Origin of the sequence: Methylobacterium aquaticum (genome assembly GCF_016804325.1) — a bacterium.
GTDB classification, from domain to species: domain Bacteria; phylum Pseudomonadota; class Alphaproteobacteria; order Rhizobiales; family Beijerinckiaceae; genus Methylobacterium; species Methylobacterium aquaticum_C.
This window is the reverse complement of record NZ_CP043627.1, coordinates 5,628,636-5,682,800: the sequence shown is the minus strand read 5'-3', so window position 1 is coordinate 5,682,800 and position 54,165 is coordinate 5,628,636. Positions and strand designations below refer to the sequence as shown.

Sequence of the window (54,165 nt, the reverse complement as noted above, 5' to 3'; positions counted from 1 at the left end):
CGGCGTGTCCCTGACCTGCGCGTCCTGGGCACGGGCCGCCCCCGGGACCGCCAGGGCGAGCGCGACGACCAGACCGGCGAGACTGCGCCGCTTCACCATGACGTTTCCCGCTTTGTCACTTGGTTAGTCATAGGCCTTGGCCAGCATGGGACTTGGCCAGTCATGAGACTTGGCCAGCCATAGACCAATGCCGGTCTGATCTTGAAGATCGGGTTAAGTGACGGAATCTTCCCAGAATAACAACTCATCGATATGGCTTCTGCCGCACCTGCAATCCGAAATTGCGGGCGCGGTATCGTCCCCTCGGTGAGCCGCGTCGCGTGGACTGCGCCGACCGTCCCTCGCCTGCTCGTCGACCCGTCCGCTCGCAACGTCAGTCGCTCGCCAGGAAGGCGTCGTAGACGGCGCGGATGCCCGGCAGGTCCTCGGGTGCGGCCCAGGCCTCGACGATGCCGCGATAGGCCGGGCCCGGCCGTTCCTCCGCCAGCACCGCATCGATGCGCGCCACCACCTCACGGCCCCAGGGCGTGCCGGCGCACATCACCCGGGCGAAGACCGGATCGGGGCTCTCGGCGAAGGGAAGGCCCACGACATCGTCCGGCCGCCCGATTTGGCGGATGTGGTAGGCCGTGATGCTGGAGAAGTCGACGAGGTAGTCCAGCCGGTCGTTCATCAGCATCCGGTATGCCTCGATGAACCGGGCATAGGTCTGCCCCGGCGGGTATTGCCGGAACAGCGCGTCCACCGCCGGTGCGATGGCGCGGTCGCGCAGCACGCTGGTGCGCAACGCGCGGTGCTCGCTCAGGAGGTTGCGCAGGGAGAGCGGGCCGAGCGCCTCGAAGCGGGCGCGTTTCGAGGCATGCACGACGATGCGCAGGGGGTAGAACATCGCCACCGGGCGCGAGAAGACCGCGAAGTCCTCGCGCTCGGGGGTCTTCACGCCGCCGACGAAGCACCATTCCTCGCCATTCTTCAGCGAGGTCACGATGCGCGGGAACGGCACCGTCACGCTCGTGACCGCGTAATCGGTCAGTCGCTCGCCCAGGAGCCGGCGGATCCGGTCGAAGATGCCGGTCCCCCGATGCTCGCCCTCGGTGATCGTGAAGGGCGGCGCATCGAAGAGCGGCCAGGTCAGCGTTTTGCCCCCGGCCTGCGCCGTTCCGGGAGCGACGAAGCCGAGCGCGACGATCAGACCGGCGAGACCCCGCCACTTTCCCATGACATGTCCCGCTCGAGCGTTTTCCGACGGAGTGGATACCGGTTCGTTGCAGAAAATGCAGTAAAATCAGAGGCTTGGAGCACGTCGCGATGGCAGGGCGATCGCGACGCGGTCCAGACCGCTCGACCACGAACGAATGGCCGTCGTCCCTTCAAGATCGGGTTAATCGCGCCGGTGCCCGTCGAGGGCGACTGTGTCGAGGAAACGGTATCGTGATCGGGCGCCCCGGTCATCGATGCGGCTGCGGTGCCGCGGCGCTCTCATTCCTTGCCCGTCGTCCCGGTCGGCGGCACGATCCACGGCACCCGGCGCCACCGCGTCTCGCGCAGGGTGCGGTCGGCATAGGTGCCGGCCACCGCCTCCCGCCCGCCCTGGGCCGCGAGGTCGAGGACGAGCGCGCTGTGGATGAAGGCGAGGTGGCTGAAGGCCTGCGGGAAGTTGCCCAGGAAGGTGCGGTCCTCCGCCACCTCCTCGGCGTAGAGGCCGAGGTCGTTCTGGAGTGCCCGCAGGGCGTCGAACCGGGTCCTGGCCTCCTCGATCCGGCCGAGCCAGGCCAGCGCGTCGACGAGCCAGAAGGCGCAGATCAGGAAGGTGCCCTCGTGCCCCGGCAGCCCGTCGTCGTTGCGGTAGCGGTAGACGAGCGGGCCGTGGCCGAGGCGCGCGATCACCACCTCGACCGTGCGGGCGAAGACCGCCTCGTCGACCGGAAAACCCACCATCGGGGCGATCAGCAGGGCGGCGTCGGGATCGTCGCCGCCGACATATTGCGGGTAGTAGCCGTCCCGGGGGTGAATCCCCTCGCCGTTGACCCGGGCCACGATCGCGTCCCGCGCCTCGCACCAGTGCGGCCGCTCGCCGAACAGCCGGATCGCCCGGTCGACGGCGACCCAGTTCATGATCGCGGCGTGCAGGTAATGCTCCTCGGGCTTGCGCGGCTCCCACAGCCCGGCATCCGTCTCGTGCCAGTGCTCGGCGGCGAAATCGGCGAGCCGGATCGCCTGGCGCTCCATCGCCTCGGGGATGGTGCCGCCGAGGCTGCGATACAGGTGGATGAGGTCGAGCACCTGGCCGTAGGCGTCGCTCTGGTGCTGCTCGGCCGCCTCGTTGCCGTAGCGGACCGGGGCGCTCCCGCGCCAGCCCTCGAAATGCGCCGCTTCATGCTCGGTCAGATCGGTCTCGCCGGCGATGGCGTAGAGGGGGCGCAGGCCTCCCTCGCCGCGCTCGGCCAGCGTGCCGATGAAGCAGAAGAACGCCTCCGCTTCGGCCACCATGCCGAACTTCTTCAGGACGTAGAAGGACAGGCAGGCGTCGCGGATCCAGCAGAACCGGTAATCCCAGTTGCGGATGCCGCCGATCTCCTCCGGCAGCGAGGTGGTGGCCGCCGCCACGATCGCGCCGGAGGGCGCGTAGGTCAGCGCCTTGAGGGTGAGCGCGCTGCGCAGCAACTGGTCGCTGAGCGGCCCGTCATAGGCGGCGCCGGCCGACCAGCCGGTCCAGGCCCGGCGCGCCGTCTCCATCCATTCGCGCGGGCGCAATTCCGTGCGGGCCGCCGAACCGCCGGGATAGAGCGCGAAGGCCTGCTCGCCGCCATGCGCGATCGTGAACCGGGCCACCGCCCGCTCTCCCTCGATCGCCATGGGCAGATCGGCGATCAGGTCCGGCAGGCCCTCGGCGCCGGCCCCACCCGAGATGGGGCCGAGGGTGGGGAAGGATTCCGAGAAACCCGCCAGCGGCCGGTAGACCGCCCGCATCGGCACCGTGCCGGACACGCCGGAGACGAGGCGCACCAGGCAGGGCAGCGTCCCGCCCGGCTCGGGCGCGAGCATGAAGTCGTGCACCGTCGCCGCTCCGGTGGCGCAGGTGAAGGTGGTCTCGAGGATGTTGGTCCCCGGGAGATAGAGCCGGGCGCTCTCGAACGGCCCCTCGGGCGAAAGGGCGAAGAAGCCGCCGCGCCGGCGGTCGAGCAGGCGGGAGAAGACCGGAGGCGCATCGAACCGGTCGAGGCAGGCCCAGTCGATCGAGCCGTCGCGGGCGACGAGGGCGCAGCCGTGGCAGTTGCTGATGAGGCCGTAGGCCTCGATGGGCTGGTAGGGCCGCGCGTCCGGATCGTGCATGAAAGTCTCGGGCGAGAGGGGAGCCGGCGGGGAAGGCCGCAACAGGGGCCGGCATCGCCGCCCCCCGATGCCGCCCCTGCCCCAGCGGTATTGTGGACGAATCGCCTGGTTTTGCCGGGCGTTCCTGGCGCAGGGCGGAAATTTCGTTGCGGATGAACGCCGGGGTGAAAACGTGGCGTCCCGTCGTCGCCGGCGGTCCTGCAACAGTGCGGCCGGTCCTCGCCCCTCACCTCGTATCGAAGCCTTGTCGCGCACAGCGCCCGCCTTGACGCTCACGCCGGTGAACGACCTGGCGCCCGCACGGCCAGACCAAGCGGGGCAGTGCGGATCTGGCTTGACCAACGATACAGTCGCCGATCGATCGCTTCGCGATGCGGAAAGCGGCTTCGCGCAAGCGTGTGAAGCCTACGGCTTCACCGCGCGAGCTGTTGGTACGACATCCGGGAGTGACCTTCCGGATGTCGTATCATGCACGGCTCGCCGCGATCAGCGCCTCGGCGGCTCCTCTCAGCGAGCGGTTCGGCCCGTCGAGCCCGAAGATCTGCCCGCAGGCGAAGGCCCCCTCGACCAGCAGCAGCAGCGCGTCGGCGAGGCGTCCGGGCGCCTGCGCCCCGAGGGTGCCGGCGACCTCGGTCAGCCGGGCATGGAGCATGCGCTTGCCCTCGCACGCCGCCGCGCGGACCGGGTGGTCCGCCTCCGGGTACTCGACCACCGCGTTGGTGAGGCCGCAGCCGCGAAAGCCCGGCCGGGCGCTGCGCCGGGCGATGCCGTCGAGGAAGGCGAGAAGGCCGGCCTGCGGGTCGTCCGAATGGGCCGCCAGCGCCTCGTCGAGGCGCCCGCGCAGGCCCGCGTCGTAATCCTCCAGGCAGGCGACCACGAGGGCGTCCTTCGAGGCGAAGCCGCGATAGAGGCTGGGCTTGGTGACGCCTGCCCGGGCCACGATCTCGTCGACCCCGACGCCGCGAAAGCCGCGCGAGTAGAACAGCTCCCGGGCCGCCGCCCGGATCCGGTCGCCGGCCCGGACGGGTGCGCTCCCGTCATGCCCCTCTGCCATGTTCGACCCTTGACGATGTTACTGACCGGTACGTAACGTCGTAGCACGATTCGGGGAGGATGTCCCAGCATGAGTTCGACCGTGTCGCCGCCGGGCCTCGCCTCCCCGGCCCCGACGGCTCCCAGGCCCCGGCCCTTCGGCCGGAACTACGCCTTCGTGGTGGTGGGCGTGATCTTCCTGTGCCTGCTCGCGGCGGCGGGCCTGCGCGCCTCGCCGGGCGTGCTGATCCTGCCGCTGGAGCAGGCCTTCGGCTGGAGCCGCTCCACCACCTCCTTCGCGGCCGGGCTCGGCATCTTCCTGTACGGGCTCGTCGGCCCCTTCGCGGCGGCGCTGATGCAGAGCTTCGGCATCCGCCGCACGCTCCTCTGCGCGCTGGCGCTGATGGCGACCTCGACGGCCTTGAGCGCTCTCATGAGCGAGCCCTGGCACCTCATCGCCACCTGGGGCGTGCTGTCGGGCCTCGGCAGCGGCTGCGTCGCCATCGTGCTCGGCGCGACGGTCGTGAACCGCTGGTTTGCCGTGCGCCGCGGCCTGTTCATGGGGCTCCTCACCGCCAGCACCGCCACCGGCACGCTGATCTTCCTTCCCGGACTCGCGGCGATCGCGCAGGCCGGAGGCTGGCGGCCGGTGGTGCTCACCGTCGCCTGCGTCATCGCGGCCCTGATCCCCCTCGTCGCCTGGCTCCTGCCGGAGCGTCCCTCCGACATCGGCCTCACGCCCTACGGGGCTGCGCCGGGTACCGTCTCCGAGCCGCCGCGGCGCGCCAATCCGTTCAAGGCGGCGATCGACGGGCTGGTGCGGGCGAGCGCCAAGGGCGATTTCTGGCTGCTCTTCGGCACCTTCTTCATCTGCGGGCTCACCACCAACGGGCTGGTGGGCACCCACCTGATCTCGTTCTGCGCCGACCAGGGCATCCCGGAGGTGCGGGCCGCGGGCCTCCTCGCGCTGATGGGCGTGTTCGATCTCATCGGCACCACCGGCTCGGGCTGGCTCACCGACCGCTACGACCCGAGGAAGCTGCTCTTCGTCTATTACGGCCTGCGCGGCCTGTCGCTGATGGCGCTGCCCTTCACCGATTTCTCGTTCTACAGCCTGTCGATCTTTGCCGTGTTCTACGGCCTCGACTGGATCGCCACGGTGCCGCCGACGGTGCGGCTCGCCAACGAGGCCTTCGGCGAGCGCGACGCCCCGATCGTGTTCGGCTGGATCGCCGCCGGCCACCAGCTCGGGGCCGCCACCGCCGCCTTCGGCGCCGGCCTGGTGCGGGCGTCGGAAGGCCGCTACCTCGAGGCGTTCCTGGCGGCCGGGCTGACCGCCGTGATGGCCGCGCTGATGTCGCTCATGATCGGCCGGATGCGGCAGGCTTCGCCGGCGGCGGCATGAGGGTTACGCCGGACGCGCCACCGCGGCGCGGCCGGCTCCTGTTTTTCCGGGCTTTTTCCGGCTTTGCGCGCCTTGCCCTGGCCGGGGCGACCGGTCTACCCCATCTGTTCGGCGGGCCGGCGAGGCCCGCGACGTGAAGGCCGTTCTCCCGAGGTCATCGATGCTTACCGACACTCCCGCGGCCGGCCAGATTCCTGCGGACGCCCTGATCAAGGACACCACCACGGCGACCTTCCGCCAGGACGTGATGCAGGAATCCCTGCAGCAGCCGGTGCTGGTCGATTTCTGGGCGCCCTGGTGCGGGCCGTGCAAGCAGCTCACCCCGATCATCGAGAAAGCCGTCAAGGATGCAGGCGGCAAGGTGAAGCTCGTCAAGATGAACATCGACGAGCATCCCCAGATCGCCGGCCAGCTCGGCATCCAGTCGATCCCGGCGGTGATCGCGTTCCAGCGCGGCCAGCCGGTGGACGGCTTCATGGGCGCCCTGCCCGAGGGCCAGATCAAGGCCTTCATCGAGCGCCTGGTCGGCCCCCTCGGCCCGACCGCGGTCGAGGACCTGATGGCCGAGGCGCAAGGAGCCGCCGAGGCCGGCGACCCGGATGCCGCCGCCGAGATCTACGCCGCCGTGCTCGGCCAGGAGCCGGGCCATGCCGGCGCCATCGCGGCGCTCGCCCGCCTCCTCCTCGACCGCGACGACGTCGAGGGCGCCCGCCGCTTCCTCGAATCCGCCCCGCCCGAGGCCGCCAAGGACCCCGCCATCGCGGCGGTGAAGGCGGCGATCGAGCTCGCCGAGCAGGCGGCGTCGCTGGGCGACCTCGCCGGCTTCCAGCGCCGAATCGAGGCCGATCCGGCCGATTACCAGGCCCGGTTCGACCTCGCGCTCGGCCTCAACGCCAAGGGCCAGCAGCAGGAGGCGGTCGACCAGCTGATCGAGATCGTGCGCCGCGACCGGACCTGGAACGACGACGGCGCCCGCAAGCAGCTGCTCCAGCTGTTCGAGGCCTGGGGCCCGATGGACCCGATGACCATCCGCGGCCGGCGCAAGCTCTCGACGCTGATGTTCTCCTGACGCGGACAAAGTGCCTGTCCGGCGCGGCATTACGCCGGACAGGTATCCACGCCGGAGGGCGGCGCCCTAAGTGGCAGGCGTGCGATCCCGGGTCCGAGACGAGAGGGCCCGGGAGCCCTGATCGATCCGCGCGGGAGCGACGCCGATGAGCATGAACGTCGCCTACAAGGGCCCGGCCGACTGCCCGGCCGTGATCCCGGTCTTTCCCCTCCCCGGCGCGTTGCTGCTGCCGCGGGGCCAGATGCCGTTGAACATCTTCGAGCCGCGCTACCTCGCGATGGTGGACGATGCGCTCCGCACCGATCGGGTGATCGGCATGATCCAGCCGGATTCCGAATCCGGCGAGACCCCACTCGCGCCCAAGCTGTTTCGCGTCGGCTGCGCCGGCCGGGTGACCCAGTTCGCCGAGACGGGCGACGGCCGCTACCTGATCTCGCTCACCGGCATCGCCCGGTTCCGGATCGAGGAGGAGATGGCCACAACCACCGGCTATCGCCGCTGCAAGGTGACCTTCGCGCCGTTCGAGAGCGACTTCCATGCGCGGGCCGGCGAGGAGGCGGTCGATCGCGCAGGCGTCCTCAAGGCCCTTCGCGATTTCGTCGACGCCAACGACCTCAAGGTCGACTGGGCCGGCATCGAGGAGGCGCCGAACGAGGCGCTCGTCAACGCGCTCTGCATGATGAGCCCGTTCGGCCCGCGCGAGAAGCAGGCGATGCTGGAGGCCCCCGACCTCAAGACCCGGGCCGAGGTGCTGATCGCCGTGACCGAGATGGAGCTGGTGCGGGGATCGGGCGGCGAGCCGACGCTGCAATAGCCCACGCTTTGCGCTAAAGCCGTCGCACCGGACCCGATCGGCAAGGCGCCGCCGGGCCATTTCGAAGGACCACCCGTGACCGATTCCCCCCTCTCCGCCGAGGCCACCCGCATCGACCCGAAGCTGCTCGAGCTTCTGGTCTGCCCCCTGACCAAGGAGCGGCTGGACTACGATTCCGGGCGCCAGGAACTGATCAGCCGCTCGGCCAAGCTCGCCTACCCGATCCGCGACGGCATCCCGATCATGCTGCCGGAAGAGGCGCGGCCGCTGGCGGATTGAGGCTGGGCGGGGCGCATTTCCCTGAGGGCGGGATGCACGTTCGCGCTCCTGCCTGAGAGCCGGTTTGAGCGGAATACTTTTCCAAATCCCGCGAATAGTTGCAGAGTATCCTGTTTCTCCACCTCATCCTGAGGTGTTAGTCGATCGAAGATCGGCTGACCTCGAAGGAGGCCTCCAGGGACAGCGGCGACGTCTGGAGCCCTCCTTCGAGGTCAGTCCATCTCCGATGAACTGACACCTCAGGATGAGGTTGAGGGTTGGACATTTTCGAATTTTTCGATCTTATGGAAGACAAGCCAGACCAGATATACTCTGATAAGGACAGAAAGGCCCAGGCCAAATAGGACTTTCTTTGCCGGGACCCATGCGGCGAACAGCGGCCTATGAGGCACTGGTCTGACGAGATGGCACATACCCTCCTTCGCGTCTCCAGCGTGGCCGACTGGCAGAGCTACCATGATATACGGCGTTCGGTGTTGTGGCAGGAGCGCGGCCTCCATGGCTACGACGAATCCCGTCCCGAGGAGCGGCTTCTCCACCATCACCCCTTGCTGCTGAGATTCAACGGACGAGGAGCCGGTACGACAAGGCTCGATAACCTGCGCGATGGAACGGGTATCGCGCGGCTCGTTGCCGTATGCGCAGCCCTTCGGGGACAAGGCCACGGTCGCATCCTAGACACGATGGTCAAGGAATACGCAAACAAGCTTGGCCTCCACACCCTGTTCGTCAACGCTGCTGCGGACGCCTTAGGCTTCTATACGTCTACGGGTTGGGGTCGCCTCGTTCACAATCGACCACAGCTGCTGGAACAGGCTGACGAGTGCGTGCCAATGCAAATAACTATCGTCCGCTAAGCATCGAGTGCGGAATTTCGCTATCCATCGCATCGGATAGCTACCCGCCTGACCTGGAAGCCCGTTTTCGTCTGCTCGAATCCGGCTGCCTGGTAAAACGCCAGCGTGGCCGGCTTCGTCGAACCGGTCATCAGCATGACCTTGTAGCACCCCGCCTCCCAGGCACGGTCGATCGCCGCATTCAGGACCACCCGCCCGAACCCTGCGCCCCGATGATCGGCGTGGGTGACGACGTTCTCGATGAGCGCGTAGGGCTTCGCCCCGCGGGTCAGGTTCGGGATCACGACGAGGGTGCAGGTCGTGACCAGCGCATCATCGAGCACTCCCACCAGGACGACGCTGCCCTCGTAGCGGGCGAGCCGGTCGAGGGCAGCGACGGCATCCTCGGGCGCAGCGCGCACGTCATCGGCGTCGAGGTGGACGTACAGGTCGAGGAGACGGGGCAGGTCGGCCCGATCGACGGGCCGAATGACGAGGTCGGACATGACGTGGTCGTCCCCTGCCCTTCCCCGTTACGGACGGCGATCCGAGGCTGTCCCCTACTTCACCCCCGGCCCATAAGGCGGCCGCGGGATCGCCCGATGCGCCGCCCTGAGCGCCGCGGACCAGCGCTCGCGCAGGTCGTGGAAATACGGCTCGCCGGCCTCGATCCGGTGCAGGACCTCGGTGTCGCAGGTGTTGCGGCGGATCACCGTGAGGTCGATCGGCAGGCCGACGCCGAGATTTGACCGCATGGTCGAGTCCATCGAGACCAGGCCGACCTTGAGCGCATCGTAGATGTCGGTCTTGAAGGTCACCGCCCGGTCGAGGATCGGCTTGCCGTATTTGTGCTCACCGATCTGCAGGAACGGCGCGTCCTGGCTGCAGGCGATGAAGTTGCCGGCCGAGTAGATCATGTAGAGCCGCATCGGCCCGTCGCCGATCTGGCCACCGAACAGGAACGACACCTCGAAGCGCAGCTGCGCCGCCTCGAACCCGGCGCGCTCGATCGCCCGGACTTTCCGGATCGCGCGGCCGATGAGCTGGGCGGCGCGGAACATCGTCGGCGCGTCGTAGATCGTCTCCGGCTTGCCGGTATCCGGATCCTCGACGCCCTCGGTCAGGAGCGAGAGCACCGACTGGGTCACCGAGAGGTTGCCGGCCGAGGCCAAGGCCAGCACACGCTCGCCGGGCTTGGTGAACATGTGCAACTTGCGGTAGGTCGAGATGTCGTCGAGCCCCGCATTGGTGCGGGTATCGGCGATCATGACGAGACCCTCTTCGACCAGGATCCCGACGCAATAGGTCATCGCACACCGCCCCCCGGCGAGCCGTCATGCGGGCGGTCCGGCACCGCGCGCGGGCGCCACCCTGGCCCAGCCTGCCCGGCGAATCCAGCCGAATTCGCTTCCCCCAGGTGAGGTGGCCCGCCCCTATCGCGGCGGTGCCACAGGCACGTCAGCCCTGGGCCTGGCTCTGCGCGGCCGGAGCCTGCTGCGCCTGCGCGTGAGCCAGCTCCGTCCCGGCCTGCATCTTCTCGGGCTGATCCGTCTCAGGCTGGTCCTTGGCCCGGGCATCGTCGACCCGCACCCGGACCGTCATGGTCTCGGTGCCGCCGCCGGTGCGGCTGCCGCGGACCGGGGCGGCGTCGAGATAGTCGAGGCCGATCGCCACCCGCAGATGGGCTTCCGTCACGGCGATGCCGTGGGCGGGATCGAACCCGACCCAGCCGAGATCCGGCACCCGGGCCTCGACCCAGGCGTGGCCGGCCTCCTGCTCGGCGGTGTCGGGCCGCCAGTGATAGCCCGTGACGTAGCGCACCGGGATCTCGAGGTGGCGCGCCGCCGCGATGAAGACGTGGGCGACGTCCGGCGCCACGCCCTTGCCCAGGGCGAAGACCTCCGCCGCGGTGGTGGTGGCTCCGGTCGGGCCGGGGGCGTAATCGACCGCCTGGTGGACGCCGGCGAGCAGCCGGTGCAGCCGGTCGAGCGGGTCGGCGCTGTCGCCCACCGTCTCGTCGGCGAAGGTCCGGATCGCCTCGTCGGCGACGGCGAAGCGCGATTCGCGCAGGTAGAACGGATCGGGCAGCCACTCGGAGATGCCGCGCATCACCCCGTGGGTCTCGGTGGTCTCGACCTCGCCGGTGACCCGGATGGTCATCGCCTCTTCGAGTCCATCGGCGCTGAAGACGTGGACGACGTTGCCGAAGCCGTCCTCGCGCCGGCTCAGGCGGCCGTCGACGGTCGGCTCGATGCGCCAAGCGCGCACGTGCTGGCCGTCATGGTCGCGCGGGGTGAGCCGCAGCATCTGGATCAGGCCCCGGGCCGGGCTGTCGTAGCGGTAAACCGTCTCGTGGACGACGCGGATACGCATGGGGTCGCGATGCTCGCTGTCACGCAAAAGCTTTGAGCTGTGCGGGGCGGTCATACACCGTCCCGCGAATGGGCGAAACCGCCCGGACGTGGCAGGCCGTCAGCCCAGATACTGCTCGACGATCGCCGCCCCGAGCCGGTTGTTCTCGGCGATGAACGCCTCGATGAACTCGTGCAGGCCGGAGGCGAAGATCTCGTCCACCGTGGTGTCGTCGAGCTTGGCCAGCATGCCGCGGGCGAGGCGCTGGCTCGGGCCCCGCCTGCCATAGGAATCGGCGATGCGGTCGAGGTTGTTGACCAGCATCTCGTAGCAATTGGCGAGCGAGCGCGGCATCTCGCGGTTGAGGATCAGGAGGTCGGCCACCAGCCAGGGCTTGATGCTCTCGCGGTAGACCCAGTGATAGGCGGTCAGCGCCGAGACCTCGCGCAGGATCGTGGTCCACTGGAAGTAGTCGAGGCTGCCGCCGACCCGCTCGGTCTCGGGCAGAAGCACGTGGTACTTCACGTCGAGGATGCGGGCGGTGTTGTCGGCGCGCTCGATGGCGATGCCGAGCCGGGTGAACCAGTAGGCGTCGTTGCGCAGCATCGTGCGGTAGGCCGAGCCGTCGAAAGCGAGCGACACGCCCTTCACCCAGTCGAGGAAGCGGGCAAATTCCTCCCGGGTCATGTCCCGGCCCTCGAAGCTGCGCAGGTGCAGGTAGGCCTCGTTGATCGCCTCCCACATCTCGCTGGTCAGCGCCGTGCGGACGCTGCGGGCATTCTCCCGGGCAGTCTGGAGGCAAGAGCGGATCGAGGACGGGTTGTTCGGGCTGAAGGCCAGGAAGTCGCGGACGGTGTGCTCGTTGACGCTGTCGTAGAGCGGACGAAAGAGATCGATGTTGCCGGCCGAGGCCAGGGCCGATTCCCACTCGTTCGCTTCGCCGCCGCCGTAATTGGCCGGCAGGGCGGAGAGGCGCAGGGCCGCGTCGAGGATGCGGGCGACGAAGTCGGCACGCTCGGCGTAGCGCGAGAGCCAGTACAGGTTGTCGGCGGTGCGGGAGAGCATGGCGGGCAGATGGCTCACGCTGTGGGTGGTGCGGGCGGACCGGGCCTCCGGCTCGGTCCTGTTCTCACGAGCGAAGAGGGCCGCTCAGCCGTCGAGCACCCAGGTGTCCTTGGTGCCGCCGCCCTGGCTCGAATTGACCACGAGCGAGCCCTCCTTGAGGGCGACCCGGGTCAGGCCGCCGGGCACGATGCGGATGTCGTCGGCGCCCGAGAGCACGAAGGGCCGCAGGTCGACGTGGCGGGGCGCGACGCCGGAGGCGACGAAGGTCGGGCAGGTCGAGAGAGCGAGCGTCGGCTGGGCGATGAAGCCGTCGGGCGCGTGCCGCAGCTTGCGGCCGAATTCCTCGATCTCGCGCTTGGTGGCGTGAGGGCCCACCAGCATGCCGTAGCCGCCCGAGCCGTTGACCTCCTTGACGACGAGATCGCCGAGATTGGCGAGCACGTAGGACAAGGCCTCCTTCTCGCGGCAGCGATAGGTCGGCACGTTGTGCAGGATCGGCTCCTCGCCGGTGAAGAAGCGCACGATCTCCGGCATGTAGCTGTAGACCGCCTTGTCGTCGGCGATGCCGGTGCCGACCGCGTTGGCGAGCGTCACGCTGCCGCTCTGGTAGGCGCTCATCAGGCCGGGCACGCCCAGCACCGAATCGGGCCGGAACACCAGGGGATCGAGGAAGTCGTCGTCGATGCGCCGGTAGATCACGTCGACGCGCCGCGGCCCCTCGGTGGTCCGCATGTAGACCACGTCGTCCTTGGTGAAGAGGTCCGAGGCCTCGACCAGGTCGACGCCGAGCTTGTCGGCCAGGAACGAGTGCTCGTAGAAGGCCGAGTTGAACCGTCCCGGCGTCAGCAGCACCACGCTCGGGTCGCGGGCGGCGCGCATCGGCGCCAAGCTGCGCAGGGTCGCGAGCAGGGCGTCCGGATAGGCCTCGACCGGGGAAACCCGGTGCTTGGAGAACAGCTCGGGGAAGAGCCGCAGCATCACCTCGCGGTTCTCCAGCATGTAGGAGACCCCGGACGGCGTGCGGGCATTGTCCTCCAGCACGAAGAACTGGTCTTCGCCGGTGCGCACGATGTCGATGCCGGCGATGTGGACGTACTTGCCGTGCGGCACCTCGAAATCCCGCATCTCCAGCCGGTAATGCGGGTTGCGGAAGACGAGGTCGCCCGGGATGATCCCGGCCTTGATGCAGTCCTGCGGGCCGTAGATGTCGGCCAGGAACATGTTGAGCGCGGTGACGCGCTGCTTCAGGCCACGCTCCAGGAAGCTCCATTCGGGCTTGGTCAGCACCCGGGGGATGATGTCGAACGGGATCAGCCGCTCGGTCGATTCGTTGTCGCCATAGACCGCGAAGGTGATCCCGATCCGGCGGAAGAACAATTCCGCCTGGCTGCGCCGCGTGTCGAAGTGCTCGGGCGGAGTATTGTCGAGCCAGGTCTTGAGTGCCGCGTACGCCTCGCGCACGGCGGCCGGGTCCAGTCCGCTCTCCTGGATTCCCGTCATCTCGTCGAACGCGCTGAGCGGCATGGGCGTCCCTCTGTTTGCCCCGAAGCTAGACGCAAGACGGGGGCCAAGGCAAAGGAAATGCGTCCTCTGCGCAAAGGCTCCCCCGACTTTGCGCTGGGTCATGCCCGATGGTGCGGATCGCACCGCGAGCGGGGCAATTTTGCTTAAATTTTCAGCAATTCGCCGGATGGTGGAGGACCGCAACCGGGGTTCGACGGGCCCGAGGCGGGGGCGAATCACACCGTGGGCTGCCGCCCCATCAGCCTCGCCTTCCAGCTCAGCGCCGGCCGCTCGACGAGGCGCCAGGACAGGGCCGCCACCGCGAGGGTGAGGAGAAGCGAGGGCGGCAGCAGCCACCAGGCCGAGACCGCGGGGAACAGCGCGTGCAGGCTCTGCTGGATCGGCCAGCCGTAGAGATAGGTGCCGTAGGAGAGGTCGGCCCGCGGGTCGAGCGCCGGGTGGCGCACCGGGGGGGCCAGGCCGAGGCAGAGGATGCCGTAAGCCTCGGCGAGGAAGAGCATGGGCGTGTACAGGGCGGTGCCGTGCAGGAGGGCCGCCAGGGCGAGCAGCGCGAAGGCCAGCGGCCAGCTCAGGCGGGCACGGTCGGCATAGAGGAAGAGCGCCGCGCCGGTGGCGAAGATCAGCGGCAGGCGCATGGACGTCTCGAGGCCCTTCGGCATCCCGCCCGCGCGCAGGCCGGCAAGCGTGAGGGCCACGAACAACCCGGCGACCAGGAGCGGGCAGAGCCAGCGCCAGCGCAGAGTTCCCAAGAGTCCAGCCGCCAACAGGCCGAGATAGCACAGCACCTCGTATTTGAGCGTCCAGACCGTGCCCATCGGGAAGCGGAACGGGTTTTCCGAAAAGACCCCCGGCAGGGCGGCGTTGCTCTTGAAGGTGGTGAGCGTCCCTTCGATGAACCGCCACAGGCCCGGATCGGCCCAGTAGGCCGCGAGGTCGAGGCGGGTCATCAGGCTGCCGAGGCCGAGCGCCACGATGAGGGTCGCGGCCACCAGCCCGGGAACGATGCGCAGCGCCCGGGCGACGACGTAGTCGCGCGGGCCGCGGCGCATCAGGCTCATGGTGACGAGGAAGCCCGAGACGGCGAAGAAGCCGTTCACTGCGTGCTCGCCCAGCGTGTAGCCGGTGGCCTGCGTCAGCGGCTCGTCGAGGAGGGCGCCGGTGGTGACGCTGAAGGCGTGCGAGACCACGACGAGGAGCGCCAGGGCCAGCCGGACCGCCCCGAAGGCGTTGTGCGGGCGGGCCAGGCCGTCGGCGACCGTCACCACGGCGCGACCTCCTGCGGCGGCCGCTCCGACAGCCCCTCCTGCGCCAGCGCGGTGCGGCCCTTGCGGGCCGCCCAGGCGCCGGCGACCGAGCCGCCGTAGCGCTCAATCCCGGAGCGGCGGAAGGCCAGGGCGGCGAGCAGCGCCTTGATCCCGTTCTTCGCCAGCATCGCCCCGGTCGGGTCGGGCAGGCCGTATTTGCGCGAGACGTAAGCCCGCGACCAGGCCTGGTGCCAGCGCGAGCGGCGCACCCGGCCGGGCTCGGGCGCGCTCGACGCGCCGCGGCCGTGGAGCGCCACGGCGCCGTGGACGTGGATCAGCGCCCTGCCCCCGTCGGCGATCCGCCGGCAGAGGTCGTCATCCTCGTAGAACAGGAAGATGTTGGGGTCGAACCCGCCAAGGGAGAGGAACAGGTCGCGGCGTACCATCAAGCAGGCGCCGGACAGGAACGGCGCGCAGGCATCGGCCTCCGGCGGATGGCGTTGGCCGCCCGGATTGGTGAGGTAGGGGCTCAGCAGCGAGCGCGGCTGGAAGAAGAAGCGCCCGTCCGGCTCGACGATGCGGGGCGCGAACAGCCCCGCATCGGGATAGGCCTCGGCCGCGGCGAGCAGGGCGTCGGCACTCCCTGGCTGCAGCTCGACGTCGGGGTTGACGATCAGCGCGTATTCCGCCCGCCCCGCCGCCCAGATGCCGGCATTGTTCGCCCGGCCGTAGCCCTCGTTGCGGGAGAGCCGCAGCACCCTCGCCCCGAGCGACGCGGCGAGGTCCGCCGAGCCGTCGCGGCTGGCATTGTCGACGACGAGGGCCGGGACGTGCTCGCGGGCGAGCGCCGCGAGGCAGGCCGGCAACACGCCGGCACTGTCATGCGCGACGACGACCGCGACGAGACCGGGCACGTCCGCCGATCAGCCCTGCTTCTGCGGCAGGTTGAGGCGGATATGCAGCTCGCGCAGCTGCTTGGTGGTCACCTCGGACGGCGCGTTCATCATCAGGTCCTCGGCGCGCTGGTTCATCGGGAACAGCACCACCTCGCGGATGTTCGGCTCGTTGCAGAGCAGCATCACGATGCGGTCGACACCCGGGGCGATGCCGCCGTGCGGCGGCGCGCCGAGCTTCAGCGCGTTCAGCATGCCGCCGAACTTCGCCTCCAGCACCTCCTTCGGGTAGCCGGCGAGGCCGAAGGCCTTCTCCATCACCTCGGGGCGGTGGTTACGGATCGCGCCCGAGGAGAGCTCGATGCCGTTGCAGACGATGTCGTACTGGAACGCCTTGATGCCGAGGATCGTCGCGTGGTCCTCGGGGTCGAGGGCCATGAAGGCCTCGTGGTCGAAATTCGGCATCGAGAACGGGTTGTGCGAGAAATCGACCCGCTTCTCGTCCTCGTTCCACTCGTACATCGGGAAGTCGGTGATCCAGCAGAAGGCGAACTGGTCCTTGTCGGACAGGGCGAGCTCGTCGCCGACGCGGATGCGCGCCTTGCCGGCGAGCCCGGCCGCCTTCGCCTCGGGTCCGGCGGAGAAGAACACCGCGTCGCCGGCCTTGATGCCGGCCTTGGCGGCGATGGCCGCCTGCGCCTCGGCCGGGATGAACTTGGCGATCGGACCGCGGCCGGCGAGCTGTCCGCCCTCCTCCTCGAACACGATGTAGCCGAGGCCGGGCGCGCCCTCGGAGCGGGCCCAGTCGTTGAGCTTGTCGAAGAACGAGCGCGGCTGCGAGGCCGCCCCCGGGGCCGGCACGGCGCGGACGACGCCGCCGGCCTTGATGGCGTTCTTGAACGCGTTGAAGGTCACGTCCTCGCGCAGGAATTCCTGCGTCACGTCGGCGATGACGAGCGGGTTGCGCAGGTCCGGCTTGTCGACGCCGTATTTCAGCATCGCCTCGGCGTAGGGGATGCGCACGAAGCTCGGCGACACCCGCTTGCCGTCGGCGAATTCCTCGAAGACCGAGCGCAGGACCGGCTCCACCGCCTGGAACACGTCTTCCTGGGTGACGAAGCTCATCTCGATGTCGAGCTGGTAGAACTCGCCCGGCGAGCGGTCGGCCCGGGCGTCCTCGTCGCGGAAGCAGGGCGCGATCTGGAAGTACCGGTCGAAGCCGGCGATCATCGTCAGCTGCTTGAACTGCTGCGGGGCCTGCGGCAGGGCGTAGAACTTGCCCGGATGCAGGCGCGACGGCACCAGGAAGTCGCGGGCGCCCTCCGGCGACGAGGCGGTGAGGATCGGGGTCTGGAACTCGAAGAACCCGCCCTCGCGCATCCGCCGGCGCAGCGAATCGATGATCGCGCCGCGGCGCATGATGTTGGCGTGCAGCTTCTCGCGGCGCAGGTCGAGGAAGCGGTACTTGAGCCGCGTCTCCTCGGGGTAGTCCTGGTCGCCGAAGACCGGCATCGGCAATTCGGCGGCGGCGCCCAGCACTTCGAGGTCGGTGATGTAGACCTCGACCGCGCCGGTCGGGAGGTCCGCGTTCTCGGTGCCGGCCGGCCGCTGGCGCACCCGCCCGTCGATCCGGATCACCCATTCCGAGCGCACGGCTTCCGCCGCCTTGAAGGCCGCGGAATCGGCGTCGATCACGCATTGCGTGATGCCGTAATGGTCGCGCAGGTCGATGAACAGCACGCCGCCATGGTCGCGGACGCGGTGGCACCAGCCGGAGAGGCGGACGGTCGCGCCGACGTCGGACGGGCGGAGCGCCCCGCAGGTATGGGAACGATAGCGGTGCATGGGCGTGTCTTGGCTGTCCAGAAGCTCGGCTGTCTCGACCGGGCCCGAGACCGGGCGCGCGGGCGGGCCGCCGGCGGGAAATGGCTCCCGGCACCCATTCGCGAAGGGGGGAGCGAAGTCAAGCGCGGGCCCCCGGCGCAGGTGCGCCCATGCTTGCGGAACAAACGACGAACAACTATATTATCCCCATGGATCAGCACAGCTTTTTCGGCTCCGTCGAGCCGCCCACCGATACCCTGCCCGATCCGCCGTGGGATGCGCCCACGGCGCGCCACACGCCGCGACCGGAGGCCCGCGCCATGCCGACTGAGAGCAAGGACACGTTCGTCGAGCGCCAGTTCATCGAGCGCCAGGACGGTGCCTGGCGGGTGCTGCCGATCGAGGGCCGGTTCGAACTCGTCTACGAGGACGGCAGCGGCGCCTGGAGCGTGCGCCGGCTGCAAGCGCGCGAACTGAAGATCGGCCCGGGCCGCGTGCTGGTCGGCGGCACCGACCGCGACCGGGACGGCTACCGGGGCTTTCGCGCCGACCGCATCCATCGCCTGACCGACCGGGATACCGGCGAGCAGGTGGAGCGCAACATCCTCGACTGGCTCACCCGCCGGGCGGAAGGCACGCGGCGGGCCCGCGCGGCGGCCCTGCGCCGGGATTCGCGCCGGAGCGGGCGGCGCGCCGCATGATTTTCGGGTCCCACGGCGCCCAATCCCCATAACCCACGGTGCCGGTCTCTCGCTCTCGGCGGCGGGCTCCGCTATAGCCGGATCCATGAAGCTGATTACTTCGACGGAAGAACTCGCCTCCGCCTGCGCGCGCTTCGCCACGCAACCCTTCGTGACCGTCGACACGGAGTTCATGCGCGAGACGACCTATTATCCGAAGCTGTGCCTGATCCAGATCGCGGCACCGGACGGGTCGACCGCGCTCGTCGATCCGCTGGCGCCCGAGATCGACCTCGCGCCGTTCTTCGCCCTCATGGGCGACGAAGGCGTGCTGAAGGTCTTCCACTCGGCCCGGCAGGACCTCGAGATCATCTGGCTGCTCGGCGGGTTGCTGCCGCAGCCGTTCTTCGACACGCAGGTCGCCGCGATGGTCTGCGGCTACGGCGACTCGGTGTCGTACGAGCAGCTGGTCAACGACGTCGCCAAGGCGAAGATCGACAAGTCGTCGCGCTTCACCGACTGGTCGCGCCGACCGCTCTCGGACGCGCAGCTGAGCTACGCCCTGTCGGACGTCACGCACCTCATCAAAGTGTATGAGGCGCTGGGCAAGGAGCTGGTCGCCACCGACCGCGGCGCCTGGCTCGACGAGGAGATGGCGGTCCTCACCTCCCCCGATACCTACAAGGCCGATCCGGACCAGGCCTGGAAGCGCCTGAGCTCCCGGATGCGCAAGGCCCGCGAGATCGCAGTGCTGATGGAGGTGGCGGCCTGGCGCGAGCGCGAGGCGCAGAGCCGCAACGTGCCGCGCGGGCGCATCCTGAAGGACGAGGCGGTGATCGACATCGCCACCTCGGCGCCGCGCAGCGTCGAGGCCCTGGGGCGGCTACGCACGATCCCCGCCGGGTTCGAGCGCTCGCGCACCGGCGCCGACATTCTTACCGCCGTCGAGCGCGGCCTGTCCCGCGAGCCCTCCACGGTGCCGACCCCCGAGCGCGGCCGCGCCCGCAGCGGCGGCAACGGGGCGCTCGTCGAGCTGCTCAAGGTGCTGCTGAAGGCGGTCTGCGAGGACGAGCGGGTGGCGCCGAAGATCATCGCCACCGTCGACGACCTCGAGGCGCTCGCCGAGGACGACGCGGCCGACGTGCCGGTGCTGCACGGCTGGCGCCGCGGGTTGTTCGGCGAGAAGGCGCTGGCGCTGAAGGCCGGGCGTCTGGCGCTCTCGGCGGAGGGCGGGCGCGTGGTGGTGCGGGAGTTGCCGTGAGGGGTGATGGGGCTGGTCGGGGGCGAGTGAAGGCGGCTGTTCGGCTCTCTCGACAATATCGACCAGCCTCCGCGTCATTCCGGGGCCGCGGAGCGGAGCCCGGAATCCAGAACCGCTGATCGTACAGAATGAAACGGAGAGCGTTCCGCCTCTTTCTCGAGAACCTGAGCGTCTGGATTCCGGGCTCCGCTGCGCGGCCCCGGAATGACGCGGAGACCATGAATTCTGGGAGAGCCAACCACAATAGCTATCCCTGATCGCATCTTACACGCGGCAATACTCCTCCATCCCCTCCACCAGCGCATCGAACACCATCCGGCAGCGGCGCAACGAGCGCAAGTCTTCGTGCATCACCACGAAGGTCGGCAGTTCCCAGACGATCTCCGGCAATACCCGGATCAGGTCCGGGTCGCGGGCGGCGAGCGTCGTGTGGCAGGCGCCGAGGCCGAAGCCGGCCCGGAGCGCCGCGAGTTGCGCCAGCGTGCTGTCGCTGCGCCAGGCGAAGGGCGTCTCGCCGAGCGCGGGCGCCGCCCGCATCATCGCCCGCAGGAACGGCGTCTCGGCGTCGAAGCCGATCACGCTGTGCCGCGCCAGATCCGCCGGAATTTCGGGCAGGCCGCGCCGGTCCCGGTAGCGGCGATGGCCGTAGAGGCCCAGGCTCACCGTGCCGACTCGACGCGCCACCAGCGCCGCTTGCGTCGGCGGCGCCATGCGCAGGGCGATGTCGGCGTCGCGCCGCAGCAGGTCCTGCATCCGGTCGGAGAGGACCACGTCGAGGGCGAGGCCCGAATGGCGCGCGTGCAGGGTGGCCAGGATCGGCGGCAGCACCTCGGCGCCGACCACCTCGGACGCGGTGATCCGCACCCGGCCGGACACTCCGTCCGCCTCCGCCGCCACCGCCCGGCGCAGGGCCTCCGCGGTCGCCTTCAGGGAGCGCGCATAGGGCGCAAGGGTCAGGGCGGCCTCGGTCGGCGCGAGGCCGGTGGGCGAGCGGGTGAACAGCGCGGTCCCCAGAGCCTGCTCCAGGGCCGCGACCTGCCGGCCGAGGGTCGGCTGCGTCAGGCCCAGCACCCGCGCGGCGCCGGACAACGAGCCCTCCTCCAGCACGGCGAGCGCGGCACGATAATGGTCCCAGCTCGGTTCGGTCATACGAAACCGTATAGCGGCTCACCGCACTTGGGCAATTTTCGCCATCCCTTTCCCCTGGCACATCCCCGCCGACGGCGAACGAGGAGCGCGCGATGACGACGAGGACGGCCCTGGTGCTGGGTGCGACGGGCGGGGTGGGCGGCGCGGCGGCGCGGCGCCTCCTGAGCGAGGGCTGGACGGTGCGGGCCCTGCACCGCGACCCGGGCCGCGTCGCCCGAGAGGGTCTCGCCCATGAGGCGGACGGGCTCGCCTGGACGAGGGGCGACGCGATGGTGCCCGGCGACGTGGTCGCGGCCGCCGCGGGCGTGTCGCTGATCGTGCATGCGGTCAACCCGCCGGGCTACCGCGACTGGGACCGGCTGGTCCTGCCGATGCTCGATGCCTCGATCGCCGCCGCCCGGGCGACCGGGGCCCGCCTGATCCTGCCCGGCAACGTCTACGTCTACGGCCGCGATGCCGGCCCGAACCCGGGTGCCGACGCCCCGCAGACGCCCCGGACCGCCAAGGGCCGCATCCGCATCGCCATGGAGGACAGCCTGCGCGAGTCCGGCGTGCGCAGCCTGATCCTGCGGGCCGGCGACTTCTTCGGCCCGCGCACCACCGCCAATTCCTGGTTCTCCACCGCCCTGGTGCGGCCGGGACGGCCGGTGCGGACGGTCCTCGATCCCGGCATCGCGGGAATCGGCCACCAATGGGCCTACCTGCCCGACGTCGCCGAGACGATGGTGCGGCTGGCCGGGCGCGAGGCGGACCTGCCCCTTTTCGCGACCTTCAACATGGACGGGCATTGGGACCCGGACGGCCGGCAGATGATCGCCGCCATCGCCCGCGCGGTCGGTAGCGAGGTGAAAGTGCGGCGTTTCCCCTGGGGCCTCCTGCCGGTCGCCGCGCCGTTCTGGCCGCTGGCCCGGGAGATCCGCGAGATGCGCTACCTGTGGCGGGAGCCGCTGCGGATGGACAATGCCGGGCTGGTGGGTTTCCTCGGGCACGAGCCGCACACCCCGCTCGACGAGGCGGTCCGGGCGACGCTGGCGGGGCTGGGATGTCTCGCGGACGGGCGCGCGGGCTGAGACGCGATCCGGCCCCGCTGGCAGCCGTGCCGTCCGAGCGGTATGCAGCACCCCTCGCCGGGGGGCCATACCGATCGGTACCTCGCCCTCGCGGGCGATCCCGGTCAGGATGACGGGCAGAACGGGAGTGGCGCGCCGGAATGGGATCGCTCAGGGTACGGTTCGGGCTGCTCGTCGGGAGCGCGGCGTTCCTCGTGGTGCTGGCGGCGGTCGGCCTCTACACCACTTTGCACACCGCCGAGCGCACCCTGGACGCGACGCTCGACGCGCAGGTGCGCCTGGAGCGGATCGCCGAATTGTCCGGGCGCCTGACCGAGTTCGGCCTCGCCGCCGTTGAGGCAGTTAGCGACAATCCGGGCCGGCCCGAGCGGCTGGCCAATGCCCGCAACGAGGTCGACAAGGCGCTGAACGCCGTCGACGAAGGCGTGAGCCGGGCGGTCGCCGGGGCCGGCGGCGTCCTCGACCGCACGCAATATACCGCGCGTGCCCGCCCGCTCGCCCGCCTGCGGTCGGCCCGCGCCATGCTCGACCGGCAGGTGGCGCAGATCCAGCGCGAGCCGGAGCCGGCCAGGCGCGCCGACGCGATCCGCGGCGCGCTCAACGCCTTCGGGGCGGTGACCGGCCAGCCCCTCACCTTCCTGGTCGAGGCGGAGCGCCGGGCGGTCGAGGCGTCCGCGGCGGAGGTCCGGACGCTCGCGGTCCGGATGCGGGTCGTCGCGGTGGCGGCGACCGTGCTGATCGTGCTGCTCCTCATCCTGCTGCACCGGGGCCTGACCCGGCCGATCCTGCGCCGGATCGAGGCGATCCGCGCCGGGGCCGCGGCGATCGGCCGGGGCGAGCTCGACACCCGCCTGGCTGTCGCGAGCCACGACGAGCTGGGCCTGCTCGTCGCGAGCTTCAACCGGATGGCGGCGCGGCTGAAACGGCGCGAGATCCGGGTTGCCGCCGACCGGGCCGCCCTGGAGGAGATCGTCGCCCGCGCCACCGCCGACCTGCGCGGCGCCAATGCGCGGCTGGAAGAGATCGACCGCTCGCGCCGGCGCTTCTTCGCCGATGTCAGCCACGAGCTGCGCACGCCCCTCACCGTGATCCTCGGCGAATGCGACCTCGCCGCCCGCTCCCCCGACACGCCGGACCCGTTCCGTCCCGTGATCGCCACCATCCGCAAGCGGGCCCTGCGGCTGCACCGCCGGGTCGGCGACATGCTGCGGGTCGCGCGCTCGGAATCCGGCGAGATCGCCCTGGAACGCCGGCCGGTGGGGCTCGCCGGAATCCTGGCGGAAGCGGTGGAAAGCTGTGCGCCGGAAGCGAAGCGCCGCCGCATCGCGCTGGTGCTGGAGCCGAGCGAGGCCGATGTCGAGGTGCCGGCCGATGCCGAGTGGCTGCGCCAGATCGTCGAGGGGCTGATCGACAACGCGCTGCGCCACGCGACCGGCGCCACGCAGGTGCGCCTCGGCTTCGCGCCGAGCGGCAGCGGCGCCACCGTGACGGTGTCCGACGACGGCCCGGGCTTCCCACCGGAGGCCGAGGGCCTGTTCGAGCGCTTCCGGCGCGGGTCCGGGCCGGGGCCGGCGGCCTCCGGCTTCGGCATCGGCCTCGCACTGGCGCGCTGGGTCGTTGAGCGCCATGATGGCGAGATACGCCTGGATTCAGGGCGGCCCGGCGCACGGGTTACCCTGGAACTGCCCGGCGAGGATGTGAGGGAGGACGCGGCATGAGCCGGCGACCGGGACAACGCGCATGACCAACGTTCTCATCGTGGAGGATGACGGCGACATCCGTGCCATGCTGGCGCGCGGCCTCTCCGCCGAGGGCTTCGGCGTCGACCTCGCGGGCGGCGTCGACGAGGCGCTGTCGGCGGCCCGCGAGCGGGTGCCCGAGGCGGTGCTGCTCGACAACATGCTGCCGGACGGCTCGGGCCACGACGTCTGCCGCTCGTTGCGGGAGGGCGGCTATCCGGGGGCGATCCTTTTCCTGAGCGCCAAGGACGAGGTCGGCGACCGGGTCGACGGCCTGGCGGTCGGGGCCGACGACTACATCGTCAAGCCGTTCGTGTTCGACGAGCTGCTGGCCCGCCTGCGCGTCCACCTGCAGCGCCGCCGGGCGAGCGGCGAGGCCCGCACCCTGGTCAGCGCCGGGCGGCTCTCCCTCGATCTCGCGACGCGCCAGGTCCGCTTCGGCGAGGTCACAGCCCGCCTGACCCAGCGGGAGGCCGAGCTGCTGGCGATCCTGATGGAGCAGGCGAGCCGCCCGGTGACGCGGGGCGACATCTTCGACAAGCTGTGGGCCAGCCAGGGCGGTCTCTCCCTCAACGTGGTCGACGTCTATGTCGGCTACCTGCGCACCAAGCTCGCCGAGATCGCCCGTGCCGGCGGCCCGAGCCTCGTCACCGTGCGCGGCCGCGGCTTCATGCTCGACCTGCACGAGGCCGGATTTCGTCAGTGACGAAATTATTTCGGGCACAATTTATCCCGGCTAAACCCATGGCGAGCCTGCACAATAAGACCGGTCTGAGAAACCACCGCCCGGTTTCCCACCGCCTTTCGGCAAAATAGCGCTTGCACTCCGGGCGCCGATTGCCGATATATCCCGTGGTGACGGAAAACACTGTCATCTCAAAGTCTTAGGAACCTCTTAGAGGTTTCCGCCGATCAGGAGAAACGCCATGAAGTGGTCGATGCCCGTCGTCGCCGAAGTCTGCGTCGGCATGGAAGTCACGTCCTACGAGTCGGCCGAGATCGATCCCTTCAACTAAGGGCTCACCCGGTCTGCGCCTCCGGCGGTCCCCCGCCGGACGGCGCGCGAGATACCATCGTTGCACCGGCCATCCGCGCCGGATCACCCGCCGATCAGGAGAAACACCATGAAGTGGTCGCTGCCCGTCGTCGCCGAGATCTGCGTCGGCATGGAAGTCACGTCCTACGAGTCCGCCGAGATCGATCCCTTCAACTAAGACCGGATCGGCCGCAAGCTCATGCACGCCATCGTTCTGGGGTCCGGGGCGGGCGGAGGCGTGCCGCAGTGGAACTGCCGCTGCCCGATCTGCGCCATGGCCCGGGCGGGCGACCGCCGGGTCCTGCCCCGCACCCAGTCGAGCCTCGCCGTCTCCGCCGACGGCGATTCCTGGCTCCTGGTGAACGCCTCACCCGACATCCGCCAGCAGCTATTCGACACACCGGCCCTGCATCCGCGCGAGGGCCTGCGCCACTCGCCGATCCAGGCGGTGCTGCTGACGAACGGCGACGTCGACCACGTCGCGGGCCTGCTGACGCTTCGCGAGGGCCAGCCCTTCCGCCTCCACGCCACGCGCGGCATCCTCGACTCGATCGGGGCCAACCGCGTCTTCGACGTGATGGCACAGGGCGTGGTGGAGCGCACCGAGATCGCCCTCGACCAACCCTTCTCGCCGGTGCCGGGCCTCACCGTCACCTTGTTTCCGGTGCCCGGCAAGGTGCCGCTCTGGCTCGAGGACGGCACGCCGGAGATCGGCGCCGAGACCGAGACCACGGTGGGCGCGATGATCGAGGCCGGGGGGAAGCGCCTCGCCTACGTACCGGGCTGCGCCCGCGTCACGGACGGGCTGAAGGACAGGATTTCCGGGGTCGACGCGCTGTTGTTCGACGGCACGGTGCTGGCCGACGACGACATGATCCGCGCCGGCGTCGGCACCAAGACCGGCTGGCGCATGGGCCACGTGCCGATGACCGGAGAGGGCGGCTCGGTGGCGGCCCTCGCCGCGGTGCAGGTCGGCCAAAAAGTCTTCGTCCACATCAACAACACCAATCCGGTGCTGGTCGAGGGCTCGGAGGAGCGCCGCGGCGTCGAGGCGGCGGGGTGGGTCGTGGCCCATGACGGGCTGACGTTGCGGGTGTGAGAGGTTTCGGTCGGGCACGGGCTTCTCCCTCCCCCCTCTGCGGGGAGGGTTCACAGCGGCGCCGCTTCCTTTCGCCGGATAGCCCTCCCCCACGCACTTTGGTCGCCCTTGACCCCTCCTTGCGGTGGATCAAGTTCCCGCCCACGGGATCACTGGTAACGAACAAGCCGGACCCCTCAGGACGCCCGACGCCATGACCGCCTCCCTCGCCCTCTCCGTCAGCCCGACCGAGCCCGCCGACCGCCTGCTCTCGCCGGCGGAGCTGGAAGCGGCGCTCCGCGACATCGGGGCGCGGCGCTACCACAACCTGCACCCGTTCCATCGCCTGCTGCACGACGGCAAGCTCGACAAGGATCAGGTGCGGGCCTGGGCGCTCAACCGCTACTACTACCAAGCGATGATCCCGGTGAAGGACGCCACCCTGCTGGCCCGCCTGCCGGATGCGAATCTCCGCCGGGTCTGGCGCCAGCGCATCGTCGACCATGACGGCGACCACGAGGGCGACGGCGGCATCGAGCGCTGGCTGAAGCTCGCCGAGGGCGTCGGCTTCGAACGCGATTACGTGCTGTCGACCAAGGGCATCCTGTCGGCGACCCGCTTCTCGGTCGAGGCCTACGTGCATTTCGTCGCCGAGCGCTCGCTGCTGGAGGCCATCGCCTCATCGCTGACCGAGATGTTCTCGCCGACCATCATCTCCGAGCGCGTCGCCGGGATGCTGAAGAACTACGACTTCATCACCCGCGAGACCCTGGCCTATTTCGACAAGCGCCTGACCCAGGCGCCCCGGGACGCCGATTTCGCCCTCGACTACGTCACGCGCCACGCGCTCACGCCGCAGCAGCAGGCCCAGGCCCTCGACGCGCTGCGCTTCAAGTGCAACGTGCTGTGGACCCAGCTCGACGCGCTCTACTTCGCCTACGTGTCGCCCGGGATGATCCCGCCGGATGCCTGGCGTCCGGGCGAGGGCCTGCGCGCGGGAGCGGACGCATGAGCCTCACCCCCGACAGCGTGCCGCGGCTGCCCCGCGGGGTGCGGCTGCGCCACGACACGGTACGCGACGCCCACGTGCTGCTGGCGCCCGAGCGCACCTTCGACCTCGACCAGAACGCCGTCGCGGTTCTGGGCCTCGTCGACGGGTCGCGCAGCATCCGGGCCATCGCCGAGGCCCTGAGCCAGCAATACGCGGTCGACGCCGCGATCATCGAGCCCGACGTGATCACGATGCTGGACGGCCTGCTGCTCAAGCGCGTGCTCGAGACCGTGCCGGCGGCCTAGGGCATTGTCCGACGAAGCGGATGCCGGTTCGTCGAAGACAATGCGGCAAAAACAAAGACCTGGAGAGCTTCGCGATGGCAGCGCGATCGTGAAATGCTCTGGAGGCCCCGGGAGGGACAGTCATGAACGCCGTCACGCCCACTCTGCCGGCCCCGATCGGGCTCCTCGCGGAGCTGACGCATCGCTGCCCGCTGCGCTGCCCCTATTGCTCGAACCCGCTCGAACTCGACCGGCGCTCGGCCGAGCTCGACACGGCGACCTGGCAGCGGGTGCTCCGCGAGGCGGCGGCGCTGGGCGTGCTCCACGTCCACCTCTCCGGCGGCGAGCCCACGGCGCGGCAGGACATCGTCGACATCACCCGCACCTGCGCCGAGCTCGGCCTCTACTCGAACCTGATCACTTCCGGGGTGGCCGGCGCGCTGGACAAGCTCGACGCGCTCTACGACGTCGGCCTCGATCACGTGCAGCTCTCGGTCCAGGCGGTCGAGGCGGCGAATGCCGAGCGGATCGGCGGCCTCAAGAACGCGCAGCCGCAAAAGTTCGCCTTCGCCGAGCGGGTGACGGCGCTCGGCCTGCCGCTGACGCTGAACGCGGTGATCCACCGCGGCAACATCGCCGAGGTGCCGGCGCTGATCGATCTGGCGGTCCGCCTCGGCGCCAAGCGCCTGGAGGTGGCCCACACGCAATATTACGGCTGGGCCTACGTCAACCGCGCCGCCCTGATGCCGGCGAAGGCCGATGTCGACCGCTCGATCCGCACCGTCGAGGAGGCGCGCGAGCGGCTGAAGGGCCAGCTCGTCATCGACCTCGTCGTGCCGGATTACTATGCCAAGTATCCGAAGGCCTGCGCCGGCGGCTGGGGAAGACGGCTGATGAACGTCACGCCGACCGGCAAGGTTCTGCCCTGCCACGCCGCCGAGACGATTCCCGGCCTCGAGTTCTGGCACGTCCAGGACCATTCGCTGGCTGAGATCTGGGCGGAGTCGCCGGCCTTCCGGGCCTATCGCGGCACCGACTGGATGAAGGAGCCCTGCCGCTCCTGCGACCGGCGCGAGAAGGATTGGGGCGGCTGCCGCTGCCAGGCCCTGGCCCTGGCGGGCGACGCCGCCGCCACCGATCCGGCCTGCTCGCTCTCGCCCCTGCACGGCAAGGTCCAGGCCCTGGCGGTCGCCGAATCGGCGCTGGAGACCGCGCCCGATTACCAGTATCGCACCATCGGCGGCGCACCCCGCGCTGCCGTTCCCGAGGGAGCGCCCGTGTGAGCCGTCTCGTCCTGGTTGGTCTCGTCTCCGCCCTGCTCGGCGGTCCGGCTCTCGCGCAAGGCACGCCGCCGCAAGCCGCACCGGCTCAAGCGACGCCGAGTCCGGCCACGGCCTCCCGGGAAACGCCGCCCAACGCCACCGTCCTGTTGTTCGAGACCAACCAGGTCGCCAATACGACGCCGGGCCAGCCGCTCGGCTACCGCTACACCCGCTTCAGCGGCATCGACGGCGCCCCCTTCGGGCCACCGGTCGAGGACCGCATCCGCGAGGAGGTGACACCGGGCGCGAGCGCGGATAACCGGAACCTCAAGGTCGAGATGTTCTCCGGCGAGCGCCGGATGCCGACCGCGACCTACGAGGACGTCCCCGGCAACCCCGTGCTGGTGCGCTTCCTGGAGCATCACCTCGAGGACCTCGCCAAGGTGCTCAAGGGCAATCCGCGCTACATCAAGAACGGCATCCGGCGCGCCTTGCGCGAGAACGCGACCGTGACCCCGACCGAGGTCGAGGTCGACGGCCGGAAGGAACCGGGCTGGCGCGTCGTGGCGCGGCCCTTCGTCGACGATCCGGTGCGCGACCGCCTGCGCGGCTTCGAGGGCCTGACCTACACCTTCGTGGTCTCCCCGAAGGTGCCGGGCCAGATCGTCTCGATCGACGCCCGGGCGACCAACCCCGAGGGCGGAATTCTGCTTCAGGAAACGCTGACCTATGAACCGAATGCTGGTTAAGGCGCTTCTCGCGGGCGGCCTCGCGGTCGCGGCAGGCCTCGGCTCCGCGCGGGCCGACGACAACGACTACCCGACCGAGGCGCGGGCCGATTACATCTTCGGCTGCATGGCGGCCAACGGCCAGACCCGCGAGGGGCTGACGAAATGCGCCTGCTCGATCGACGCCATCGCGGCGATCCTGCCCTACGACAAGTACGTCCAGGCCTCGACCATCCTGGGCATGCGCCAGGGCATCGGCCAGCGCGCGAACGAGTTCCGCTCGACCAAGATGTTCGACGACAAGGTGGCGGAGCTGCGCCGGGCCCAGGCCGAGGCCGAGATCCGCTGCTACCGGCCGACCGCGAACTGAGAGCCTGTATGAGCAGGATTTCTACCCAATATTTGAGGTAGACGGGATCATCCTTCCCGCCAACCTCATCCTGAGGTGCGAACGAAGTGAGCCTCGAAGGAGGGCTCCAGGGATCGCAGAGACTTCTGGAGCCCTCCTTCGAGGTCAGTCGATCTGCGATCGACTAACACCTCAGGATGAGGTGGAAGGGTAGGATATCTCCTGATTTTTCTCAGTTTTTGTCAAATCACGCTGCTCAAACAGGCTCTGAGACTTCCATCGACGGCCCGGGATGCCGGCGCATCGGACCATCGATTCATCGCGAATCATCGACTTCGAGCCACAGGCTCGACGACGATTCGGGAACGGCACGAAGCTCTCTTCGCCAACCGTCGGCCTTACGCCGCCCGGGCCGTCGCCTCGACCACGACGACCCGGTCCCGCCCGCCATGCTTGGCCTCGTACAGGGCCCGGTCGGCCTGCCGCAGCAGCGCATCGACGTCGGCGCCGGCCTCCGCGACGGCGAGACCGGCGCTGACCGTGAACGAGAGGGTCGCCCCCTCGACCTCCACCCTCATCCGCGCCACCGCGCTCCGGAGTGCTTCGGCTGAGGCCGCCGCCCGCTCGCGCGAGCCGTGCGGCAGCAGGCAGGCGAATTCCTCGCCGCCGAGCCGCCCGACCGCTGCGGCATCTTTCCGCCGCGGCGGCGCGCCACCCGAGCCCCGCCTGTCGTTCAAGTCGCGCATCTGGCGCGCGACCTCGTCGGCGAAGGCACGCAGGGCCGCATCCCCGGCGGCATGGCCGTGGCCGTCGTTGATCGCCTTGAAGTGGTCGATGTCGAGCATCAGCAGGGCGGCCGGCTGCCGGTCGCGGACGATCCGGTCCGACGCCGCCTCCAGGAAGGCACGACGGTTGAGGAGGCCGGTCAGCGAGTCGGTCCGGGCCGCCTGCCGCTGCATCGATGCCTCGGTGTCGAGTTCGAGCGTCGTCACCGCCAGGAGCATGATCAGGTAGGTGATCAGGTTCACCAGGAGCATGATCGCGCTCCAGCGATTCGGCTCGAACAGCGGCACCACGATCCCCGGGTTGCGGAGCGAGAAGACGATCGTCCAGACCGACAACGCGGCGTCGAGGAGCAGCACCGCGCCGGCCATCAGGCGGCCGAAGCGCAATCCGAGCCCGCTCGCCCGGAAGAAGTCGAGGCACATGGCGACGCAGTAGCCGGTGATGATGACCGACGACACGGCGTTGCGGACCTGCTCGGCGGCGTAGAGGGGCGGGACGAGGCAGGCTCCGGTCCAGACGATCGCGCCGACCCACAGGGTCCAGGGCCGCACCGGCTTGCGGACGACGATGCGCACGGCCGCGAGGAAGAACGCGAAGGTCTGGATGAAGCAGATGGACGCCAGCCAGACCGCGATCCAATCCGGCGCGGCGTTCCGGGACATGAACATCAGGCAGCCGAACGTGGCGCATCCCGACGAGGCTGCGAGCCAGAGATAGATCCGGCGACCGCGCTGCGACAACCAGGCGAGCAGGAAGTACAGGCTCGTCACCAGGTCGATGACGGCCGAGGTGATGAACAGCGTCGGCAGGTCGAGCGTCATGGCGATGGGTCCCGGCGCGGGGCTGCCCCTGCGCAATTCGCGACGAGGTTGTGAACCGGGCGATCGACGGCGGCGGTCACGGTCTCGATGAAGCCGCCGGACCGTGACGAGCCGGCTTCCGCGATCGATAAAATGCCGGCAAACACGGCTTCATGGTAGCGTTGTGAACGCCATCGTCGGTGCCGGGACAATCCGGGCCTTCGAATGGGACCGCCGGCTTTGCGGATTCCGTAACGTTGACGGAGCCGCACGCGCGTCGTCGCCGAGGCGGTTGCGGCCCCGGCCGTGAGCCGGCACTCTGGGCGCCTCTCGATCGGCGGGGATGCGCGATGAAGCGGCTCATCGGATGGGCACTGGTGGCGGGGTGCCTCGCGCAAGCGGCGGTTGCCGACGACCTCTCCCTGTGGTCGCTCTACGACCAGAAGCTCCGGTCCGCGAAATACATCGACCTGACCCATGCCTTCGCGCCGGTGCAGCCGGTCTGGCCGGGCTTTGCCGGCGCCACGTTCAAGCCGGCCCGGGCCGGCCGCACGCTCGACGGGTTCGCCAAGGAAGGCGACGTCTTCACCTACGAGACCCACGGTTTCGTCGCCACCGCCTACGACCTGCCGACCGACCAGTACGGCACCCAGCTCGACCCGCCGGCTCACTGGAACCCGCGCGGCGCGACGATCAGCGACCTGCCGGCGACCTACACCCTGCGGCCGCTGGCGGTGATCGACATCTCGGCCAAGGTCGCCCGCGACGAGGGCTATCACCTCCAGGTCGCCGACATCGCGGCCTTCGAAGAGAAGCACGGGCGCATCCCGGCCGGCGCCGTGGTGATGGTGCGCTCGGACTGGTCGAAGCGCTGGGCGGACGGAGAGCGGTTCCGGCAGAAGCCGTTCCCCGGCGTGAGCCTCGCGGCACTCCAGTTCCTGCATCTCAAGCGCAAGATCCTGTTCCACGGCCACGAGCCGCTGGACACCGACACGACGCCGACCCTCGAAGGCGAGGCCTGGCTGATGCACAACAACTTCGCGCAAGCCGAGGGGGTGGCGAACCTCGACCAGGTGCCGGAGGCCGGGGCGCTCATCGCCATCGGCTTCGCCAAGCCGCTCGGCGGCACCGGCGGCTATGCCCGCTACGTCGCCATCGCGCCGGCTGGCTGGCCGCACGGCGTCAGCGTCGACGCGGTGCCGGGTGCGCCGCTGCCGCAGCAGCCCGCGCCCCTGCGACGCGATGCCGACGGGGTGATGCGGCCGACGGCGCCGTGAGGTCCCGTGGATCGAGGCCAAGACGCGACTCTACCGGGCGCACGAACCCTGCCGGGCGGTCCTGATCATCGAGCAGCGCCGGATCGAGGTCACGGTCTGGGAGCGCGCGCCGGATGGATGGGACGAGCGGCGGCTCACCGATCCTGACGCCGCCCTGGACCTGCCGGGTTTCGGTCTGTTCTGCCCGGTCGGGGCGCTCTATGCCGGCACGCATCTGCGGCCACGGCGGCGGCCCACGTGATGGCGGACGCCTCCCGCAGACAGGTCACCCGCCCATGGCGCTGCACAATTCCACCAGCACGCCATCGCCGTCCCGCACATAGGCGACGACCTGCCCCCACGGCTTCGTCACCGGCTCGGCCACCGGCAGCGCCCCCGCCCCGACGGCCCGGGCGAAGGCCGCCGCGACGTCCTCGGCGATCAGGCCGACCTCGAAGCCAGAGGGCGCGTCGGCGCGGCGGTTGAGGCGGAAACCCGGGCAGGTCTGGGCCACGAAAACCTCCTCGGCGAAGGCCAGGGCCGTCCCGCCGGTCTCCAGCTCGGCATATTGCCCGCTCTCGTGGACGAAGCGAGGCACCAGCCCGAAGGCGCGCTCGTAGAACGCGACGCTCGCCGCCACGTCGGGAACGTACAGGATGACATAGCCGAGCCGCATCGCCGAGAGCCGCCTTTGATGAAGCTTGCGCCGTCAGGTCCCGTTGCCCGCGGGGAAGGTCCGGGTAAAGACGCGCCCCTCGGTGTCCTTGGCCGCCACCGTCACCGGCTCGGTGTTGCCGTGGTAGGAAAAGCGGAAGGTCGGGTCCTCGCTGATCGAGATGCCGCCGGTCATCGAGAAGAGCGGCGTCTCGCCCTGGCGCACGCTCAGGGATTCGACGAACCAGGCCGGCGTGTAGAGCCGGGTCACCTGATCCATCTGCAACCCGGAATAGTTCGGGTGGCGGACCTGGACCTGCGCCTCGCCACGATCCGCGAAGGCGCGGAAGCGCATCTCGCCGAGATGGGCCTTGGCCTCGGCCGGATCCTTGACCGCCGGCGCCGAGCAGCCGCCCGCCGCCTTCACGTAGGCCTTGGTCATGTAGAGGCCGCCATCCTCGGTCTCGGCGATGGCGCGGACGTAGGAATAGGAATTCACCCGGATGCGGGTGGAGAGATCGAAGCGGCGCTGCCCCTCCGCGAACCGGATCGTGCCGACCACCGGCGAGGGATTCTCGTCCACCACCAGGGTCAGGCTCTTCACCCGGCGGGCATCGCCTTCGGGCAGGGTGATGTGAAGCGTTACCGGGACGATGGCGGCGTCCTCGGCGCGCTTGGGCGCCTCGAGACTCACCAGCCCGGCCCCGTCCCGGATCAGGCGCTCGCCCACGACGCTGGGGCGCAGCTCGGTCCAGGTGGTCTCGGGCCGCTCGTCCTGCGCCGCGGCCGGGCCGGCCAGAGCCGCCAACACGCAGAAAGCCGGCAACACTCTCATGACGCTCTCCCGGATGCGGGCCTCTCGCCGCTTGCGACCAATGTAGAGGAGGCCCGGACCCGATGCCAGGATAAGTCCCTGACGCGGCGCGGTTTCGGGCGGCCTCTCGCCGGAAGGTGATCGCCGGAGGTGCCGTTGCGCGCCGGCGCCCGCCGGCCTATCCCGGATCGGTCGCCGTCGAGGATTGTCGCACCGTGTCTTCACTCGCCGCCCTGCTGCCGGATCTCGGCCGCCGCACCCTGGTGATGGGCATCCTGAACGTCACCCCGGATTCGTTCTCCGATGGCGGCCGCTTCCAGGATCTCGACGCGGCGCGCGACCAAGCCACGCGCCTGGTCGAGGAAGGCGCCGCCCTCCTCGACATCGGCGGCGAATCGACGAGGCCGGGCCACCAGCCGGTACCGGCCGAGGAAGAGCAGGCCCGGGTGCTGCCGGCGATCCGGGCGCTCGGCCCCGCCCTCCCCGTCCCGATCTCGATCGACACCTACAAGGCCTCCACCGCCGACGTGGCGTTGAAGGCCGGCGCCCGCATCGTCAACGACGTCTGGGGCCTGCAGCGCGAGCCGGAGATCGCCCGGGTCGCGGCCCATCACGGCGCGCCGGTGGTGGTGATGCACAACCGCGAGACCGTCGATCCGGGCCTCGACATCGTCGACGAGATGCGGGCCTTCTTCGAGCGCTCGCTCGACATCGCCCGCCGGGCCGGCATCCCGGACCGCGACATCGTGCTCGATCCCGGCATCGGCTTCGGCAAGAGCTGGGAGCAGCATCTGGAGGCCCTGCGGCGCCTGCCCGAGCTGCGGGCGCTCGGCTTCCCGCTCCTCGTCGGGGTGTCGCGCAAATCGGTGCTCGGGCGCATCCACAACGCCGCCACCGCGCCGGCAGATCGGCTGTTCGGCTCGATCGCCGCCCATGTCGCCGCCGCGTCGCTCGGGGCCGACATCGTGCGGGTCCACGACGTGCGCCCGCATGTCGAGGCCTGCCAGGTGGTCGACGCGATCATGCGTCCCGCCTCCCGCGCCGGAGCCTGAATGTTGGACCGCATCCTGATCCACCGCCTCGCGGTCTTCGCCCGCCACGGCGTGCTGCCGGAGGAGGAGGCGCTGGGCCAGCGCTTCTACCTCTCGCTCGAAGCCCGGCTCGATCTCGGGGAGGCCGGCCGCAGCGACGACATCGCCGGCACGGTGAGCTACGCCGACCTCGCGGCCCTCGCCCACCGCATCGCCACCGAGAGGCGCTTCCGGCTGATCGAGGCCCTGGCCGAGACCATCGCCACGGAGGCACTCGACGCCTTCCCGATGCTCCAGGCCCTCACCGTGCGGGTCGACAAGCCGAGCGCGCCGGTGCCGCTGGTGCTCGACGGCGTCGCGGTCGAGATCACGAGGACGCGCCGTGACTGACGCCTATCTGGGACTGGGCAGCAATCTCGGCGACAAGGCCGCGATGCTCGATGCGGCGATCGCGGCGCTCGCCGCCACGCCCGGCATCACGGTGACGGCCCGCTCGCGCGACTACCGCACCCCGCCCTGGGGCGATACCGACCAGGACTGGTTCCTCAACGCCGCGATCGGCATCGAGACCACGCTCTCGCCCCACGCCCTGCTGGAGGCCTGCCTGTCCGCCGAGACCCGCCTCGGCCGGGTGCGGGAGCGCCGCTGGGGGCCGCGGGTGATCGACATCGACGTGCTGCATTACGCCGGCGCCACCATCTCCGACGAACGGCTGGTGCTGCCCCACCGCTTCCTGCGCGAGCGCGCCTTCGTGCTGGTGCCGCTCGCCGAGATCGCCCCGGACTTGGTGATCGGCGGGGAGACGGTGGAGGTGGCACTGGCGCGGCTCGACCGGAGCGGGATCGAGCCGGTGGAGAGGGAGGCCTGACCTCGGTCGACCGGGTGGCACAAGTCAGACCATGACGGGAAGCCGGCGAGTCGGGCGAAGACGTTCGCAAACCCACAGGGTCATCCCGGGGATCGCCGAAGGCGAAAGCCCGGGATCCATAACCGCTAACGCAGAAGAACAAGGCGGATCGCGTGCCGCCTCATCCTCCACCGTCGCGGTTATGGATCCCGGGTTCCGCTGCGCGGCCCCAGGATGACATGGAGGGTGTGACAACCGCATGGCCTGACTTGCCAGACCTGCCGCAATCTCCCGTCTACACCGACCGCGTGATCCCCCCATCCACCCGCAGGTTCTGCCCGGTGATGTAGCCCGCCCCGGGGAGGCCAGGAAGGCGACGACGGCGGCGATCTCGTCCTCGCTGCCGTAGCGGCCCAGCGGGATCCGGTCGCGGATGCCGGGCTTCTCCGGCAGGCTGTCGATGAAGCCCGGCAGGATGTTGTTCATCCGGACGTTGTCGGGGGCGTAGCGGTCGGCGAAGAGCTTGGTGAAGGCGGTCAGCCCCGAGCGGAACACGCCGGAGGTCGGAAAGGCCTGCTCGGGCTCGAAGGCCGCGAAGGTCGAGATGTTGATGATCGTGCCGCCGCCCTGGCGCTGCATGATCGGCGTGACGAGGCGGGTCGGCCGCACCACGTTGAGGAAGTAGACCTCCATCCCGCGGCTCCAGTCCTCGTCGGTGAGGTCGAGGAGCGGGCCCTTGGGCCCATGGCCGGCGCTGTTGACCAGCACGTCGACCCGCCCCCACCGCGCCATCGTCCCCTCGACGAGGCGGGCGAGATCGTCCGGCGATCGGTTCGAGCCCGTCATCCCGAGCCCGCCGAGGGACTCGGCCAGGGCCTCGCCCTTGCCGGACGACGACAGGATCGCGACCCGGAAACCCTCCCCCGCCAGCTTGCGGGCGGCCGCGGCCCCCATGCCGCTGCCGCCGGCGGTGACGATGGCGACGCGCTCGTGGCTCATGATGCTGCTCCCGGTTCTCGACGCCGCCTGCATGCCACGGGCTGACCCGAGCGTCACGGCGCCGCGGGGCTCACCCTGGCGAGGGGCAGGCCGGCCTCGCCCCAGCCGTCGGTCCCGTCCGGGTACCAGTGGACGTGAAGGTAGCCGAGGGTCAGGGCGCGCCTGGCGGCGTTCCACGACATCCAGCAGTTCCGCTGGCAGAACAGGACCACCGGCCTGTCGGGGCGGCCCTCGGTCGCCGCAGCGAGGCCGTGCCGGAAGTACTCCTCCGTCTGCGGCGCCAGCGCACCGTAGCCGGTATTGGGCAGCCAGATGGCGTGCGGGATGCTGTCATGCGGCGCATCGCGCCAGATCGTGCCGGGGGCAGGGTGGTGGGCCGCGGCGGACGCGGCAGCACGTCGACGAAGGCGGCGCCGGCCCGCCACAGCCGCTCGGCCTCCGCGGTGGTGATCGTCTCTGCGCCGCGCAGGGTCGCGGGCGTCGGGCTGCGGAAGTCCTCCTGGCGGTAGTCGTCGGGCTCAGGCGGAGCGGTCGGACCGGCGGCCCGCGCGAGGCCGGCTGCCAGAATCAGGAAAGCGGCCGCGAGCCCCCGCCTCACGGCTTGGCGTCCGCCGGCAGCAGCCGGCTCTCCTCCTCGTCGAGGAGCGGAACCGCGTAGTCGCGCAACACCGCCTCGATCTCGGCCCGGCGCTTGCGCAGAGCATTGTTGAGAACCCGCTTCCACTCGTTCTCGCCGTGGCGCACGCCCATGGCGATGCGGTAGGCGAGCGGCGGCCGGTCGGGCTCGCGCAGCAGCGGCACGAGGTCGAGGCCGCCGGCCTGTTTGGCGAGCCAGCCGGCGGCGGGTCCCCAGAGCACGGCGGCGTCGAGCTTGCCCGAGGTCACGTCGGCGACGATCTCGGCCGTGACGGTCTGGTATTGGCGCGCCGGGTCGAACTGGTAGGGCGAATAGGGCTTCATGGTCGGCACCAGGCCGACCGCTCCCATCCGCTCGACCGGGGGCGTGCCGACGATCACGCCGATCGGCTTCCCCTTCAGGCGCGGATCGTCGAGGCCGGTCAGGCCGTCAAAGCTGCCGTGGCGCGACACGAGCACGTAGGTCGAGCGGTAATAGGGGTTGGTGCTCTGCACCAGCTCGCTGCCGAAGGCCGAGCCGACGATGACGTCGCACAGGCCGGTGCCCAGCGTGTTGCGCACGAAGCCCGGCCCCTGCGTGAGCCAGTAATAGCGCAGCTTCACCTTCAGCTCGTCGGCGACGATCTCCGCGATGCGGTTCTCGAACCCGTCACCCTTGCGCTCCGAGAACGGCATGTTGCCGGGATCGGCGCAGACGCGCAGCACGTCGGTCGTGACGAGGTCCGGGAGGTTCTGCGCGTGCGCCGAGGCGGCCAGCGCGAGGCCGGCCGCCAGGACGATCGCCGTGAGGGGTGCCCGCGTCATCAACCGCCCAGGCACTCCTTCTCCTGCTTGCGCGCCGCTTCCGGCTTCTCTTCCTTGTCGCCCGGACGCACCCGGCCGAGCGCACCGGAGGCCCGCGCCTTCAGGTAGACGTAGAGGTCGTCCATGTAGCAGGTGACGTTCTTGTTGTCGCCGAAGGCCGGCATGACCTTCTGGGTCGACGAGTTCACGTCCTGCTTGCCGCCGACGACAATGCCGACGAACTCCTCGTAGGAGAGGGTTTTCAGCGAATCCTTCAGCGCCGGGGCGTAGGTCGAGCCCATGCCGTCCGGACCGTGGCAGACGTGGCACTCGGCGTGATAGCGGCGATAACCCGAATAGGTGTACCAGTCGACCTTCTTGCCGTTATTGGTGATGTGGAAGGTCGGGGCGCCGGCGGCGTCGGTGTACTTGCCGTCTTCCACCTTCACGGCGGCGTCCTTGGCGAGCAGCTTCTCGTCGAGTTCGGCCTTGTCGGCGGGATTGAGCTGGTTGGCCAGCGCCGGATCCGGTGTCGCGTCGGCCTTCTTGGCATCCTCAGCATGTACGGCAACCATCCCGACGGTTGCTAGGGCGAGGCCGGCCGCGAGCGGCCGCAGGACAACTTTGCTGAGGTGACGCAAAGGACGCTTCTCCCTGGATATCATTGGGTCGCCGCCGAAACCGGCGTCCTGCACCCTGATGATAATCTAATCATAAGGAGGCCGGCGCGGATACCCGCGCCGGCCCGGACTTAGGTCTGAGGTGCCGTCGTCGCAGCCTGCCTTCCCACCGGCCGAAGGGCCGGTTAGTTCGGCAGGTTGAAGACGGTCAGCTGGCCGCCGAGGTTGGTGTAGCTCGACAGGGCGGCGTAGCCGCCGACCGCACCGAGGCCGGCATTCGGGTCGGTGAGGCCGGCCGCGAGACCGATGCCCGCCCAGCCGCCGACGCCCGAGAGCACGGCGATGTTCTGCTTGCCCTTGTGCTGGAAGGTCATCACGTTGCCGATGATGCCCGACGGGGTCTTGAACTTGTAGAGTTCCTTGCCCGACTTGGCGTCGACGGCCTTCAGGTAGCCCTCGAGCGTGCCGTAGAACACCACGTCACCCGCGGTGGCGAGAGCACCCGACCACACCGAGAACTGCTCGGGGTTCGACCACTTGATCTTGCCGGCCGTGCCGTCCCAGGCGATGAAGTTGCCCATGCCGCCGTGGCTGTTGGGCGCCGGGTACATCGACAGGGTCGCACCGACATAGGGCTGGCCCGGGGTGTAGCTCACCCGGAACGGCTCGTAGTCCATGCAGACGTGGTTGGTCGGCACGTAGAACAGGTTGGTCTTGGGCGAGAAGGCCGCCGGCTGCTGGTCCTTGGAGCCGAGCGCCGCCGGGCAGACGCCCTTGGTGTTGGTGTCCTCGCCGTTCTGGTCGGTCGAGTACTTGGCGACGACGAGCGGACGACCGTAGGTCTTGGACGACTTGTCCATGTCGACCTTGGTGGCCCAGTTCACCGCCGGATCGTACTTCTCGGCGACGAGCAGCTCGCCGGTGGCCCGGTCGAGGGTATAGCCGAAGCCGTTACGATCGAAGTGGGTCAGGAGCGGGCGCTCCTTGCCGTCGATCTTCTGATCCGTGAGGATCATCTCGTTGATGCCGTCATAGTCCCACTCGTCGTGGGGGTCATCTGGTAGACCCACTTCGCCACGCCGGTATCGGCGTCACGGGCGAAGATCGTCATCGACCACTTGTTGTCGCCCGGGCGCTGCTTCGGGTTCCAGGTCGAGGGGTTGCCGGTGCCGTAATAGACCAGGTTCAGCTTCGGGTCGTAGGAGTACCAGCCCCAGGTCGAGGCGCCGCCGGTCTTCCACTGGTCGCCTTCCCAGGTCTTGATCGACGAGTCCTTGCCGACCGGCTTGCCGAGCTCGGTGGTCTTCTCGGGGTCGATCTTCATCTCGTCATCGGGACCGACGTTGTAGGCGCGCCAGGCACGCTTGCCGGTCTTGATGTCGTAGGCGGTGATGTTGCCGCGGATGCCGTACTCGGCGCCCGCGATGCCGACGATCAGCTTGTCCTTCACCGGCATCACGGTGGCGGTGTTGGTCTCGCCGATCTTCGGATCGCCGTTCTGCACCGACCAGTTCACCTTGCCGGTCTTGGCATCGAGCGACACGAGGGTGGTGTCGGCTTGGTGCAGGAAGATCGCGCCGTCGGCATAGGCCAAGCCACGGTTCACCGTGTCGCAGCACATCACCGGGATCACGTTCGGATCCTGCTTCGGCTCGTACTTCCAGAGGATCTTGCCGTCGTTGTTCAGATCGAGCGCGTAGACGATGTTCGGGAACGGCGTGTGGACGTACATCACGTCGCCGATGACCAGCGGCGAGCCCTCGTGGCCGCGCAGCACGCCGGTCGAGAAGGTCCAGGCGACCTGAAGCTTGTTGACGTTGCCGGTATTGATCTGGTCGAGCTTGGAATAACGCGTGTTGGCGTAGTCGACCGTCTGCAGAACCTGCTCGGCCGGGTTGGCCGTGCGCTTCAGCACGTCTTCGTTCGCCAGCGCCGGGGCGGCACCGAGGATGCCCGCGCTCACCGCAAGGAGATGGACCGCTCTCATGGATTCCTCCGACAGGTGCATTCCGCTGCACGTCCCCGGGAAGGGACGTATCAAGCCGTTCCTGCTGTTTACGTTTTGGGGACGTTCTTCGCCTCGGCAGCGTGTCACGACCGGCCGCCAGCGGGACTGGCGCGAGAGGGGCCCGGGCGGGCCTGCCGTGTCTGCGAACCGTGCGCCGCCTTCCCCTGGCGGCACCGTTGAAACCGAAGCTGAAGGAACTCTAAGAAAAATTGGGGCGCCGTCAACACACCAGCCTGCCGCAGGGTGGCCCCTCCTCGCCTCCAAATTGATAACTAAGGTATATATCGCGTTGCGATGTGCAGCGCAGCATTGAAATTTTGCACCGCAACATCACCGGTTCGTGTCCGAAGTTGTTGGTCGGCGAACGAGGTCGTCTCGGCCGACATACTTAACCGTAAGTCGTCATCTATTCCCATTCCAGTTCCTGGTAGGCTGTCGTGGCGTTGCGGGCGTTGAAATCGTCGAACAACGCCCATTCCCCCGCCTCCCCTTTCGCCGCCCGGCCGGCCTCGCCGATCGGCGTGCCGTCCCGCACCATCGCCCGCACCTGCGTCTCGAGGGTCGCGAGGTAGCGGTCGATCGGCCCGGCGGCGGCGGGCCAGGGCACGACGGCGGGGCCGTGGCCGGGCACCACCCGGGCGGCGGGCCGCGCGTGCAGGGACCGCAAGGTGGCGATCCAGCCGGTGAGCCGCCCGTCGAGGGCCGGCACGTGGCCGACGAACAGCAGGTCGCCGAGGAACCAGGTGTCGGTGGCCTCGTCGCGGACCGTCAGGTCGCTGTTGGTGTGGGAGGTCGGCCAGGCTTCGAGGTGGAGCGCCCGCCCGCCGAGGTCGAGGTCGAGGACGCTCGAGACCAGCAGGGTCGGCGGCACGATCCGGGTGCCGGCGAAGTCGGGCCCGACGAGGTCGGCATTGGCCCGGAGGTAGTCCTGCGCCCGCGCCGCCAGCGCCTCGGGCAGGGCGCGGTGGCCGACGAAGGTCGTGCCGTCGGCGGCGAAGGCGGCGTTGCCCAGCACGTGGTCGGGGTGGACGTGGGTGTTGATCACGTAGCGCACCGGCAGGGCGGTGCGCTGGCGCAGGGCCGCCAGCAGGCGCTCTCCCGCCCGCAGGCTGCCGCCGGTATCGATCACCGCCACCGCGTCGCGCCCGATCACGAAGCCGACATTGGCGATCGCCCCGTCATTGCCGCGCCCGGCGAGCGCATAGGGGGCGGCATAGACGAAGACGCCCGGCGCCACCTCCTGCATCGGCAGGGCCGCCGCACCGCCGGCCTCGGCCGGCGGGGCGAACAGGGAGAGGACGAGGAGGAGCGCGCCGACGATCCTCACGCCGCACCGGTCTCCGCGTCGCCGGCCTGCGGCGGCGCCAGGGGCGTGAACAGGGTGCGGTCGGGCTTGATGTCGAGGAGCGGCGTGCCGTCGAGGCAATCGAGCCCGCGCACCTGCACCACCCCGTCCTCGACCCCGATGAGCCGGACGATGCTGGTGCCGATCGGGTTCGGCCGCACCGGCGAGCGCAGGGAGAAGGTGCCTCGCGTGGTGCCGTCATCGGCCGGGCTCTGGCGCACCAGGTCGCGCCGCGACCGGTCGAGCCAGTACAGCACCTCCAGGCGCTCGTAGAGCGCGACGCCGTCGAGGGCCTCGCGCCAGGGGGGAAACACCTCGATCCGGCAGGTCGGCCCGTCGAGCCGGCCCTGGCGCGGGCAGCCGAGACGGTCGGTCCAGGGGGTATGGATGCGGCCGATGAAGACCAGGCCGGCATCCTGCGCTTCGGGCGGCGCGACCGCGACCTCGCCGGCCCGGATCTCGTTCAGGCGTACCATGCGGACGTCGTCTCTCCCCGGGGGCTTTGGCGGCGCGGGCGCGCCTGCCCCTCGTGCAGGTCGGGCGCTGACGAAGGTGTTCAGACTGCGCCGGCCCGACCTGCCGCCGGCCCGACCCGCGGGGGCAGTCGTCGGGCCTAGCCGTCGGACCCTAGAGCAGCGCCCGCGCGCCTGGCAATCGCCCGGCGGATGAGGTCGTCGGACCTGCGCCCCGCAGGTCAATACGTCGCGAAGATCTCCCGCAGGGCTGCGGGGTCGCGGGTCGTCGCGAGGGCCAGGGCCAGGAGGATGCGGGCCTTCTGCGGCGTCAGGTTGTCGGCGCTGAGGATGCCGAGCTCGGCCAGCCGCCGGGTCTCCGGCACCACGCCGCTGCCGGCGCGGGTCGATTGCACCACGGCGATGCCGGCCGCGACCGCCGCGCCCAGCGCCTCGGCCTCCGCCGGCGGGGTCATGCCGGGGGCGAGCCCGGCCGAGACGATGCCCCGCGCCCCCGCTTGCGCGAAGGCCCGCACCGCCGTGCCGTCGGCATCGGCGTAAGCATACGAGACATCGACCCGCGGCAGGGCGTCGAGGGCGCGGATGTCGAACGGCGTGCCGGGGGCGTGGCGGCGCTCGGACCTGCGGTAGTAGCGCACATGCGGCCCGTCGACCTGGCCGAGTACGCCGAAATCCGACGTCCGGAAGGTCTGGAGCCGGGCGACCGAGGTCTTGGTCACCTCGCGGGCGGCCTGGATCTCGTCGTTGAGCACCACCAGCACGCCCCGCCCGCGGGATTCCGGCGCGGCGGCGGTCCGCAGGGCGGCGACGAGGTTGAGGGGGGCATCGCTCGACAGGGCGGTGATCGGCCTTTGCGAGCCCACCACCACCACCGGCACCGCCACGGTCAGGGTGAGGCTCAGCGCGTAGGCGGTCTCCTCCAGGGTGGCGGTGCCGTGCCCGATCACGATGCCGGCGAGGTCCGGGTGCTCGGCCACCAGCCGCTCGCAGATCAGGACCAGCTCGCGCCAATCCGAGAAGCCGATGCCCGGGCTCGTCACCGCCCGGAAGCGCACCGGCACCACCTCGGCGACGGAGGCGGCCTCCGGCACCCGGGCCAGAATCTCCTCCGCCTCCAGGCGCATGCCGGTGGCGGTGTAGTCGAGGATGTCGAGGGAGTCGCGGCCCACCGACGACAGGGTGCCGCCCGTGCCGATGAAGGCGACCTTGGGGAGTGCGGTCATGGTGCTGGATTACCTCGTGCTTACGCCGCTTGGGCTGGCACGAACCGGGCCAGCCTCGTCCGGGCAGCCCGGGACATCGAACAGGGCCGAAAGGCCGCAGGCCGAGTCGAGCATCCGCCGGCCGTCATGGCCGACCCCCGGGACCACGTGGAGGGGCTGGTTCAGGTCGGGATGGCGCGCCAGCAGGGCGGCCCGGTAGGCTTCGCCGCGGGCGAGGCGGAACGGCCCCTGCGCCTCGGCCATGCAACTCCTGTCGAGGGCCGGATGGTCCGGGTCGGTGTCCCGGCCGCCGAGCAGGTAGGTCACGGGCCGCGCCGCGTAGCCCGTCTCGAGTGCCCGGGGATCGGCTCCGGCGGCGTAGCGCGGCAGGTCCCGCATGCCGTATTTCCAGCGGTCGTAGCCGGCACACTCGGCGGTCGGGCCGGGCCGCTCGGGCGTGAAATAGGCGTAGCTGCTCGGATTGGCGACGACATACGTGACGCGCACGCCCTGCCGCGCCAGGGCGTCGCCGGCCCGGGACAGGACCGCGTAGCGCTGCACCACCTGCCCGCCGCCGGAATGCCCGGCGACGACGATGCGCGACAGGTTCGGGAAGCGGGTCCGGTCGCCGAGCCGGGCCAGGATCGCGTCGAGGGCGTCGAAGGAGCTGAGGGGTTCCGGCCCGAGCGCGTCGTCCCCGCCCTGCCAGCCCTCGAGCGTCCAGTGCAGCACGTCCGGCGGCAGGCCGTGGGCCTTCCAGTCGGTCAGGCCGAGGAATTGCGGGGCCACGATCAGCGCGCCCTCGCCCGCCGGGCCGGCGGCGTCCCGGGCGGCGAGGCCGGTCGCGAAATAGGTGTCGGCGTCGCGCAGGCGGCCGTGGAGCACGATCACCGCCCGGGTCACCTCCGGGTGGCGCCGCTCCAGGTCGGCGGAGGCGAAGAGCGGCAGGACGGCGCCCGGCGCCACCGCGAGGCTCCGGTCGGCCAGGACCGCCACCGGCCGTCGGTGCGGGCCCGCCTCGTCGGCGGCCTCGAGCCGGGCGACCGGTGCCGCGATCAGGAGCGGCACCGCGACGAGGAGCTGGCGGATGCAGAACGACGGCATCATCGCACCTCGACCGATGGCGCCGCCCGAGCGGCCTTGTCAGGGATGATTGGTGCCGGCGGAGGGGATCGAACCCCCGACCTTCGGTTTACAAAACCAATGGATCACAAGAACGGCTTTCATCTATTCCGCAGCCGTAACAATGCTTTAGGCACCGGTCAAGCCGGGAAACCGATGCACCTGTGCCGTGTTTCGTGCGGGCGCCCCCTTAGCCTGCGCCTTCTCCTCGGCGGTCAAAAACGACAGGTAGAGCTCGGTGACCTTGATGCTGGTGTGGCCCATCTCCTGCTGGAGATCGTAGAGCCCGCCCCGTCCGGACCGCAGGTAGTCGACCGCGAAACGGTGGCGCAGGTCATGAAACCGGAAGCGCCGGAACGTCGGCTCCAGCTTCTTCCCGCGCTTGGCCGCCTCGGCAATCTCTTCGGCCTCCGCGGCGACCACGTCGCGGCAGTAGAGCCCGAACCGGCTTGCAGCGTTCAGGAATGGACCCGGCTCCGGCTGTTCCCGCAGGCGTTCGGATGGCTGGCCCTTCGTCCCCGCGTGCCAGAACACGGCCCGGGTTCCGATGTTGACCGGGATGTCGGCGAACAGGGCCGCAGCCTCATCCGTCAGGCTCACCTCCCGGTGCTTGTTGCCCTTGCCGCGGACTCGGATAGCCCGGCGGCCGAGATCGACATTCCGGCGCTCCAGCGTGACAAGCTCGTCCTGACGACAGCCGGTGAGAAGCGCCGCTCGGATCAGGTGCTTGAAGAGTCCGGGCGCTCGAGCGATCACGCGCTCAATGTCAGGGTTCTCCGGCAGCACGATCGGGTCGCGGCGCTCCTTCATGCGGCGGCTCTGCATCGCCTCAAGAGCCGGGTTACCCTTCCGCCATTTCTCGTCCCTGGCGAAGCCGAGCACGCTGGACAGCGCGGTCAGATCGCGCCGGATCGTGGCCGTCGAGACGCCGGCCGCGCGCCGCGCTCGGACGATGGCCGCAATCGTCTCGTCGGACACCTCATCGACGTGGAGGCCGGCCAAAAAGTCGGCGACGATGTCGATGGAGTTGGTGTAACGTTCGAGCGTGCGCTGTCCAATCTGGCTCACCATGTACTGCCCCCAGGCAGTCACGGCGTCGGTCCACAGCTTACGGTCCTCGCCGTAGCTGTGGGCCGCCACTATTTTTGCTTGCTCTGCTGCCGAGCGATTTCTCGCAACATCTGGGTCGTCTGTCTTAAGGCTGAAACGGTATTCCTTGCCTCCGACCGTGAAGCGAGCCCAGAGCGTCGAGCCTCGCCAGTAACAGCCGTCCGGGGCCTTCTTTCTATCCGCTGGCATGGTTTCACCTCCTGCTCGACCAGCCAGGACCGAAGCGCCTGGATGTCGAACGTCCACACCCGACCAACTTTGACGGCGCTCGGCAACTGGCCGGCGACGGCGAGGCGCTGGACGGTCCGTGCGGATACGCCGAGGATCTTGCAGGCGCCGGGGATCTGCGTCCGCTCCACGCTACCCCTCCTCTTGTTCTGTGGCCGGGGCGGTGGGGCGGGGCCGGCGCGCCAGGGCAACCCGGGCTCGGGTGCCGCCATCGGCGTCCAGAGCCTGCCGGCCGGCATCGCCCTCCGAGTGGGCGAGGCGGCAGAGCCGCGCCTGTTCGCCGTACCAAGACAGCGCATCGCGAAGCATGGCGTTGTCGGCCTCGACCTGCGCAATGCTGGCCGGCTGCGCGGGAGCGCCCCCAAGCCCGGCCACGTAATCGCGCATTTCCATTGCCGCCATGTCGAGGTGCATCCGCAGCGTCTCGGCCGGCACCCACCGAAGAGCAGGGTCTGTCGCCATGCCGAGGCGGGTCAACTCGCCGTCGATCATGCGGACACGGCGGCGGATCTCGTCGAGTTGCTGGTTGAGGTCAATCATCCTCACCTCCCTGGACCGGGATACCGGAAGCGCGGGCGCGGGAGAGGAGCAATATTAAATTTTTGGTCATTGTTTATTCCATGAATACTGTTTCAATTACGTAACCCCAAGATGCTCGCTTTAGTCCGACGATAGCAGTATCAGTCGAGGCGCCATAATTGGCCGCCCACAAGGGTGTATCGCGGTTCATTGTGTAGCTGCCGCCCTTGTAGCCCTGAAAAGTAGCGCCATCCGCCGTGCGACATGCAGCGAGTAGGTCAGCAACCTTTAGCAGGCCCTCTGCATCGTGGTGTTCCACAAAACCAATGGCGAGATGATCGTAGAAACCACGGTAGCTGACGGGTCTTACAGGTAAGAACCCGCCGAAGTCGTATCGGATCATTTCGTCTTGTTCCGCCCGATCAAGTGCGTCGATCAGTGCGCCAAGGGTTATCTGCTCGCTCATGTTATTGGTCCTCGGTCACGGGGTTTCTGACGCCGGACCCCAGCCGCATCGTAGAGCGCCTGGATCCTGATCTCGGATGCTGCCGCCTCGATCCCGCGACCGGCCCGGATGTGCTCGGATCGCCATTGCTCGGCCTGGGCGATGAGGTGGGCGATGTGAGGGGTGAGCCCTGGGCTACCGCTCATGAGATGGCTCCGGGATCGCTTCGCAGGTCGGCCGGTTGGCGAGATCCAGCAGCACCGCAGCGTGGCAGGGATCTGGTTCGCCCGGCGCCGGAAGGGGGCACCAGCAGGCGAGGTTCTTGCCGCGCAGGATCGGCAGGCGGGCCCGGATGCGGTCGGCGCGGTTGTTGTCGATCCCCTCCCGCAGGTATTGAGAGCCCTCCACCCATCTGCGGTACAGTCGCGAGCACCAGGCGGCGATTTCCGCGTCGGTGCCCCATGCGCCGGCTTTCTTAGCCTCGGCGATCGTCCAGGGGTTGCCGTAGACGCTCGGGCGCGAGACCACGACCGCGGGCAAGCCGTTGGTCGCGAGGCTCTGGTCCCGCAGGCAGGCGCCGGGCCGGCGCGAGAGTTGAAGGCGGACAGGCTGGCTCACGACTGCCCCTCCCTCTTCAGGGTCTGGGTGGGGGCTTGGAAAGCCGCCGCCTCGAACAGGGCTGCACGGTTCGGCCGATCGGGGCTGGGCGGGATCCAGCCATCGCGCCGAGCCTTGGCGAACCGCACAGCCTGCCGGATCAGCTCGTCCCGGCAAGCCGATGTGGAGACCAGTCCGCAGGCCTCCCGCATGTGCGGCCACGCCCGGCGAATGTCGGCCGCCGTCACGGTGTCCGTGTCGAGGTAGCCGCGTTCACCGGTCATTCTCGACCTCCTGGGTGATGAGGGCGGCGCGGTCCGCGACGCGCTGCCGATCGGCCTGGATCCACGACGGCAGAGGGCGCCACGGCCGAAGCCGCCATCCGCGCTCTGCATCCTTCAGGCGCTCGCGGAAAACCCGCAGATCGTCAGCTCTCGACATGGGGTGTCTCTTGGGTGGGAGTGGCGAGTCCGCATTCGACGAGGATCGCCCGGGCGACCTCCATCGGCATGTCGAGGCCGTCGTTGCCGGCGTCGTCCGTCCAACGGAACGGCTCGTAGGCGACCCTGAGGCGGGCCTTGGCGGCAGGACAGATTGAGCGCCCCTCTGCGCCCATGTCGTCCAGTGCGTGCCAGACAGCCTCGGCCAGGGCGGCGGCGTGGCGGCGATCATCCAGCTTCTGGCGCTCGCTTTCCGCGAGGGCGATGGTGAGTTGATCTATCTCGGCTGCCTGTGTTTTGAGCATCTTTGCAGCGCGTTCAACTGCACTAGCGCAATATGGCGCGTCGTTGCTGTTTAGAATACTGACAGCGTCGTCAAGCTCGGACAGGAGGTCGGGCGCCTCGACTTCGCTTGACGCTTCGTCGACCGCGCTGTCGTCCTTCGGATCAAGCCGCTTTGCGTCTTGCCGGCTGGCGCCGCTTCCATCGCATGGCGCAGGCTTCTCCGCTTGAAGAAAGGCGCTCGCGATGATGATGCGCAGATCCCGAGCGATGACGGCGTGGATATGTAGCCCGTCGTCGTAGGAAAGACGCTCACGGAAGTAGCCGCCCATGGATAGGCTATCAACGATCTCGCCAGTCCAGATCGTCATCTGCTCATCGTGGCAAACGCGATCAACTAGGCTCTCTCCATCCACTCCTGTATGGTCAGACATCGGTGGTGTCCCTGGGTTGGAGGGAGGGATCAGCCGGAGGATTGCCGACGAACATCGACACCGGCGGATGCGAGACGCCGAGCACAGCGAGGTAGATCGGGGCCCCAGCCGCGATCAGCGCGATCTCTTCCGGCGTCGGCAGCCACGCCGAGACCATCTTGTTCACGCCGGGGCTGTGGGGCTCGTCGCGGATCGGAAGCCCGCCGCAGATGCCGTCCTTGGTCGGGTCCCAGCCCTTCGGGGCGCCGAGGTTGCGGGTCGCGCCCGTGACACGTCCGATGTGCATCATTCTGCTCCTGGGTGCGCGGGGACATGGCCGTCCGAGAAACCTCCGCCGCGAAGGCACTTGACAGGCTCCGGCTCGGCGGCTTGCCGTCCGAGACCCGTCAGTTTGATCCGCATCGGGCCGCAGGGCTCGACATGGCCGGTCGTCATCAGCCGCAGCCATGTGTCGGCCAGGAACTTCAGGCGGACGCCGCTCGCCACCAGGGCGCCGTGCTTGTCGATTGCGCCCTCGCCACCGTGGCGGTGCAGGTGCTCAAGGGCCTGTTTCTGCGCGGGCGTCATCGTCCCTCCTCCTCTTTCTGGAGAGCGGCGCGGGCGGCGAGTGCTTCAGGAAGCAAGTTGCCCTGCCACGAGAGCGGGTTCTTCACCGTCGCGAAGCCTGACGGCCAATCCATCCGCGACCAGGAGCAGCCGCCGTTGTCGTCGACCTCAGGCCAGCGAGCGACATGCCGATCGGAGCATTCCTCGCACTGGCACCACTGGATGCGCTCCTTGCGGGGGTGGAACAGGCTGCTGCCCGAGTACCCGCATCGACCGCGCCCGAATGCATCTTCGAGGTCGGTCATGATGTCGTCGGTTATCTCGCCGAAATCGGGTCCTGAGGCGTCGTGGCCATCCAGACCACATCCCCAAGTGCTGCACGCCCGGATTACCCAGTAGGCGGGCCGCTGATTGATGGTCGTAATCCTGAATAGTGCGCGTCCGTCTCCGTAGAAGATCGGGAGCAGGCGCGGCGTGAACCGGATCGTGTCGGCTGGCGTCCAGAGGTAGGCGCTCTGCCGCTTTTCAACGGCAGCTTTCAGCTTATGATGAACGGGATCATCGGCCCCGTCAGTACGGATCAAGGGAGCGTCACGCATCGGCCTACCCCTCCCTCTGGGAAGGACGGGGAGCGGACAGGATCTCGGTCGGAAGGTCGCGCCAGTGTGTAATCTGCGATCGACCATTCCCGAGGTCGGCCCACCAGACGACGAACAGTGGCTCCCCGGTGTCGTCGGCATAAGCGATGGCGGGGCCGCTTGCTGCCTCGTCAGGCAGGTATCCCGACCATTCGACATCGGGGCGCGGGTTGTCGCCATCGTGAAGAATGCGCCACCACTCGGTCTCCCCTACCCCGCTCTCCTGAGACGAGGGGGGTTGGACTGTACTTGCGGGCGCCTCCGCTTCGCGGATCGGGCTCTCATCCTTCGGACCACGCCCTTCGGTCGTGGCCGTGCCGGTTTCGATCCCTGGCGCGGACAGAGCGCCTGCGAAGACAAACCATGGGTCGCCCACTTCCGCGGCTATGTCGTTGTCTCCATGAATTTTTGGGTCATAGGTTGTTTCGCTGACAAGGCCGTGCCGCAAGCTAGCGCTATGCACGAACTCTTCATCGATATGAGCATTCCAGCCCGCGGCGATAACTTCTTTCGCAAACGCGGCAAGGCCTGACTCAGCGCGTGAGGGATCGAAGTCCGAAGGATTGAGACCGCTTGCGGGCTCAACTGGCGAGAGCCCGTCCCGAAGGGCACGCTCTACTTCCTTATCTTCCCCCCTCTCCTTGATCACCCCATCCAGGGTGGGGGACGAAGACCGGGCGGCGTTCACAGCGAGGGTGATCTGATTGGCCAGCCACACCCGAAGTTCTGGGCTCGGATATGGATGGCCCAACACGTCAGCCCGTCGGCACATCGCGATCGCGATGTCGAAGCCAATCGATAGGGGTGGCGTGCTTTCACCGACCGCCTTGATGCGCTCGCTCGTCATGGCTCTCACTCCTGGTCCTGGGGATTGGTGGCGTCGGCGGCGGAGCGCTCTACGAGACGGCCGGAGCGGTAGTCATTCCAGAGCCGGATGAGAAAATCCGAGTTGGCTTTGACGATCTTCGGTTGCCGGCGCTCTGATCTTGCGGCGGACTTCTCAGTGTCATCGTCCAAGATCACTGCGTGAAAGATCACTCGGCCGAACCCATCGCTGTCGGGTTCGGTTGTTCGGATCATGCCCCAGTCGTCGTATTGCCGGGGGCTGAGTGCGAGCATCCCTGGCTCAGCCGCAGCCGACAGCGTCGCAAGGTCCCCAGCCTCCTCACCCCGGCCAGCCGTGCTGATGTGGGAAAGGAGAGCGGTGCGGGCATCGGTAAACCGCTGGTCAAGTTCTACCAACTCGCCGTTCTTGGGGCCCCTACCGATTGCGAATGCGAAGTTGTAGGCAGCTTGTTCTAGCTGCTCCACCAGCCTCTCCGCCTCTCCCGAAGTGGAGGATGGGGGCTGGGGCGCATCGGCGGGCTCGAACCGGCCGTCGTCCATCTCGGACGCTCGCCGAACCCAGACCGGGCCACCGCCGACAGCGCGGTAGACGACCACCTCGGCGCCGTTTTGCAGCGGCTTGCTAGTCTGGATCTGGGCTGAGTCGAATAGAACATCATGCCCAGCAACGATCCAATGCTCTGGCCTGACCGAGACTGAAACGGGATTGCGCTTATTGTATGCTACGACCATTACGGCGGCGTAGTCGGTCAGCGGCAGCGACGTGCGGACCGTAGCCCCCCGGAACAGCACCTCGTACAGACCGCCGGTCTTCTTGTGGCGAAGGATCTCGGGCCCGGTCACTTCCGCCCCTGGCACCGCAAACGGCCATGAGGTCTCGCGGCTCTCGCCCGGGCGGGCCGGGATCGTCCGCCGGCCGCCGCAGGTCCGGCAGGTGTCCATGTTGGTGCCGGCGTGCCGGTCCTCGTGGGTGCTCTCGCCGGTAGCGGAGCAGGTCGGGCACGGGACTTCGATCTCGGGCATGGCGCTCACTCCACGGCGAAGAGGGGGAGGTCGGCGGCGGGGCGGCGCTGGGGGCGCGCCTCCGCCTCGCGGTAGTTCGCAGCAACCAGGGCCTCGGCGAGCGCCGGCACGACGCTGTTGCCGCACATCCGGCCCTGCTGCTCGAGCGTGAGCGGGACGATGGTCCCGTCTTCGAGCTCGCCGCGATCGATCACGTAATCCCGCCGGAAGCCCTGGGCCGAGAACCGCTCGCGCGGGGTCAGCATCCGCATGCCGATATCGACGATAGCGTAGGGCTGGCCGCCGACGATGACCGTGACGACGCCGTGCCGGGGCTTGGTCGTGACCGTGTGCAGCGGCTCGTCGGCGGGCTGCGAGGGCAGTCCCTCGCCGTAGTACTTCGCGAGGAAGGCGTAGACGGCCGCCGCGTGGTTGCCCTGCGCCGAGACTGTCGGCGCCGGCGCGTCGACCGGCCCGCCGCGGCGATCGGAGCCGCGCAGGTTCAGGAGGTGGGCAGCGACCACGCTCTGTTGGCAGCCCTTGGCCGTCAGCGTGGAAAGCGGTTCGTCGACGCTCTTCGCGGGCTGGCCCGGGTGGGAGCCCGCGGTGTGCTGCGCCAGGAACGCTGCGACCACGCCCGCCTTGCCGGCCCCGCCCGCCGTGATGGTGCCGACGGGCTCCTCCGCGGCCGAGCCGACCGACGCGCCGAACTGGCAGGTCAGATGGATGGCCGCGAGCGACCCTTCGTTGCCGGTCGGCACGATGACCGGCGCCGGCTCCTCGACGGACCGTGAGCGCGGCTCCTGGCCGGGCCGCTCGCCGTAGCGGGGGACGAGGATACCGGAGACGAGGCCGAGGGGCGCCGCGCCGCCGCCGTGCGTCTCGGAGGCGTGCGAGGTGATGGTGTTGATCGGCTCGTCAAGCGAGCGCCCGACCGCCCCGGTGTTGAAGCGGGTGACGAACGGCGCGACGACCGTGTTGTGGTCCTTCGGGCTCGCCGTGATCGTGTGGAGCGGATCGGCGATGTCACGGCTCGCGCCGCCCTGCTGGGCGTAGGAGACGAAGGGCGTCACCAGGGCGTCCCCGCCGTGGTGCGTCGCCGTCGGCATCGGCTCGTCCAGCCCGCGGTCGCGCCGGCCCCGGCTGTCGCCGTGGTTGATCCGGACGAGGAACGGCCGCGCAGCCTGAACCACGTAGCGCATCGTGCCCTTGGCGATCCGGGCCATCGTCGCGTCGGCGAGCGGCCGCTTCGCCCGGATGCCCCACTTCGCCCGGATCTCCTCCTCGGTGTCGAAGATCGACGGGCACGGGAGCGACCAGTCGATGATCTCGGCCGCCGTCCGCCAGGGCTTGAGCCGGCCAGCGCGCACCGCCTCCGACTTCGGGTCGCCGTGCGTCGGCTCTGGCCACACGATCGGCTTGCCGTCGCGCCGGGCGATCAGGAACAGGCGCTTGCGGATCGTCGGCGCGCCGTAGTCGCAGGCGCGCAGTTCGCGCCACTCGACGACGTAGCCGCAGGCCTCGAATGCCCGGACGAACTCGCGGAAGGTGGCGCCGCGCTGCACCGGGCACGGCTTGCCGTCCTCGCGCAGCGGCCCCCAATCCTGGAATTCCTCGACGTTCTCAAGGATCACGACGCGCGGTCGCTGCCACGGCGGCAGGCTCTTCACCCACCGCAGGCCGACCCAGGCGAGGCCACGGATCGCCTTCTCGCGCGGCTGGCCGCCCTTCGCCTTGCTGAAGTGCTTGCAGTTGTGGACGACGATGCCCTCGACGACGTAGCTCTCGTCCTCCTCGACGCCGATGTTGAAGACCTCGGCACTATCGACGACGTCGATCTGCTCGCGGATCGGTGCCCACTCGAAGCCGTCGTCGAGCCGGAAGGTCTGCGCCCGCTTCGCGTCGAGCGCGTGCCTCCAGCGCAGGAGATAGATGGGCCGGGCCAAAACGGTCCTGCCGTCGATCTCGGACGAGTTGGCGAGCAGGTGTACTGTCGCGGTGTTCCCAAGGCTGGTGACCAAGGCCTTGACGCTGAAGGCCAAAGCCTTCGACACGGTACGAGCCTCGTAAAAGTCGTCGTGGCGCCAGCCGTCGGCCGACAGGTAGCCCTCCAGGAGTGCTCCTCGCATCAGCGGGGCAAGCCCGAGTGCCCAGGCCGGCAGGCGCTTGCTCTCGGCACCGTGGCCGAACTCCTCGCGCAGCCACTCGACGAGGCCGCGGTGGTTCGTCGAGAACTGGTACGCGGTCGCGGTCTCGCGCTCGTGCCAGGCGAGTTCGCCGGCCGCAGCCCGACCTCCCTGGCGCGGCCAAGCGGCCAGCTTCTCGCGCAGCCTGTCGACCTCGTGTCGCCCGCAGGTGATGACGAGCTCGGCGCGGTCGTCGGTCAGGCGCGTCCAGCCATCCCC

55 protein-coding genes and 4 pseudogenes (2 of these 59 running past the window's edge) are annotated in these 54,165 nt (G+C 69.4%); 21 read left to right on the top strand and 38 right to left on the bottom strand.

What is annotated here, in order from left to right; genetic code table 11:
• From F1D61_RS26070 to F1D61_RS26055, 4 genes are all read right to left on the bottom strand, one after another.
• Nucleotides 1-99, bottom strand: the beginning of a protein-coding gene (locus F1D61_RS26070) for a transporter substrate-binding domain-containing protein (RefSeq protein ID WP_203155046.1). It extends 774 nt beyond the left edge of the window; the window shows 99 of its 873 coding nt (coding positions 1-99); its start codon is at nt 97-99; its stop codon lies off the left edge, out of view.
• A gap of 274 nt (nt 100-373) precedes the next feature.
• Nucleotides 374-1,219, bottom strand: a complete 846-nt coding sequence (locus tag F1D61_RS26065; protein ID WP_203155045.1) for a transporter substrate-binding domain-containing protein — start codon at nt 1,217-1,219, stop codon at nt 374-376.
• Nucleotides 1,220-1,479: 260 nt separating this feature from the next.
• Nucleotides 1,480-3,333 carry a glycoside hydrolase family 15 protein gene (locus tag F1D61_RS26060; protein ID WP_203155044.1) on the bottom strand — a complete coding sequence of 618 codons (1,854 nt, stop codon included), beginning with the start codon at nt 3,331-3,333 and terminating at the stop codon, nt 1,480-1,482.
• A gap of 466 nt (nt 3,334-3,799) precedes the next feature.
• The gene (locus F1D61_RS26055; RefSeq protein WP_203155043.1) at nt 3,800-4,387 is read right to left on the bottom strand and encodes a TetR/AcrR family transcriptional regulator; all 588 of its coding nucleotides are present in this window, start codon (nt 4,385-4,387) and stop codon (nt 3,800-3,802) included.
• A 69-nt stretch (nt 4,388-4,456) separates the two neighbouring features.
• Between F1D61_RS26055 and F1D61_RS26050 the strand changes: the two genes are divergently transcribed.
• From F1D61_RS26050 to F1D61_RS35460, 5 genes are all read left to right on the top strand, one after another.
• The gene (locus F1D61_RS26050; RefSeq protein ID WP_203155042.1) at nt 4,457-5,770 is read left to right on the top strand and encodes an MFS transporter; all 1,314 of its coding nucleotides are present in this window, start codon (nt 4,457-4,459) and stop codon (nt 5,768-5,770) included.
• Nucleotides 5,771-5,930: 160 nt separating this feature from the next.
• On the top strand, nt 5,931-6,839 hold the full coding sequence (trxA, locus tag F1D61_RS26045; RefSeq protein ID WP_203155041.1) for a thioredoxin: 909 nt from the start codon (nt 5,931-5,933) through the stop codon (nt 6,837-6,839).
• Between the two features lie 145 nt (nt 6,840-6,984).
• Nucleotides 6,985-7,653 (top strand): LON peptidase substrate-binding domain-containing protein, encoded by a 669-nt coding sequence (locus tag F1D61_RS26040; RefSeq protein WP_203155040.1) that lies wholly within the window; start codon nt 6,985-6,987, stop codon nt 7,651-7,653.
• Nucleotides 7,654-7,728: 75 nt separating this feature from the next.
• Complete coding sequence (locus F1D61_RS26035; RefSeq protein ID WP_203155039.1) at nt 7,729-7,932, top strand: Trm112 family protein; 204 nt, start codon at nt 7,729-7,731, stop codon at nt 7,930-7,932.
• 383 nt (nt 7,933-8,315) lie between these two features.
• Entirely contained in the window at nt 8,316-8,789 is a 474-nt protein-coding gene (locus tag F1D61_RS35460; protein WP_432443178.1) for a GNAT family N-acetyltransferase, read from the top strand.
• A 20-nt stretch (nt 8,790-8,809) separates the two neighbouring features.
• On the opposite strand, the gene F1D61_RS26025 is transcribed toward F1D61_RS35460, so the two are convergent.
• The 8 genes from F1D61_RS26025 to aspS form a co-directional block, all read right to left on the bottom strand.
• Nucleotides 8,810-9,274 (bottom strand): GNAT family N-acetyltransferase, encoded by a 465-nt coding sequence (locus F1D61_RS26025; RefSeq protein ID WP_203155037.1) that lies wholly within the window; start codon nt 9,272-9,274, stop codon nt 8,810-8,812.
• Nucleotides 9,275-9,328: 54 nt separating this feature from the next.
• Complete coding sequence (locus F1D61_RS26020) at nt 9,329-10,078, bottom strand: peptidase (RefSeq protein WP_203155036.1); 750 nt, start codon at nt 10,076-10,078, stop codon at nt 9,329-9,331.
• Nucleotides 10,079-10,226: 148 nt separating this feature from the next.
• The gene (locus tag F1D61_RS26015) at nt 10,227-11,141 is read right to left on the bottom strand and encodes a transglutaminase family protein (RefSeq protein ID WP_203155035.1); all 915 of its coding nucleotides are present in this window, start codon (nt 11,139-11,141) and stop codon (nt 10,227-10,229) included.
• Nucleotides 11,142-11,240: 99 nt separating this feature from the next.
• Nucleotides 11,241-12,185 carry an alpha-E domain-containing protein gene (locus F1D61_RS26010; RefSeq protein ID WP_203159282.1) on the bottom strand — a complete coding sequence of 315 codons (945 nt, stop codon included), beginning with the start codon at nt 12,183-12,185 and terminating at the stop codon, nt 11,241-11,243.
• A gap of 84 nt (nt 12,186-12,269) precedes the next feature.
• Nucleotides 12,270-13,709 carry a circularly permuted type 2 ATP-grasp protein gene (locus F1D61_RS26005; protein WP_203155034.1) on the bottom strand — a complete coding sequence of 480 codons (1,440 nt, stop codon included), beginning with the start codon at nt 13,707-13,709 and terminating at the stop codon, nt 12,270-12,272.
• 215 nt (nt 13,710-13,924) lie between these two features.
• Entirely contained in the window at nt 13,925-14,974 is a 1,050-nt protein-coding gene (locus F1D61_RS26000; RefSeq protein ID WP_203155033.1) for an acyltransferase family protein, read from the bottom strand.
• Entirely contained in the window at nt 14,968-15,867 is a 900-nt protein-coding gene (locus F1D61_RS25995; protein ID WP_203155032.1) for a glycosyltransferase family 2 protein, read from the bottom strand. Before F1D61_RS25995 ends, F1D61_RS26000 begins: the two co-directional genes overlap by 7 nt.
• 9 nt (nt 15,868-15,876) lie before the next feature.
• Nucleotides 15,877-17,691 carry an aspartate--tRNA ligase gene (aspS, locus tag F1D61_RS25990; RefSeq protein WP_203155031.1) on the bottom strand — a complete coding sequence of 605 codons (1,815 nt, stop codon included), beginning with the start codon at nt 17,689-17,691 and terminating at the stop codon, nt 15,877-15,879.
• Between the two features lie 299 nt (nt 17,692-17,990).
• On the opposite strand from aspS, the gene F1D61_RS25985 reads away from it, so the two are divergent.
• Together F1D61_RS25985 and rnd are read left to right on the top strand one after the other, a co-directional pair.
• Nucleotides 17,991-18,371 (top strand): hypothetical protein, encoded by a 381-nt coding sequence (locus F1D61_RS25985; RefSeq protein ID WP_203155030.1) that lies wholly within the window; start codon nt 17,991-17,993, stop codon nt 18,369-18,371.
• 85 nt (nt 18,372-18,456) lie between these two features.
• Nucleotides 18,457-19,611 carry a ribonuclease D gene (gene rnd / locus F1D61_RS25980; RefSeq protein WP_203155029.1) on the top strand — a complete coding sequence of 385 codons (1,155 nt, stop codon included), beginning with the start codon at nt 18,457-18,459 and terminating at the stop codon, nt 19,609-19,611.
• Between the two features lie 264 nt (nt 19,612-19,875).
• Here the strand turns inward: rnd and F1D61_RS25975 are convergent, their stop codons facing one another.
• Nucleotides 19,876-20,760: a LysR family transcriptional regulator gene (locus F1D61_RS25975; RefSeq protein WP_203155028.1), complete on the bottom strand. Its 885-nt coding sequence runs from the start codon at nt 20,758-20,760 to the stop codon at nt 19,876-19,878.
• A 92-nt stretch (nt 20,761-20,852) separates the two neighbouring features.
• Between F1D61_RS25975 and F1D61_RS25970 the strand changes: the two genes are divergently transcribed.
• From F1D61_RS25970 to F1D61_RS25920, 10 genes and pseudogenes are all read left to right on the top strand, one after another.
• The gene (locus F1D61_RS25970; protein ID WP_203155027.1) at nt 20,853-21,830 is read left to right on the top strand and encodes an NAD(P)H-binding protein; all 978 of its coding nucleotides are present in this window, start codon (nt 20,853-20,855) and stop codon (nt 21,828-21,830) included.
• Nucleotides 21,831-21,970: 140 nt separating this feature from the next.
• Nucleotides 21,971-23,548: a sensor histidine kinase gene (locus tag F1D61_RS25965; protein ID WP_203155026.1), complete on the top strand. Its 1,578-nt coding sequence runs from the start codon at nt 21,971-21,973 to the stop codon at nt 23,546-23,548.
• A gap of 22 nt (nt 23,549-23,570) precedes the next feature.
• On the top strand, nt 23,571-24,275 hold the full coding sequence (locus F1D61_RS25960) for a response regulator transcription factor (protein ID WP_203155025.1): 705 nt from the start codon (nt 23,571-23,573) through the stop codon (nt 24,273-24,275).
• Between the two features lie 220 nt (nt 24,276-24,495).
• Entirely contained in the window at nt 24,496-24,585 is a 90-nt protein-coding gene (gene pqqA, locus F1D61_RS25955) for a pyrroloquinoline quinone precursor peptide PqqA (RefSeq protein ID WP_048426854.1), read from the top strand.
• Between the two features lie 108 nt (nt 24,586-24,693).
• Nucleotides 24,694-24,783, top strand: coding sequence for a pyrroloquinoline quinone precursor peptide PqqA (gene pqqA, locus F1D61_RS25950; RefSeq protein ID WP_048451225.1), 90 nt, complete (start codon nt 24,694-24,696; stop codon nt 24,781-24,783).
• A 21-nt stretch (nt 24,784-24,804) separates the two neighbouring features.
• Nucleotides 24,805-25,704 carry a pyrroloquinoline quinone biosynthesis protein PqqB gene (gene pqqB, locus F1D61_RS25945; RefSeq protein WP_203155024.1) on the top strand — a complete coding sequence of 300 codons (900 nt, stop codon included), beginning with the start codon at nt 24,805-24,807 and terminating at the stop codon, nt 25,702-25,704.
• A gap of 193 nt (nt 25,705-25,897) precedes the next feature.
• Nucleotides 25,898-26,979, top strand: a pseudogene (pqqC, locus tag F1D61_RS25940) (pyrroloquinoline-quinone synthase PqqC).
• 122 nt (nt 26,980-27,101) lie between these two features.
• On the top strand, nt 27,102-28,241 hold the full coding sequence (gene pqqE / locus F1D61_RS25930; RefSeq protein ID WP_203155021.1) for a pyrroloquinoline quinone biosynthesis protein PqqE: 1,140 nt from the start codon (nt 27,102-27,104) through the stop codon (nt 28,239-28,241).
• A complete protein-coding gene (locus F1D61_RS25925) occupies nt 28,238-28,969 on the top strand; it encodes a hypothetical protein (protein ID WP_203155020.1) in 732 nt (243 codons plus the stop codon). Before pqqE ends, F1D61_RS25925 begins: the two co-directional genes overlap by 4 nt.
• Nucleotides 28,950-29,318: a hypothetical protein gene (locus F1D61_RS25920; RefSeq protein ID WP_203155019.1), complete on the top strand. Its 369-nt coding sequence runs from the start codon at nt 28,950-28,952 to the stop codon at nt 29,316-29,318. The genes F1D61_RS25925 and F1D61_RS25920 overlap by 20 nt, the downstream gene beginning before the upstream one ends.
• A 377-nt stretch (nt 29,319-29,695) precedes the next feature.
• On the opposite strand, the gene F1D61_RS25915 is transcribed toward F1D61_RS25920, so the two are convergent.
• Nucleotides 29,696-30,904, bottom strand: a complete 1,209-nt coding sequence (locus tag F1D61_RS25915; protein ID WP_203155018.1) for a GGDEF domain-containing protein — start codon at nt 30,902-30,904, stop codon at nt 29,696-29,698.
• Nucleotides 30,905-31,233: 329 nt separating this feature from the next.
• Between F1D61_RS25915 and F1D61_RS25910 the strand changes: the two genes are divergently transcribed.
• On the top strand, nt 31,234-32,160 hold the full coding sequence (locus tag F1D61_RS25910; RefSeq protein WP_203155017.1) for a cyclase family protein: 927 nt from the start codon (nt 31,234-31,236) through the stop codon (nt 32,158-32,160).
• Nucleotides 32,161-32,425: 265 nt separating this feature from the next.
• On the opposite strand, the gene F1D61_RS25905 is transcribed toward F1D61_RS25910, so the two are convergent.
• Both F1D61_RS25905 and F1D61_RS25900 read right to left on the bottom strand, forming a co-directional pair.
• Nucleotides 32,426-32,815, bottom strand: a complete 390-nt coding sequence (locus F1D61_RS25905) for a VOC family protein (RefSeq protein WP_203155016.1) — start codon at nt 32,813-32,815, stop codon at nt 32,426-32,428.
• A 33-nt stretch (nt 32,816-32,848) separates the two neighbouring features.
• A complete protein-coding gene (locus F1D61_RS25900; RefSeq protein WP_203155015.1) occupies nt 32,849-33,628 on the bottom strand; it encodes a quinoprotein dehydrogenase-associated SoxYZ-like carrier in 780 nt (259 codons plus the stop codon).
• 245 nt (nt 33,629-33,873) lie between these two features.
• Here F1D61_RS25900 and folP point away from each other — a divergent pair, with 245 nt between their 5' ends.
• From folP to folK, 3 genes are read left to right on the top strand one after another with little or no spacing between them, the layout of a single operon-like run.
• Complete coding sequence (gene folP / locus F1D61_RS25895; protein WP_203159281.1) at nt 33,874-34,659, top strand: dihydropteroate synthase; 786 nt, start codon at nt 33,874-33,876, stop codon at nt 34,657-34,659.
• Nucleotides 34,660-35,028, top strand: a complete 369-nt coding sequence (folB, locus tag F1D61_RS25890) for a dihydroneopterin aldolase (protein ID WP_203155014.1) — start codon at nt 34,660-34,662, stop codon at nt 35,026-35,028.
• Nucleotides 35,021-35,506 carry a 2-amino-4-hydroxy-6-hydroxymethyldihydropteridine diphosphokinase gene (folK, locus tag F1D61_RS25885; RefSeq protein ID WP_203155013.1) on the top strand — a complete coding sequence of 162 codons (486 nt, stop codon included), beginning with the start codon at nt 35,021-35,023 and terminating at the stop codon, nt 35,504-35,506. The genes folB and folK overlap by 8 nt, the downstream gene beginning before the upstream one ends.
• 274 nt (nt 35,507-35,780) lie before the next feature.
• Here folK and F1D61_RS25880 read toward each other — a convergent pair.
• The 22 genes and pseudogenes from F1D61_RS25880 to F1D61_RS25775 all read right to left on the bottom strand — a co-directional run.
• A pseudogene (locus F1D61_RS25880) lies at nt 35,781-36,484 on the bottom strand (SDR family oxidoreductase).
• A 53-nt stretch (nt 36,485-36,537) separates the two neighbouring features.
• A pseudogene (locus tag F1D61_RS25875) lies at nt 36,538-37,082 on the bottom strand (PQQ-dependent catabolism-associated CXXCW motif protein).
• Nucleotides 37,079-37,924: a rare earth element methanol dehydrogenase accessory protein XoxJ gene (gene xoxJ / locus F1D61_RS25870; RefSeq protein ID WP_203155012.1), complete on the bottom strand. Its 846-nt coding sequence runs from the start codon at nt 37,922-37,924 to the stop codon at nt 37,079-37,081. Before xoxJ ends, F1D61_RS25875 begins: the two are co-directional and overlap by 4 nt.
• Nucleotides 37,924-38,568, bottom strand: coding sequence for a c-type cytochrome, methanol metabolism-related (locus F1D61_RS25865; protein ID WP_203159280.1), 645 nt, complete (start codon nt 38,566-38,568; stop codon nt 37,924-37,926). Before F1D61_RS25865 ends, xoxJ begins: the two co-directional genes overlap by 1 nt.
• A 140-nt stretch (nt 38,569-38,708) precedes the next feature.
• Nucleotides 38,709-40,510: pseudogene (gene xoxF5, locus F1D61_RS25860) on the bottom strand (lanthanide-dependent methanol dehydrogenase XoxF5).
• A 427-nt stretch (nt 40,511-40,937) separates the two neighbouring features.
• A complete protein-coding gene (locus tag F1D61_RS25855) occupies nt 40,938-41,858 on the bottom strand; it encodes a quinoprotein relay system zinc metallohydrolase 2 (protein WP_246775535.1) in 921 nt (306 codons plus the stop codon).
• A complete protein-coding gene (gene tsaA / locus F1D61_RS25850) occupies nt 41,855-42,352 on the bottom strand; it encodes a tRNA (N6-threonylcarbamoyladenosine(37)-N6)-methyltransferase TrmO (protein WP_203155011.1) in 498 nt (165 codons plus the stop codon). The genes F1D61_RS25855 and tsaA overlap by 4 nt, the downstream gene beginning before the upstream one ends.
• A 218-nt stretch (nt 42,353-42,570) precedes the next feature.
• Nucleotides 42,571-43,572 (bottom strand): asparaginase, encoded by a 1,002-nt coding sequence (locus F1D61_RS25845; protein WP_203155010.1) that lies wholly within the window; start codon nt 43,570-43,572, stop codon nt 42,571-42,573.
• Nucleotides 43,573-43,581: 9 nt separating this feature from the next.
• Nucleotides 43,582-44,658: an alpha/beta hydrolase gene (locus F1D61_RS25840; protein ID WP_348649390.1), complete on the bottom strand. Its 1,077-nt coding sequence runs from the start codon at nt 44,656-44,658 to the stop codon at nt 43,582-43,584.
• A 144-nt stretch (nt 44,659-44,802) separates the two neighbouring features.
• On the bottom strand, nt 44,803-45,813 hold the full coding sequence (locus F1D61_RS25835) for a tyrosine-type recombinase/integrase (RefSeq protein ID WP_203155009.1): 1,011 nt from the start codon (nt 45,811-45,813) through the stop codon (nt 44,803-44,805).
• On the bottom strand, nt 45,813-46,223 hold the full coding sequence (locus tag F1D61_RS35455; protein ID WP_432443177.1) for a helix-turn-helix domain-containing protein: 411 nt from the start codon (nt 46,221-46,223) through the stop codon (nt 45,813-45,815). The genes F1D61_RS25835 and F1D61_RS35455 overlap by 1 nt, the downstream gene beginning before the upstream one ends.
• Entirely contained in the window at nt 46,144-46,551 is a 408-nt protein-coding gene (locus tag F1D61_RS25825; protein ID WP_203155007.1) for a hypothetical protein, read from the bottom strand. The genes F1D61_RS35455 and F1D61_RS25825 overlap by 80 nt, the downstream gene beginning before the upstream one ends.
• 73 nt (nt 46,552-46,624) lie before the next feature.
• On the bottom strand, nt 46,625-46,996 hold the full coding sequence (locus F1D61_RS25820; RefSeq protein ID WP_203155006.1) for a hypothetical protein: 372 nt from the start codon (nt 46,994-46,996) through the stop codon (nt 46,625-46,627).
• A gap of 174 nt (nt 46,997-47,170) precedes the next feature.
• On the bottom strand, nt 47,171-47,593 hold the full coding sequence (locus F1D61_RS25815; RefSeq protein ID WP_203155005.1) for a DUF4326 domain-containing protein: 423 nt from the start codon (nt 47,591-47,593) through the stop codon (nt 47,171-47,173).
• Complete coding sequence (locus F1D61_RS25810) at nt 47,590-47,856, bottom strand: hypothetical protein (protein ID WP_203155004.1); 267 nt, start codon at nt 47,854-47,856, stop codon at nt 47,590-47,592. Before F1D61_RS25810 ends, F1D61_RS25815 begins: the two co-directional genes overlap by 4 nt.
• Nucleotides 47,857-47,999: 143 nt before the next feature.
• Nucleotides 48,000-48,665 (bottom strand): hypothetical protein, encoded by a 666-nt coding sequence (locus tag F1D61_RS25805; RefSeq protein ID WP_203155003.1) that lies wholly within the window; start codon nt 48,663-48,665, stop codon nt 48,000-48,002.
• Nucleotides 48,666-48,720: 55 nt separating this feature from the next.
• Nucleotides 48,721-49,014, bottom strand: coding sequence for a hypothetical protein (locus F1D61_RS25800; RefSeq protein WP_203155002.1), 294 nt, complete (start codon nt 49,012-49,014; stop codon nt 48,721-48,723).
• Nucleotides 49,014-49,295: a hypothetical protein gene (locus F1D61_RS25795; RefSeq protein ID WP_203155001.1), complete on the bottom strand. Its 282-nt coding sequence runs from the start codon at nt 49,293-49,295 to the stop codon at nt 49,014-49,016. Before F1D61_RS25795 ends, F1D61_RS25800 begins: the two co-directional genes overlap by 1 nt.
• Complete coding sequence (locus F1D61_RS25790) at nt 49,292-49,873, bottom strand: hypothetical protein (RefSeq protein ID WP_203155000.1); 582 nt, start codon at nt 49,871-49,873, stop codon at nt 49,292-49,294. Before F1D61_RS25790 ends, F1D61_RS25795 begins: the two co-directional genes overlap by 4 nt.
• Nucleotides 49,874-49,877: 4 nt before the next feature.
• A complete protein-coding gene (locus F1D61_RS25785) occupies nt 49,878-50,759 on the bottom strand; it encodes a hypothetical protein (protein ID WP_203154999.1) in 882 nt (293 codons plus the stop codon).
• A 5-nt stretch (nt 50,760-50,764) separates the two neighbouring features.
• Complete coding sequence (locus F1D61_RS25780) at nt 50,765-51,781, bottom strand: hypothetical protein (RefSeq protein WP_203154998.1); 1,017 nt, start codon at nt 51,779-51,781, stop codon at nt 50,765-50,767.
• Nucleotides 51,782-51,786: 5 nt separating this feature from the next.
• Nucleotides 51,787-54,165, bottom strand: the 3' portion of a protein-coding gene (locus tag F1D61_RS25775; RefSeq protein ID WP_203154997.1) for a DNA cytosine methyltransferase. The gene runs 639 nt beyond the window's last position; only the last 2,379 of its 3,018 coding nucleotides appear in the window; its start codon lies off the right edge, out of view — the gene reads right to left on this strand; the stop codon is at nt 51,787-51,789.

What these genes read in the sequence shown, in the direction of transcription:
- F1D61_RS26065 (WP_203155045.1), bottom strand. Translation starts at nt 1,219, where the DNA reads ATGGGAAAGTGGCGGGGTCTCGCCGGTCTGATCGTCGCGCTCGGCTTC.
- F1D61_RS26060 (WP_203155044.1), bottom strand. Translation starts at nt 3,333, where the DNA reads ATGCACGATCCGGACGCGCGGCCCTACCAGCCCATCGAGGCCTACGGC.
- F1D61_RS26055 (WP_203155043.1), bottom strand. Translation starts at nt 4,387, where the DNA reads ATGGCAGAGGGGCATGACGGGAGCGCACCCGTCCGGGCCGGCGACCGG.
- F1D61_RS26050 (WP_203155042.1), top strand. Translation starts at nt 4,457, where the DNA reads ATGAGTTCGACCGTGTCGCCGCCGGGCCTCGCCTCCCCGGCCCCGACG.
- trxA (WP_203155041.1), top strand. Translation starts at nt 5,931, where the DNA reads ATGCTTACCGACACTCCCGCGGCCGGCCAGATTCCTGCGGACGCCCTG.
- F1D61_RS26040 (WP_203155040.1), top strand. Translation starts at nt 6,985, where the DNA reads ATGAGCATGAACGTCGCCTACAAGGGCCCGGCCGACTGCCCGGCCGTG.
- F1D61_RS35460 (WP_432443178.1), top strand. Translation starts at nt 8,316, where the DNA reads ATGAGGCACTGGTCTGACGAGATGGCACATACCCTCCTTCGCGTCTCC.
- F1D61_RS26025 (WP_203155037.1), bottom strand. Translation starts at nt 9,274, where the DNA reads ATGTCCGACCTCGTCATTCGGCCCGTCGATCGGGCCGACCTGCCCCGT.
- F1D61_RS26020 (WP_203155036.1), bottom strand. Translation starts at nt 10,078, where the DNA reads ATGACCTATTGCGTCGGGATCCTGGTCGAAGAGGGTCTCGTCATGATC.
- F1D61_RS26015 (WP_203155035.1), bottom strand. Translation starts at nt 11,141, where the DNA reads ATGCGTATCCGCGTCGTCCACGAGACGGTTTACCGCTACGACAGCCCG.
- F1D61_RS26010 (WP_203159282.1), bottom strand. Translation starts at nt 12,185, where the DNA reads ATGCTCTCCCGCACCGCCGACAACCTGTACTGGCTCTCGCGCTACGCC.
- F1D61_RS26005 (WP_203155034.1), bottom strand. Translation starts at nt 13,709, where the DNA reads ATGCCGCTCAGCGCGTTCGACGAGATGACGGGAATCCAGGAGAGCGGA.
- aspS (WP_203155031.1), bottom strand. Translation starts at nt 17,691, where the DNA reads ATGCACCGCTATCGTTCCCATACCTGCGGGGCGCTCCGCCCGTCCGAC.
- F1D61_RS25985 (WP_203155030.1), top strand. Translation starts at nt 17,991, where the DNA reads ATGCCGACTGAGAGCAAGGACACGTTCGTCGAGCGCCAGTTCATCGAG.
- rnd (WP_203155029.1), top strand. Translation starts at nt 18,457, where the DNA reads ATGAAGCTGATTACTTCGACGGAAGAACTCGCCTCCGCCTGCGCGCGC.
- F1D61_RS25975 (WP_203155028.1), bottom strand. Translation starts at nt 20,760, where the DNA reads ATGACCGAACCGAGCTGGGACCATTATCGTGCCGCGCTCGCCGTGCTG.
- F1D61_RS25970 (WP_203155027.1), top strand. Translation starts at nt 20,853, where the DNA reads ATGACGACGAGGACGGCCCTGGTGCTGGGTGCGACGGGCGGGGTGGGC.
- F1D61_RS25965 (WP_203155026.1), top strand. Translation starts at nt 21,971, where the DNA reads ATGGGATCGCTCAGGGTACGGTTCGGGCTGCTCGTCGGGAGCGCGGCG.
- F1D61_RS25960 (WP_203155025.1), top strand. Translation starts at nt 23,571, where the DNA reads ATGACCAACGTTCTCATCGTGGAGGATGACGGCGACATCCGTGCCATG.
- pqqA (WP_048426854.1), top strand. Translation starts at nt 24,496, where the DNA reads ATGAAGTGGTCGATGCCCGTCGTCGCCGAAGTCTGCGTCGGCATGGAA.
- pqqA (WP_048451225.1), top strand. Translation starts at nt 24,694, where the DNA reads ATGAAGTGGTCGCTGCCCGTCGTCGCCGAGATCTGCGTCGGCATGGAA.
- pqqB (WP_203155024.1), top strand. Translation starts at nt 24,805, where the DNA reads ATGCACGCCATCGTTCTGGGGTCCGGGGCGGGCGGAGGCGTGCCGCAG.
- pqqE (WP_203155021.1), top strand. Translation starts at nt 27,102, where the DNA reads ATGAACGCCGTCACGCCCACTCTGCCGGCCCCGATCGGGCTCCTCGCG.
- F1D61_RS25920 (WP_203155019.1), top strand. Translation starts at nt 28,950, where the DNA reads ATGAACCGAATGCTGGTTAAGGCGCTTCTCGCGGGCGGCCTCGCGGTC.
- F1D61_RS25915 (WP_203155018.1), bottom strand. Translation starts at nt 30,904, where the DNA reads ATGACGCTCGACCTGCCGACGCTGTTCATCACCTCGGCCGTCATCGAC.
- F1D61_RS25910 (WP_203155017.1), top strand. Translation starts at nt 31,234, where the DNA reads ATGAAGCGGCTCATCGGATGGGCACTGGTGGCGGGGTGCCTCGCGCAA.
- F1D61_RS25905 (WP_203155016.1), bottom strand. Translation starts at nt 32,815, where the DNA reads ATGCGGCTCGGCTATGTCATCCTGTACGTTCCCGACGTGGCGGCGAGC.
- F1D61_RS25900 (WP_203155015.1), bottom strand. Translation starts at nt 33,628, where the DNA reads ATGAGAGTGTTGCCGGCTTTCTGCGTGTTGGCGGCTCTGGCCGGCCCG.
- folP (WP_203159281.1), top strand. Translation starts at nt 33,874, where the DNA reads ATGGGCATCCTGAACGTCACCCCGGATTCGTTCTCCGATGGCGGCCGC.
- folB (WP_203155014.1), top strand. Translation starts at nt 34,660, where the DNA reads ATGTTGGACCGCATCCTGATCCACCGCCTCGCGGTCTTCGCCCGCCAC.
- xoxJ (WP_203155012.1), bottom strand. Translation starts at nt 37,924, where the DNA reads ATGACGCGGGCACCCCTCACGGCGATCGTCCTGGCGGCCGGCCTCGCG.
- F1D61_RS25865 (WP_203159280.1), bottom strand. Translation starts at nt 38,568, where the DNA reads ATGATATCCAGGGAGAAGCGTCCTTTGCGTCACCTCAGCAAAGTTGTC.
- tsaA (WP_203155011.1), bottom strand. Translation starts at nt 42,352, where the DNA reads ATGGTACGCCTGAACGAGATCCGGGCCGGCGAGGTCGCGGTCGCGCCG.
- F1D61_RS25845 (WP_203155010.1), bottom strand. Translation starts at nt 43,572, where the DNA reads ATGACCGCACTCCCCAAGGTCGCCTTCATCGGCACGGGCGGCACCCTG.
- F1D61_RS25840 (WP_348649390.1), bottom strand. Translation starts at nt 44,658, where the DNA reads ATGATGCCGTCGTTCTGCATCCGCCAGCTCCTCGTCGCGGTGCCGCTC.
- F1D61_RS35455 (WP_432443177.1), bottom strand. Translation starts at nt 46,223, where the DNA reads ATGGCGGCACCCGAGCCCGGGTTGCCCTGGCGCGCCGGCCCCGCCCCA.
- F1D61_RS25825 (WP_203155007.1), bottom strand. Translation starts at nt 46,551, where the DNA reads ATGATTGACCTCAACCAGCAACTCGACGAGATCCGCCGCCGTGTCCGC.
- F1D61_RS25820 (WP_203155006.1), bottom strand. Translation starts at nt 46,996, where the DNA reads ATGAGCGAGCAGATAACCCTTGGCGCACTGATCGACGCACTTGATCGG.
- F1D61_RS25810 (WP_203155004.1), bottom strand. Translation starts at nt 47,856, where the DNA reads ATGACCGGTGAACGCGGCTACCTCGACACGGACACCGTGACGGCGGCC.
- F1D61_RS25805 (WP_203155003.1), bottom strand. Translation starts at nt 48,665, where the DNA reads ATGACGATCTGGACTGGCGAGATCGTTGATAGCCTATCCATGGGCGGC.
- F1D61_RS25800 (WP_203155002.1), bottom strand. Translation starts at nt 49,014, where the DNA reads ATGCACATCGGACGTGTCACGGGCGCGACCCGCAACCTCGGCGCCCCG.
- F1D61_RS25795 (WP_203155001.1), bottom strand. Translation starts at nt 49,295, where the DNA reads ATGACGCCCGCGCAGAAACAGGCCCTTGAGCACCTGCACCGCCACGGT.
- F1D61_RS25790 (WP_203155000.1), bottom strand. Translation starts at nt 49,873, where the DNA reads ATGCGTGACGCTCCCTTGATCCGTACTGACGGGGCCGATGATCCCGTT.
- F1D61_RS25785 (WP_203154999.1), bottom strand. Translation starts at nt 50,759, where the DNA reads ATGACGAGCGAGCGCATCAAGGCGGTCGGTGAAAGCACGCCACCCCTA.
- F1D61_RS25780 (WP_203154998.1), bottom strand. Translation starts at nt 51,781, where the DNA reads ATGCCCGAGATCGAAGTCCCGTGCCCGACCTGCTCCGCTACCGGCGAG.